Below are 50,125 nucleotides of genomic sequence, written 5' to 3' on the forward strand. Positions count from 1 at the left end.
CGCCAGCATTAGCAAGCATAATTGCCAAACACACACCTGCCGCAATAGCACCTGCCAACATACCACCTAATGCTTCAGCACCAAGTAGTAGACCAAATGCTACTGGGGTAACAACAGCAAGTAAACCTGGAATAACCATTTCTTTTAACGCAGCAGTTGTACTAATATCAACGCAGGTAGCATAATCAGGCTTACCTGTACCGTCCATAATACCAGGTATTTCTCTGAATTGTCTTCTTACTTCATCTACCATTTTACCTGCAGCATTACCAACAGCACCGGTAGTTAAAGCGCAGAATACAAATGGTAACGCTGCACCAAATAATACACCAGCTATAACTTCTGTTTTTAACAAGTTAATTTCTTTAAGTCCAACTACTTCAGTAAACGCAGTTAATAACGCTAAAGCTGTTAATGCAGCTGAACCAATGGCAAACCCTTTACCAATTGCAGCGGTTGTATTGCCAACTGAATCAAGTTTATCAGTAGTTTGTCTAACTTCTTTTGGTAAGCCTGCCATTTCAGCAATACCACCTGCATTATCAGATATAGGACCATAAGCATCAACTGCAACTACAATACCTGTTGTTGCAAGCATACCAACAGCTGATAATGCTATACCAAACATTCCACCTGTTTTATATGCAACAATCATTGCACCACAAATAAATAATATTGGTAAAAAAGTTGAAATCATACCAACACCAAGACCTGCTATGATGTTTGTTGCTGCACCTGTTAATGAAGCATTAGCTATATCTTTAACTGGTTTATATTCAGAAGATGTATAGTATTCACTGATAAAGCCGATGGCAGAACCAGCAAGAACACCAACAACCAATGACCAGAAAACGTTAAAATTCTGAGGAAGGATTAATTTTACTGCAACGTAAGAAAGTGCAATCATTAAAATAGCAGAACCAAATGTTCCTGCATTTAAAGCCATCATAGGATTTGATTTCTCATCTGTTCTTACAAAAGATGTACCAATAATTGAAGCCAATATACCTGCTGCTGCAATAACAACTGGTAACAATGCACCATTAACTTGGAAGTAAACCATACCTAATGTCATAGCAGCGATAATTGAGCCAACAAAAGATTCAAATAAGTCTGCACCCATACCGGCAACGTCACCAACGTTATCACCTACATTGTCAGCAATAACAGCAGGGTTTCTTGGGTCATCTTCAGGAATACCTGCTTCTACTTTACCAACGAGGTCTGCACCGACGTCAGCAGCTTTTGTATAGATACCACCACCTGCACGAGCAAATAATGCTATTGAACTACCGCCTAATGCAAATCCATTTACCATATTAGGATCTTTAAAAATTAAATAGAGTATTGATAAACCGAGTAAGCCTAAGCCTACAACTACCATACCCATAACAGCTCCACCTGAAAAAGCAATACGTAAAGCTGAATTTTGAGAAGTTGCTGCTGCACACGCTGTTCTTGAGTTTGCCCTTGTAGAAACTGTCATACCAATAAATCCTGCCGTAGCAGAACAACTAGCACCAACAAGGAAACAAACTGCTGTTTGCCAATCAATAAAGTAAGCAAGAGCACCGAATACTGCAACTACAAAAATACTTAGAATTTTATACTCTCTGCTTAAAAAAGCCATTGCACCTTCCTGAATGTATTTTGAAATTTCAATCATTTTTGCATTTCCGGGTGATGCTTTTAAAATTTTGCCTACTAAAGCGCCTGCAAAAACTAATGCTGTAACTCCACCAGCAACTCCTAAATAAGCAAGATTTTCTGTTGCAAATACGTTAATTTTTAAATAGGTAAGAACACCTACAGCTACCAATAACAATAGACCAGGAATTAAATATTCCCAATAAGTGGTAGCAACTTTTGACTCAGCCACAAGAGTTTGAAGTTCCTGAGTTTGTGGATTTAACTCTGTAGCATTTTCTTGAACATGATCTTCATACATAGTTTTCACTTTTAAAATCCCTTATTCTACATACTTCCACACTAAGTTAATGTTACTCTGTAATTCTTGATAGTAAAGTCTTTTTTACTTTATTTTCTAAGTTTTTAAGATTACTTAATAAAGCTTTTAGCTTTTATGCATATTACAATTTAATATTTAAATAAACAATTTTTTATTATTTTTACTTAAGACACTTTACAATAAGTATCTTAATATACTTTATTATATGTGTCTAATAAAATTTTAAAAAAATAAAGCTTAAACACTAAGAATACATATGTAAATTATATCTTTTGGAATGAAGATACAGTAATGATAATAATCTTAAAAAATAACATTAGTCTTTTCTCCAATAATCATTAAATTTTAGCCATTTCAAATTTTCACAAACATATATAAAGCTCAAACAAAACAAATATAAAAAGTATTTTAAATGCCTAAAATTAACTACACAAATTTAAAATATGAAAAAATAAGCAAAATTTTTAATACTTTTATTTTTAAACCACTAATATAGGTATGATTTTTTTAAAATTTTTATTTACATTAAGTTAAGTATTAAAACTCCGTTTATCACTAAATCTTGTCTTATATATTTTTTGTTGTATGATAGATTTGGAGTAATATTAACCTCGCACCAAAGCTAAACTAGCATTATAACAATGAAATTTATACTTAAAGAGATCGTGTAAAATGGTATATGATTACAACATACTTTGTTTTGATGAAATAGATTCTACCAACACATATTCACTGAAAAATCTTGCTAATTTGAGTGATAGGCAAGTCATTGTTGCAGCAAAACAAACCAGCGGCAGAGGAAGGTTAGCTCGTAAATGGATTTCCGATGTTGAGGGTAATGTTTATATGTCTATAGTTTTAAAACCCTCACCAACATTAGATAATAATTTACCTTTAGCCAATATTACTCAGTATATGTCAGTAGTGCTATGCAGGATTCTTGAAAGCTACGGTGTAAATCCAGAAATAAAATGGCCTAATGATGTATTAGTTAATGGTAAAAAAATATCAGGAATCTTAAGTGAGATTTCTACTCAAGGAAATGCTCTAAAAGGTTTTGTACTTGGAATAGGTATAAATCTAAATTTGGCTCAAGAAGATGTAAATCAAATTGATCAGCCAGCAACTGCGTTGAATTTAGAAATTAATCAACCTGTCCATAAAGACATGTTTATTAAACAATTACTTGATGAATTCTTTATGGATTATGACCTCTTTCTTAATGGAGGGTTTATAAGTATAAAAGCAGAATACCAGCAAAGAAGCTTATTTCTTGGCCGTAAAGTTGTAATCAATAAACCTCAAAAAAAAGATAACGGCATTGCAACAAGAATTAACGATGATGGTTCTTTATTAATAGTCAAAAACAATCTGGAAGAAAGCACAATAACAATAGGAGATCTTGTATGCCTGTAAACGATAGCGATTTAATAACGCAAGGCCTGATATTAATGGTAGTTGGAATGTCTGTAGTATTTGTATTCCTAGGTATAATGATCGGTGTCATGAATACGACAGCAAAAGTTTTAAAATTAATTTCAAAGTATTTTCCTGAAGAAATCAAAATTAAGGATAAACTTGAAAAAGCAATTGAGCAGAATGATGAAGTAGCGGTAGTATTAGCAGCAGTAAATGCGTATATAAAAGGGTAAGTCATGAGTAAAAAATTAATTAAAGTAATGGACACGTCTTTTAGAGACGGATTTCAATCAGTTTATGGTGCAAGAGTTCTTACTAAAGACTTTTTACCAGCAGTAGAGGCTGCAAAAGAAGCTGGCATTAGACATTTCGAATCAGGTGGTGGTGCACGCTTCCAGTCTTTATATTTTTACTGTAATGAAGATGCATTCGCTATGATGGATGCATTTAGAAAAACTGTAGGACCAGACGTTGAACTACAAACCCTTGCCAGAGGAATTAATGTGGTTGGCCTTGAATCTCAAAGCAGCGACATTATCAAACTTCATGCAGAGTTATTTAAAAAACACGGAACCACAACCATCAGAAATTTTGATGCACTAAATGATGTTCAAAATTTAGTATATAGTGGCAAATGTATAGTTGATGCTGGCTTAAAGCACGAAGTTACAGTTACTATGATGGAATTACCTCCTGGATGTGTAGGCGCACATACACCTGAATTTTATGTACAAGTGCTAAGAAATATACTAGATGCTGAGATTCCTTTTAGTTCTGTATGTTTTAAAGATGCATCAGGTACATCAACTCCTTCCAAAGTTTATGAAACCATTAAACAAGCAAAAGCTATGATTCCTGAAGGAATCGAGATAAGTTTCCATACTCATGAAACAGCAGGTACTGGTGTTCTTGCGTATAAAGCTGCTCTCGATGCAGGTGCAGATATTATAAACTTAGCAATGGCTCCTGTTTCAGGTGGCACATCACAACCTGATATTATAACTATGTGGCATGCCCTCAGAGATACAGAATATGACCTTGGAATAGACATTAATAAGATTTTAGAGGCTGAAGAAGTATTTAAAGAATGTATGAAAGACTATTTCATGCCACCAGAGGCTTTAGCAGTTGATCCTCTTATTATCTATTCTCCAATGCCAGGCGGAGCACTAACAGCAAATACTCAAATGATGAGAGATAATAACATTTTAGATAAATATCCAGAAGTAATCAAAGCTATGAGTGAGGTAGTTAAACTTGGTGGATTCGGAACTTCAGTAACACCTGTTTCTCAATTCTACTTCCAACAAGCATTTAATAACGTAATGTTTAATCCATGGAGTAAAATTGCTGACGGATACGGAAAAATGGTTCTTGGTTATTTTGGAAAAACTCCAATTCCACCAGATCAAGAAGTTGTAAAAATAGCTTCAGAGCAACTTGGTCTTGAACCAACAACAAGAAATCCCCTTGAAATTAATGATGAAGATCCAAAAAAAGGGATTGAGGCAGCTAAAAAAATGTTACAAGCTGCAAATTTGCCTGAAACTGATGAAAATATATTTATTACAGCAACCTGTAAAGAAAAAGGCATCGCATTCTTGAAAGGCGAAGCTACAGTAGGAGTAAGAAAGAATATTAAGCCTAAAGAATCAAAAATAAAAGCTGAAGGCTATACAGTAACAGTTAATAATAAGAACTATGCAGTAGTAATTGATGGATATCAAGCGAGAATTAATGGCAAAACTTATACAATTGATGTTAAAGAAGGTATTCAGGAACCTGAAATGGCATTAAAAGTTAAGAATCAAGCAGCTTCTACTGATGCTATTGCTATTAAATCACCTCTTCCAGGAACTATTTTAAGAATAAAAGTAAATGTCGGTGATAGTGTTCAAGAAGGAAAAACTCTGCTTGTTCTTGAAGCAATGAAGATGGAAACCAAGATTAAAGCCACAAAATCCGGTACAGTATCATCCATTACGGTTTCACCTGGAGATCAGGTAGAAACTGGACAAATATTAGTATGGATCAATTAGTCAAAGGAGCAAGAAATGCAATTATCACAATCAATTCAAGACTTATATAAATCAACCGGATTTTCAGCAATGGAACCAGGTCAATTCATAATGATAATAGTAAGTTTTTTACTGTTATGGCTTGCAATTAAAAAAGATTTTGAACCTTTATTGCTTATACCAATTGGATTTGGAGGACTTCTTTCAAATATTCCAATTGCTGATATGGCTGGTCCACATGGTTTTCTTGGCATAATATATGAATTCGGTATTAAATCAGGTTTATTCCCTTTATTCATATTTATCGGTGTAGGTGCTATGACTGATTTTGGTCCGTTAATAGCCCATCCTAAGACTGCTTTATTAGGAGCAGCAGCTCAATTTGGCATATTTGCCACACTTATAGGTGCTTTATTCTTAGCTAAATACTTTGGATTTCAATTTGGCTTACCAGAAGCAGCGTCAATAGGTATTATCGGTGGAGCTGATGGTCCAACAGCAATATTTTTAACTTCAAAGCTTGCTCCTCACTTATTAGGGGCTATTGCAGTAGCGGCCTATTCATATATGGCGCTGGTACCAATTATTCAACCTCCAATTATGAGATTTCTTACCACTAAAGAAGAGCGCGCAATTGAGATGAAGCAGCTAAGGCCTGTATCACAACGTGAAAAAATTGTATTCCCATTAGTTGTACTAACATTGACCATCTTATTCATACCTGATGCAACACCTCTAATTGGCGCTCTTATGTTCGGTAACTTACTAAGAGAATCAAGAGTAGTAGAAAGATTATCAAAAACAGCACAGAATGAGTTTATTAATATAGTAACAATTCTTTTAGGATTAACTGTTGGATCAAAGTTGTCAGCAGATCAATTCTTAAGGGCAGAAACATTAGGAATTCTTTTATTAGGATTAATAGCATTTAGTCTTGGCACAGCAGCTGGCGTATTACTTGGAAAAGTAATGAACTGGTTCTCAAAAGATAAAATTAATCCATTAATTGGGGCTGCTGGTGTATCTGCTGTTCCTATGGCAGCAAGAGTAGCAAACAAAGTGGGGCTTGAAACAAATCCTCATAACTTTTTATTGATGCACGCAATGGGGCCGAATGTTTCAGGAGTTATCGGTTCCGCCGTTGCAGCAGGTGTATTATTAGCTATAATTGGTTAATACTTAAGTTTAGTATATAGTTTACTTAACAAAGGAGAAGGTCATGGGTTCAAAAGAGCATTTTACGAATTCTGAAGAATTCAAAAAACTTACTTCTGCCCCGAGAACGACAATTCAAGCAGCATTTTTTGGAAACAATGTAGAAAATGTCTACACTGTATCAGAAGCTTACAAACTCGCAAAAGATAGCTCTGGGACAATCGAATTAACTGGCATGCCGGTTTACGAACCTGAAAAGCAAGGGTTACCAAAAGAAGCCAATATGCTTTTATTCAATGATGGAACTGTTGTTGGCAGATGTGCAGCTGCCCGTAAGATTGTTGGAGAACCAGGCTGCGATATGTCTGAGTTATTACCAATAATCAGAGAAGCTGTTTATGGCACAAGATACAAATTAATGTATCATTCTCAAGCTGTTGTTGGTTTAGAAGGAGACTTTATGATTAAAGCTCACCTGTTAATTCCAGAAGGCTTTGAGAACGTAATTTACAGCTGGCTATTAAACTTCCAGTATATCAACGAAATGTACAGCGAAATGTACAAAAATTCAAGAGAAATACCTGAAGGTGACATCTACATCTTCTCAGATCCTGACTGGACACATCCAGACTATCCATACGGCTTAACATTCTTTGATCCAAAACATAATTGTGCTGCAATACTTGGAATGAGATACTTTGGAGAACACAAAAAAGGAACTCTAACTCTTGTCTGGGGAGCTGCAGCAAGAAATGGATACGCTTCTTGTCACGGTGGATTAAAGAGATACAATCTTGCAAATGATAAAAAATACTCTGTTGCGGTATTCGGGTTATCAGGATCAGGTAAATCAACAATTACACACGCTAAACATGATGATAAATATGATGTAACAGTACTTCATGATGATGCATTCATTATTAACGTTAAAGATAAATACTCAATTGCTCTTGAACCTGCATATTTCGATAAAACCCAGGATTACCCAATGGGTTGTGATGATAATAAATTTATTCTTACCCTTCAAAACAATGGCGCCATTATGTATGAAGACGGCAAGGTTTATGCGGTGACAGAAGATGTCAGAAACGGCAATGGCCGTGCTGTAAAATCAAAGCTCTGGTCACCAAACAGAGTAGATAGAGTAAATGAACCTATTAATGCTATTTTCTGGTTAATGCAAGATCCTACAATCCCACCTGTATTAAAGCTTAAAGGTGCTTCATTAGGATCAGCAATGGGTGCAACATTAGCTACAAAGAGAACTTCAGCTGAAAGATTAGCTGAGGGTGTTGATCCTAATGCTCTTGTTGTTGAACCATATGCTAACCCATTCAGAACATATCCTCTTGAAATGGACTACAGCAGATTTAAAACATTAATCGAAGATGGTGTAGATTGCTATATCCTCAATACTGGTAGCTTTATGGGCAAAAAAGTTCAGCCCAAACATACTTTAGGTGTTATAGAAGCTATTGTTGAAGGTACAGCAAAATTTGAAAGATGGGAAAGCTTCTCTGATATAGAAATTCTTAAATTAGAAGACTTTAATGCGGATTTCAGCAATGAAGAATACAAAAATCAATTCATTGCAAGAATGCATGACAGAATCAAATTTATAGCATCAAGAGAAACTGAAAAAAACGGCCTTGATAAATTATCTCCAGATGCTTTAGAATCGCTGAAAAAAGTGGTAGAAGAAGCTGGTAAATTAAGCGCTAAAGTATAAACCATAAGTCCATAATAATAAAGCCTTCTATAACTAGAAGGCTTTATTGCTTTAAGAATTTATTATTAAATTTGATAACCAGTCAGGCAATGGGGCTAAAGGCACATCATTGGGACTAGCTCCATCTTTCCATTTATAAATATTTCCACTAGCATGAAGGCTTCGTGGTGCTATAATCCAGTCATAATCACTCTTAAAGTCAAGTCCTGGCCTAAAAGCATTTCTGGTCATAATTCCTGATTTAGGATATTTAAAGTAATAATGCATTCCATTTCCACCGCTTATTGCAGTTACTGTTTTGGGGAATTCTCCATATTGCGCTGTAAGTACGCTCAATAACTCATCCCCATCATCTCTTGGATCGACATCTAAAACAACGATTCCTGATGCCATGCCTGTTGCTATTCCTATATTAGAGCCCATCCACAGTTCAGACATTTCTTTTATAATTTTAATATTATCTGTTGCATCGCTAATCCCATTCTGAGTTTTGGGATGTTTACCAACACTTTTACAGTCTTGTTTTCCACAGGTACATTTGCTATTCATTACTGAATAAACAGGGAAAACTGAGTAGCCGTACGCTATATACTGATATATCTGATCTAACACTTATTTACTCCACTTACAATAGATTTTCTAAACATTTTGGCTGAGATTCTATTAAATCTAAATTTTCTTACTTTCTCATAATAAATTAATCCGATTATTAACCAATCTTTTAGGATGTAATTAATATTTCAGCGCTATCATTGTGATAAGGAAGAAATATGAGAATCTCGTTATTGAAGAAATTATTAAATTATTGTGTAAGTTTTTAGCAATAATTATACAAATATTGTTTTTATATAAATAGAGGAAGAAATTCCTTTTAGATAAAAATGCGATTTGGGAAGGGAAATGGTCAGGAATATTAATTACCCTCAATATTTCTACCAATCAGGCAGGACAAATCAAGATTTGCCTGCTTATAATGAGTTTCGCTTAAAATATGATAAGCATAATGCCACGCTAGATCCTAAATTAGCCAGAGATATTGAGGATATTAAAGATATTCTTGATATTTTTGCTCTACAAAAAAAAGCTGATAGTGAAAATAAGTCAAAGGCATTATTGAGCCCTGTACCATTTGTTAGAAAACTTGACGGTGCACAGGAATCTTTTAAAGAAGGTGACATTCTAAAAAGCTTAGGTAAATTTGGACTTTTGGCAGCTTGCTTACCTGAAGATACAAGAGATGTAAATAATGCTGTTAACCAGATTCTTGGAAAAGGAGATAAAAGCATTCCTTATAGTTATCAACCTAAGTTTTCTTTCTTCAGGGGGACTTTATTTGAATCTGGACTGAAAAAACTCAATGATTCACAAAATAGTACTTTGCAATCTATAGGTAAAAAAATATATAAAGCTGATAAAACTCTTTATGACACCCAATTAGGTCTAAAATTCCTAAAAAAATTGGGCTGGCAAGACGACTTGGCCAAAAACACCTCACGTATTGATTTTATGGATAGAGTAATACAAGGATCAAAAATTAAAGGAAGTTTAATTTCAAAAATACTCGGCAAATCTATGCTCAGAATTCCAACTCTAAGCATAATAACCCTTTCAATATTGGAAATACCTTCCATAATAAAAGCTTTTACCCAAAAAGACAATTCAAAAGATAACCTGATAAATGGCACAAAACAAACAGTAAAATCGGGAATTAATGTTTCATCATTATTATCCGGTGGAGCTGTCTTAGGTGCTATAGGTCAAAGCCTGCTAGGTCCTGTTGGCTCTTTAATAGGTTTAGGATTAGGATCCTATTACGGCTCTCAGACTGGAAAGTTTATAAACGATAAAATAGACAGAATCTAATCCTTATATCCTAATTTCTCGAGAATTTCCTGATTAATTTTTAGTTCTTCAAGTGTTTTTACAACTGTTTCTTTTGGAATATTCCATTTATCCTTTAAAATTTCACCATAATCAGGAATTAGGTCTTTTCCAGAGGGCATAACCTGAGTAGCTATTAAAATAGCTTTTATATTTTCAGGAGTTCCTTTAATATTTTCATCCATCACATATGCACGTAATGCAGCAATATCACCCCATAAGCTTCTGTCTATTTCTTTAAGAAATTGCTTATCAGCACCACTTTTAAGGAGTTCTTTCATCTCTTTACTATCACCAAATAAATCACCAAAAAATCCTTTAAAATTAACTGTATTTTGACTTAAACTAACCGTGTCCTGATCTAACTGCTGCAACTTAGGCATATCATGGTGAAAACTTTTCTGAGATTTATTAACATAATTATTGCCCATAAAACTGTTCATATTAATTTTCATTTTATTTAATCCTTATATCCTAATGGATCAAGAATTTCCTGATTAATTTTTAGTTCTTCAAGTGTTTTTACTACTGCTTCTTTTGGAACATTCCAAAGTTCTTTTAAAATTTCTCCGTAATATGGAATTAAGGATTTTTTAGGAGTGACCTGAGTAGCCATTAAAATAGCTTTTATGTTTTCAGGAGTTCCTTTAATGTTTTCCCACTTTATATGGGCATATAATGCGTTAGTATCACCCCATAAGCTATTTTCTACTTCTTTTAAAAATTGCTTATCAGCTCCACTTTTAAGAAGCTCTTTCATCTCTTTGCTATCACCAAATAAATCGCCAAAAAAACCCTTAAAATTAACCTTATCCTGATTTAAACAAACTGTGTCCTGGCTTAACTGCGTTAATTTAGGCATGCCATTTTGACGCTTGCTTTGCGCTTTATTTATTATTCTGCCAAATCTTAAAACATCATCATTAAATATCATTTTCAGAATCCTTATTATATATGTATTCGAATATATTAAATCCAAACCAATAATTAAATTGCTAGACTTATATAAAAAAATAAGAAGTCTAGCCAGTAGGGCTAGGACAATTTACCACTTAATATTAAAAGAAATTGTAATAATCAACGAATTAAATAGTTAGATAGATATATTCTAAACCAGCAATTATGCTAAAAACCCTGAAATATGCCTACTCAAATATCGAACCTTTTTAACACAAAACTACTATGATTAAGATCCTATCCGAGAATTCAAAAAATAATGCTTAGAGATTGCTTCACAAGATAAATTTTAAAAAATATCCCTGCTGAAAGGTTCGCAATGACAGCAAAAACTTATTTGTCAGATAGGATCTAAGTAAAAACCGTTTTAATCTATTAAAATCAAAACGGTTAAGAACTAATCTGCTTTTTAGCAATATAATCCTGTTTAATACGTTTAATATCTCTATTTAAACGCCTGACAATTCTCCTAAAGAGATTTTTTCTCATCTTTTTTGCAGGAACCCCTACCACAGTTATACCATCAGGAACATCATTGACCACAACTGCTCCTGCTCCTACAATACAATTTCGCCCAAGATTTTTAGTGCGTAAAATAGTTGCCCCAGCCCCAATAAATGCCCCATCTTTTATAACCAGAGAACTCCCAACTGTACAACCTGGAGATATAGAAACATAATCTTCAAGTATTGTATCATGACTAACTATACAATATGGGCGGATTGTAACAAAATTACCTATATTTACCCTAGTGCCAATATTACAACCTTCTTCTATTAAAGATCCAAGACCAACTTCACTATGAATTATGTCTACTGCTGGATGGATAAGCGTTGGAATTTTACAACCATAAAACTCAAATAAGTTTATTCTTCTCTTAAATTCAGATAAAGAACCAAAATAATTACTAAAAAAATAAATGTTTTTATCCTTTTTAACTAAATCAGCTACTACTTCCCTGCCCCCTAAAACAGGAATTCCTAAAATTAATTTTCCGTGTTTTTGCACGTTATCGTCAATAAATCCCAGTATCTCCCATTCAGGATTTACACGATTAATTGCATTAATAAGTTTAACTATATCTGGATAAACGGTTCCATAAATTACTAATTTCTTCAACCAAATCACTCCTATGCATAAATTATCATTTTCTATCATTATTTATCACAATTTTCCTACAAGCATAATCCTATAATATAACTAGCCCAACATATTACTCGTTTATTACAGACAGAATAAAGAAAAATCAGCAAAAACAGACTTTTATTCAGAGTAAACTTAAATTACTATTGAATAATATTTCTGGAAGTATTAGATTATTATAGGAATCCGTTAATTTAAATAAGTGAAAATAATATGGAATTAAGTTTAAAAAAATCTGAAAATATACTGGTATGCAACCACCCTATCGCTCTTCATAATTTAACTGTTATGAGGGATAAAAACACTACTGCAGAACTTTTTAGAAATGCAACAAGAAGATTGGCTCAAATATTATTTTTAAATGCTACAGATAACCTGCCAATTATTAATAAAATCGTTGAAACCCCATTAGTAGAGACTCAAGCAGATATAATTGATCCTGATTCAGAAGTTATTGTTGCACCAATCCTACGAGCCGGATTGGTTTTTTCAGAAATTGCCAGCGAGCTTTTACCAAATGCAAGAGTTCATCATATCGGACTATATAGAGATGAAAAAACTTTAAAACCTGTCTCTTATTATAATAATTTACCAGAAAGTTTTAATAATCCTGAAGATACTTTCATTTACCTGCTTGACCCAATGCTTGCAACAGGTGGTTCAGCAATTGCAGCAATTAAACTATTTACCGATCTGAATATCAAAGAAGAAAATATCAGGTTTATATGCCTGATAAGCGCACCTGAAGGAATAAGCAGGTTACATTCAAAATTTCCAAGTGTAAAAATAATTACAGCCTGTATAGACAGTAACCTCAATGAATTTGGTTATATTCTCCCTGGACTTGGTGATGCAGGAGATAGAACTTTTAATACTACGTATTAATTAACTTACATTAATTACCCAAATTGCTTATATATTGGAATCTCCTCATATAATAGGACAAATAGCCAATGTGTGAGCAATATTTATATGCCATGAATTAATTTGAGTTCCAATATCAGGAATATTTTTTATGGATAATTACAAGATTTATGAATCAAGAGAAAAGGCAGGCGAAGTTTTAGCTGAAGAAATAAGCAAGTTAAATCTTCAAAAACCTTATTTATTAGCTATTCCCAGGGGAGGAATTCAAGTAGCTGAGGCAATTGCAGATAAACTCAAAATTCACATTGATCCGATAATAGTAAAAAAACTTCCCGTTCCAGGTAATCCCGAAGCAGGATTTGGAGCAATAACAGCTGATGGAAAAAGGGTAATAGACGAAGAAACCGTATCTTATCTTGGTCTTTCAGAAGACCAAATAAATAGAATAGCAAACAATGTAATGCAAGAAATACATCATAGAATAGAGGTTTATGGGGACATAAATCAGAAAAAAGTAGAATCATCAGATGTAATAATTGTTGATGACGGAGTTGCAACAGGTTATTCATTAATTGCAGCTATAAAGAGCATAAAAGACATGCGGCCAAATTCAGTTACAGCGGCAATACCGGTAAGTTCAGGAAGTGCTTACGAAAAATTTTCAAGGCTTACTGATCATGTGATCTGTCCATTAATTGAACGCACTTATTTCTTTGCCGTGGGCAATTATTACCGTGAATGGTACGACTTAACTGAGGAAGAGATAAAAAGCATTTTAAAAAAATATCGAGATAAATATCAATCATAAAAAAAAAGGGTTAACTTAAGAGCTAACCCAGTTTACAGGGAGAGTGTTTTTTATTGGGATAGGTTATTTGTTGAAAAAACCACTATAAATTTTTCTTTATACTCTCTCAATATTTTTTATCTTGTTATTTTATCTCATTAACGATAATGCTAATTGCGGAATTTGATTTGCCTGAGATAAAACTGTTGCAGAAGCTTGTTGAAGTATTTGGCTCTTAACCATACCAGCAGTTTCTTTTGCTATATCTAAGTCACGGATCCTAGATTCAGATGCCTGAACATTTTCATTCAATATGGCAAGGTTTTCTAATGTACTTTCTAATCTGCCTTGTAAAGCACCTACACTTGACCTTCTACTTGTTATTGAAGTAATAGCTGTATCTAATACACCGATATAACTTCTAATTAGAGTTGATGTCCAAGCACCACCGGCTATGGCTATAGTAACTCCGATTGTTGAGGCTTGTGAATCTGTTAAGACACTAGCAATACTTATCGTATTAGTTGATGCTGTTGAATTTGCTCCAACTTGAAGTGTGGAACTTGCTGTTGTACCATCCAGCAAGAATATGTTATTAAACTTGGTACTCTTGGCGATTCTGGTAATATCATCAATACGAGCAGTTATCTCTGACAATATAGCTGTTCTTTCAGTAGAACCATTAGTATCGTTAGCAGCTTGAATACAGAGTTCCCTCATCCTCTGAAGGTTTTCGTTTATCACTGTGAGCCCACCTTCAGCAATCTGGAGCATACTAATACCATCCTGAACATTACTGGTTGCTCTTGCGTTACCACGAATCTGACCTCTTAATGATTCTGAAATTGATAATCCTGCTGCATCATCCGCTGCTCTGTTAATTCTGTAACCTGAAGACAATTTTTCAATGGACTTTGTTAAACTAACCGTGTTTTTGTTTAAATTTCTTTGGGCAATTAAAGATGCAATGTTGTTGTTAACTGTTAATGACATGATTCACTCTCCTTGTATTTACCATAAGTTCCCTCTAAATAATTTATGTTCTTTAATTAATGACTTTAATTTTGGATAAACTAGAATTAGTTTTTATTGAGTAATAAATCATATTAATAATTTATGTGTTTAGCTCATCGTGTTATTGAAGTTTCTAATTAACTTCTGAGTAATGATAATGCTAATTGCGGGATTTGATTGGCTTGGGAAAGCACGCTAGCAGATGCTTGTTGAAGTATTTGATTTTTAACCATATTAGCTGTCTCTTTAGCTATATCAAGATCACGAATTCTGGATTCTGATGCCTGAATGTTCTCATTCATTACTGTAAGATTTTCTAATGTACTTTCTAATCTATTTTGTAAAGCACCTATATTTGATCTCTTTGTTGATATTGCGGTAATTGCTGAGTCTATTACTCCTAAATAGCTTCTAATTAAAGTTGAAGTCCATGCACCACCAGTTATAGCAATAGTAACTCCGATTGTTGATGATTGAGTATCTGTTAAAACACTAGCTACATCTATGGTATTGGTTGATACAGTTGAATTAGCACCAACTTGTAACTTTGTACTTGTAGCAGTACCATCAAGTACGGAAATATTATTAAATTTTGCACTCTTAGCAATTCTGGTAATATCATCAATACGTGCATTTAATTCTGCAAGAATTGAGGTTCTTTCAACTGAACCGTTAGTATCGTTAGCAGCTTGAATGCATAGTTCTCTTATTCTTTGAAGGTTCTCATTTATTACGGTAAGTCCACTTTCAGCAATCTGGAGCAGGTTAATACCATCTTGTACGTTACCGATTGCTTGTTTGTTACCTCTAATTTGACCTCTTAATGCTTCTGAAATTGATAATCCAGCTGCATCATCTGATGCTCTGTTAATTCTGTAACCCGAAGATAATTTCTCAATGGATTTTGTTAAGTTAGATGTGTTTTTGTTCAAGTTTCTTTGTGCGATTAAAGATGCAACGTTGTTGTTGATAATAATTGACATAGTAAACACTCCCTGTATTCTTAAATTTACTTCCTTGTAAACTAAAATTTATACATAACAAACTAAAGCCAGTATCACTGTCATTTTTTGTAAATTTGAAAACAAAAGTCCCTGTAATAATTAGCAGATACTAATCATTAAACTATTTTGATTGCTTAATTACCTTTCATAAATCCATCCCGGACTTATCAGGTTAGCTTATTTCCTAAGCTTATTTATATTCAGTCATTTGATTAATCCATAAATCATTAGACTTTTATAAAGTAAGCTTAAAAAACGTCGTAATTAAAAAACTGTAAAAACTTTCATATTTAAACCCTCCCGGAAATCCTCGTTATCAATAAATATAAGTTTATTGAGTCTCTCCCTTTTACTTATTTAGTTGTTTTTCACTCTCTACATTTAATATCGGTTCACCTTAAAAAAACTTTAACAAATTTCATATTTAATCCTCTATATGGAGGAGAAGATATTTTTGTAATAAACTGAATAATATTGATTTTTCTTGATTACAGCCAATATGACTTTTACCTGAAAACCAGAGGAAATAAGCCAATGCCTCAATTTTTTATATCTAGCGAAAACATAGTTAATAATAATATATTAATCACTTCAAAAAATGATATTAATCATATAGTAAATGTTTTAAGACTTAAAAAGGGCGATAAGCTTATTTTAACTGATCCTGGATCATTAATATACGAAACAGAGATTTCTGAAATTAAGCCTAACTCAATAGAAACGATAATTTTAGATAAATACGAACCAACACGAAAACTAAATATTGATATTACTCTTGCACAAAGCATTTTAAAATCGCAGAAACAAGATATAGTAATACAAAAAGCAACTGAACTTGGCGTAAACACCATTATTCCTTTTATCAGCCAAAATACAGTTGTAAAACTGGAATCAGAAAAAGATAAGAATCAGAAGATACAAAGATGGCAAAAAATCGCTTATGAATCTTCAAAACAATGTCAGAGAGTTACTATCCCAGAAATTAGTCAGATTATTAGCATAAACGAGTTAATTGAATTAAACAATTTTGATGTTAAGCTTGTTTGTGCAGAAAAAGACGCTCAATTTTCTATTAAAAAGCTTTTATTGCAAAATAAAGAAAATATTATAAAGAATTCCAGAATACTGGTTATTATCGGCCCTGAAGGGGGTTGGGATGATAAAGAACTACAATTATTCAGGTCAAAAAACATCACTTTAGTAAGCCTTGGCAATTTAATCCTAAGAGCCGAAACAGCATCAATAACTGCAATATCGGATATAATCTATGAATATGAACTCTGATAACATTGTTAATAATATTGAAAATGAGGTAATAAACAAGATTCTGGTGAGCTTATGCTCAGAAAATACAGAATTATATCTTGTTGGTGGATATATTCGAGACTTAATACTTGATCGTCGTGGTTATGACAGAGATTATGCAATTAAAGGTGAAAGTGCAGCTGAATTTGCCAAAAAAGCTGCTGAGTTTTTCAACGGATATTATGTTTTACTGGATAAAGACTTTGATATAGCAAGAGTCATCATGCCTGACAAGAAGAATACCCTTGATTTTGCAAGTTGTGTAAAACAGGATATATATGAGGATTTAGCAAGAAGAGATTATACGATAAATGCAATAGCCTACAGGATAGATGGAGAAAAATCAGGACTTATAGACCCGCACAATGGTGCAAATGACATAAATAATAAGATTATTAGGGCAATATCAGAGCAAAATCTTATAGATGATCCTCTTAGATTGTTAAGAGCATTCAGATTCGCAGCTCAGCTGAATTTTAACATTGAAGATAAAACGCTAAATTACATAAAAACTCATAAATCTTTGATCAATCGTGTCTCAGTAGAAAGGATCAATGTAGAGCTGGTTAAACTTTTTGAGTCAAATCATACAGCTGTTAATCTGGATTTAATGAAGAATATTGAATTCTTAGATGAAATCCTGCCAGAAATCAGCATTCAGAGAAAAATCCCACCAAATTTACACCATCATCTAGGTCTTCTTGATCATTCAATTGAAACAGTAAAACAACTGGAAATAAATGTACAAGACATGCCAGAGTGGGTAAAAGAGCGTTTAAATCAGGAACCCGCTGCTAATATTAAGCTGGTTTCATTGTTAAAAATAGCAGGACTGCTTCATGATATAGGAAAACCTTCCACCTGGCAGATTGATGAACTTGGAAGGCATAGATTCATAAAACATGAAGAAATAGGAGCAGAACAGGCTGTAGACATTTTAAAACGTCTAAGATTCAGCAAAAACTCGATAAAATATATGACAAAGATAATAAAATATCATCTTTACCCTTCACAGCTATTAAAATCTGATGAGGAAGTCACAGAAAAAGCTATTTTAAGAATGTTTAGAAAAATTGGTGAAGAGACCCCGGAAATTCTTCTTATAGCTATGGCAGACAGGTTAAGCGCAAGAGGGCCTGAAATTACAGAGAATATCGTAAATAACAATATTAAAGGTCTATACTGGCTTCTTGAAAAATACAAAGAATCTCTTGAAAAGGAAGAAGCGCTTCCAAAGTTATTAAGTGGCCATGAGGTTATGGAAATCTTGGATTTACCAAGAGGAACTGAAGTAGGAAGAGTATTAAAAGCACTCAAAGAAGCTCAAATTTCAGGTGATGTAAATACAAAAGAAGAAGCAATAAATTTCGCAAAAGGATACGAATACAAAAAGAAAGAGACTGAATAACAAGTTTTCTTCATTTGATTTTGCATAATACAGCTTATTAAGAGCTTATCCGACAAATAAATTAGGTGCTTGCCTAGAATAATATTTAATGATTGGTAATAGATTTCTAATATTTGCGGTATTTATAAAATTTTAAAATCGTCCAAACTGTCATTACAGGAGGCAGCTTTGCTGCACTATTAAAGTCTACAATCATAGTTTATTATCAAGATTGATGATTTTAGAAAAGTGACTGTGTCACCGTCTTTCCAATGTTCACTAGATAGATTGCCACGCCTGCGTTGCAGGCTCGCAATGACAGTGCATGTTATTAGAATGATTGATGACTTAAAAAAGTGACTCTGTTACTTTGCGGTGATAGTGCGTATTATTGGAAAGATTGATGGCTTAAGACAGTGCGAAGCACCTCGCAATGACATTCTTTATTATTAGTGTATTTTAACATTTTCTAAGCAAGCACAATAAATTATTGCAGTCATTGCGAACCTTTTATTATGGATATTTTCTAAAATCGATCTTGTGAAGCAATCTCTAAGCATCATTTTTTGAATTCTCAAACATACTCTAGCTCAACATTTGTTGAAGTTCATTAGCATTTTGCGCTGCAAATCCTGCTTGATCATTATTGAAATATGCAAATACTTGTTTTCCTTGATCAACATAACCCTTGATATCGTTTGAAAACCCATTTATCTCATCTTTATTATATAATCCTGCTCCAAGAGTAACAGGACCGTGATATCTAATATAAACAAAATCAGCTGTAATTTCCTTTGGTGATTGAAAATCGCCTAAATAGTATATGCAAAATGCTACATTATTTTCTCTCATCAAATCATAAGCCATGGGATTAAACCAGCTCGGATCACGAAACTCAAGCACATGTTTATAATTCTTGGGAAGAATATTAAGAAAAGCCTTTAATCGTTCTGGATTAAACCCAAAACGTGGAGGCAATTGAAAAAGTATAGGCCCTAATTTATCGCCAAAAGCCTGAATTCTATCAAAGAAAAGGGATGTTGATTTTTCCGGATCAATAAGCTTTTTCATATGTGTGATATATCTACTTGCTTTAACTGAAAAAATAAAGTCCTCAGGGGCTGTCTCTCTCCATTGAACAATTGTTTTTTCCTGTGGCAGATGATAAAAACTATTATTTACTTCAACTGTACAAAAATGGTCTTTATAATAGTTTAGAAAATCTTTTTCAGCAAAATTATTTGGGTAGAAAGTTCCTAACCAATGCTTATAATGCCAGCCGGAAGTACCAATATGAATAAGCTTTGTTTTACACATTATGCCAGATCCTTTATTTAACTTGTAAGATCTAACAGTCAAAGGATTTTCTCATCAGTTACTTGTTTAAATTTCTCATATCAAATTAAATAATACCCAGAACGCACAGTATAATTACGGTAATGCTGTCGGGCATTACGGTAAAGTCTTAAAAGACCCTAAAGATTAAAAACAGATGAGACTCTGATCTCATCTGTTTTGTTATGACTTAAGCTGTATACTTAACGTTTGAGTATAGCTCCCATATGACTTAACCACAAACAAGCTGGTGCAATAAAATATCCTAAAGGATTAGTTAAACCAAAAACAAGTGGAGCAGCAATAGCACCAATAGTTCCTATAGAAATAGTGGCTAATTCACGACTACCTAAGAAAAATTTCTTAATCATCTTGTCGTCTAATTTATTTCCTTTATCAATTACTGTTTTAACAACATTTTGCATACTGCCAAATGCTACTTGGTCTGAATCTAGACCTTGAGGCATTTTAGCAGATTGCTGAACTTTTAACTGTGGAACATGATTTTGTGTAAAAGACACTGGCTTAATCATAATTTTCTCTCTCCTTGTAAACAAAGATTAAATTGTATTACATACACTATATAGCTATAAAACTTGTAAAAAAGAAAGTTGCTAGCAAATTTTGAAACTAGCAAAAAAATTTTATTATGACCATATAATCAGTAAGGACGAGACTAGAAGCCATTTAAGAAATAAAAAACGTATATCTGTCATTGCGAGGAACGTAGTATCGAAGCAATCTTTCCAATGTAGCTTATTGCTTATAATTGTTATTTGGAAAGATCGCCACGGGCTTAAAGCCCTCGCGATGACATTGCGTATTATTGATAGGGTTGATGACTGAAAAAAGTGATTATGTCACATCATAATGTTAGAGATATGACTGGAAGGGTTGTTAACCAATGACAATACGAAACAGCCTTATGATGATATTAGATTAAAGAACTTTTCTGGAAAAGAATGAAGGAAAAGCAAATCTGGTACGTTCTTTTGCTTTTTCACTACCTGGTTCAGCAAACCCATACAGAAAATCTAATTCGATTTTTAAGTCCTCTGCTGAGATAAACTTGGTTAATAACCCGCCTTGTGCTAGAGAAATATCTCCTGTTTCCTCAGATACAACTAAACAAGCAGCATCAGACACTTCTGACATACCAATAGCAGCCCTATGTCTTGTACCAAATTTCCAACTCAAAGTAGGATCTTCAGTTAAAGGCAATAAAACTCCAGCTGCAACAATTCTATCTCCGCTTACAACCACGGCACCATCATGCAATGGGGTATTAGGGTGAAAAATAGTTAATAATAATTCAGTACTGACTTTTGCATCTATTTTGGTACCAACTTCAATATAATTCTCAAAACCGGTTGTATTCTGAATAACAATAAGAGCACCTATATGAGACTTACTTAAATGCTTTACAGTCTCAGTAAGCTCACTAATAGTATTTTTAACCTCAGATTCAGTTCCAAAAGCAAAAATATTCTTACTTAAAATCCCTGGCTGACCCAAATATCCCAATAATCTTCTTAATTCAGGCTGAAATATCACTATTAAACCAAATACAATGATACTTACAATACCTTCAAGCAACCTGCCAAGTATTTGCAGATTAAATACTTTACTAATTAATAATGCAAACAGCACTAAAAGAGCACCATTCAAGAGACGCTCTGTCGGTGTTCCTTTAATATGTCTATACCATCTATACGCAGCAAGTCCAAATACAACGATAAAAAAGATTATTATAATCAACTCAAATACATCAAGCGGATTCATGGTCATTAGAAAGTCCATGAACGGATGATGTTTCACTTTTTGTAAGTATTCGAACAATATAAGACATCCTCTAAAGTTGACAGAATAACCTTTCTGGCACTTTATCCAAAGCTGCCAAATCCCCGTAGGTTTCTCTTTTTATTATAACATCTGATGAGGAATTCTGAACCAAAATTGCTTCAGGTCGTGGAACTCTATTATAATTACTGGACATAGAGTAGTTATAAGCACCTGTTGCAAAAATACAAATAATATCACCAGGTTCAGTTAGAGGAAGTTCTATATTTTCGATCAAAATGTCTCCAGATTCACAAAATCTACCCGCAATTGTAATAGTTTCTTTTGTTTCAGCATTAACTTTATTGGCAACTACGGCATGATAAATGGCTTGATACATAGCAGGTCTAGGGTTATCAGCCATGCCACCATCAACAGCCACGTATTTTTTTCCTTCAGGAACTTGCTTTGAACTACCAACTGTATACAGAGTCACACCGGCTGTTCCAATTATACTTCTACCGGGTTCAATTATTAATCTTGGCTCTGGCAGGTTATATTTAGCCAAATTATCGCTTACTGATTTAACAATTACTTTGGCAATTTCTTCCATTGAAGGTGGGTCATCACTTTCAGTATATTTGATACCTAAGCCACCTCCAACATTCATATCTTCAAGGATTAAACCATATTTATCCCTAATATATGCAAACTGTCCAAGTACAACTTCAGCTACATCATAATAAACTTGAGTTTCAAATATCTGAGAACCTATATGACCGTGTAATCCTTTTAATACAAGATTTGAATATTGTTCATTTATCAACTCTATAGCTTCATCAAGCTGGGATAAATCAAAACCAAATTTGCTGTCAAGATGACCTGTTTGAATATATTCATGGGTATGACATTCAATTCCTGGAGTGATTCTAAGAAGAATATTAACTTTACACCCCTTTGATTTAGCAAGATTATCTAAAAGAGCCAACTCAAGGAAATTATCCACCGTAATTCTGCCAACATTTGACTCAATAGCCAGATCAAGTTCATCTATAGTTTTATTATTTCCGTTAAAAAACACTTTTTCCATAGGAAAATTTACGCTAACAGCGGTATAAATTTCCCCGCCTGAAACCACATCAAGCCCAAAGCCTTCTTCTTTTATAATGCAGCACATGGCTTTTGTCATAAAAGCCTTTGAAGCATAAAGCATTAAACTATTTTTATACTGAGAAAATGCTTCTTTATATCCCATGCAGCTTCTTCTAATTGTTTCTTCATCAAAAACATAAAGTGGAGTGCCGTATTTTTCAGCAAGCTCAACCACATCACAACTGCCTATTTCAAGATGATTTTCATCATTAATCTTAGCTGTGCAAGGCATTACTGATTGATTAACTGCTTCTACCATTTATCTCTCCTTAACAATAAAACCATTAATTAACTCAATAATTTAAGAGTAAGTTTTTATTATATTATAGGCCGTATCTCTTTGAGCTGCCGTGAAACCTGCTCTTTTAATTGTTTTAACTATCTCATCTATAGTAGTTTTATATTCTACTCCAGCAGATTTAACAACATTCTCTTCCAGCATTGTACCACCAAAATCGTTAGCGCCAAAGCTCAAACTCAGCTGCGCAACTTCTAATCCCTGAGTTACCCAGGAAGCTTGAATGTTAGGAATATTATCTAAAACTATACGAGAAATTGCTAACACCTTCATATAGTCATAACCAGAACTATAATAAATATCACCACTACCTAATTCAGTATTCTTAGGTTGAAAAGTCCAGGGAATAAAAGCTGTAAATTTTCCTGTTTTATCCTGAAGATCCCTAATTTTCAAAAGATGTTCAATTATATGTTCTGGTCTTTCACCAACTCCAAAAACCATAGTAGCAGTAGTACTTAATCCAATTTCATGAGCAGTTTCCATAATATTTAACCATTCTCTTGCAGAAATTTTATTAGGACTAATTTTAGTCCTGATTTCATCAGACAAAATTTCAGCCCCACCGCCTGGAATGGAAGATAAACCATATAAAACAAGCTCCTGCAACAATTCTTTTGGACTAATATTATTTTCTTTAGCTATAAAAGAAATTTCCGGAGGAGAAAAGGCATGAATAGTAAGAGCAGGAAAGTCTCTCCTGATATTACTTATTAAATTAGTATAGTACTCAAGCGGTAGATCCTTATTTAACCCGCCTTGAAGAAGTAATTGAGTACCACCAACAGCAACAAGCTCATCAATTTTTGCTTTTATAGTCTGATAATCAAGAACATACCCGTCCTCTTTATTTCTGTAAAAAGCACAAAACTTGCACTTACAAGAACAAATATTTGTATAATTAATATTTCTATCAACAACAAAAGTAACAGGCTCAGAATTAGGATGCAGTTCCTGCCTCTTTAAATCGGCCAACATGCCAAGCTCAATGAGATTATCTACCTCAAAAAGCTCAAAACATCTTTCTTCATCAATTCTTTTATCTAAATTTAACATTATTAACCATTATTATTTCATCTAGCAGACTACTTTAATCTTATCTAAATTCTGTTCTACTATCAAATCATATTCATTTATAATTTAAAAACTATTATTGAACTCAAACAAAATAAAATGATATAGTAACTCTATGTCAAATAAATTCAACGAAGAGAAATTCATATATACACCTGCTCCAAAAGAAAAAGATGCTATTCCATTCTGGTGGTGTTTTCCAAGTACATACCAAATTGGCATGGCATCACTGGGATACTTAAGCTTATTCAGAATTTCAGACCAAAATAAAGACGTTTATCCGGAAAGAATTTTTACTAACACTGAAAAAACTACGCATAAAATAAGCGTAGTTGAACTTGCCGGTTTTTCATTTTCTTTCGAACTGGATTTTTTGAGTATATTCAAGATTTTAGAAAAATATAATATACCCTTCAAAGCCTCAGATCGAACAGAGGGATATCCTCTTATTTTTGGGGGAGGGCCCGTTTTAACTGCTAATCCTGAACCTTATGCTGAGTTTTTTGACTTTATTATAACGGGAGAAGGGGAAGAAATAATTCCTGAACTTGTTACAGCTTATAAAAAAATTCGTCACTTAAGTAAAAAAGAAAAGTTAATATATCTTGCTCAAATTTCAGGTATTTATGTCCCGTCTTTGTACAATATTGAATATCATCCCGATAATACAATTAAATCTTTTACCCCAGATATACCAGAAGCTCAAGAAACAGTAACCAGAAGATGCATAATGGACTTAAGTAAATGCATTTATAGCCCGATTCTTACAGAAAAATCTGTATTTCCTAATATGTTTTTAATAGAAACAGCCAGAGGCTGTCCAAAAAGATGTCGTTTCTGCCTTGCAAGTTATTTAAGTCTACCTGCAAGATATCCTGATTTAGAAGGCATCCTAAATGCAATAGACACAGGACTTGAATATTCTAACAAAATAGGACTTCTTGGAGCTTTAATAACCGAACATCCACATTTTGAAAAAATTTGCGAATATCTTTTAGCTAAAAGACAGGAAAAAGAATTTGAGATTTCTGTATCTTCTTTAAGAATAGATAAAATAACCCCATTAATAGTAAAAATGCTTGTTGAAGGAGGCCAAAGAAATACAACAATAGCGATTGAAGCCGGTAGTGAACAGTTAAGAAAATTTATCAATAAAAATCTTTCTAATGAAGACATACTTAATGGAATAAAAATAGCCAGGGAAAATGGTTTAACAGGCTTAAAAGTTTACGGCATAATTGGACTTCCTTCTGAGACAGAAGCAGATATTACCGAGCTTATTAACTTAATGAAAGAAATAAAAAAAGAAAATAAAGGATTAAAGCTGACTTTGAGTATAAGTTCCTTCGTCCCTAAAGCCCACACTCCATTACAATGGGATAAAAGAGAAAAAAATAAGACTTTGCAGGATAAGCTCAATTATCTTCAAAAAGAACTAAATAAAGCCGGGATACTTTTTAAACCGACAAGCCTTAAATGGGACTACATTCAGGCAGTTTTATCAAGAGGAGATAGAAGATTAGCGCCTTTATTGGAAAAAGTTTATGAATATTCAGGTACGCTGGGCAGCTGGGGCAGAGCTTATAAAGAATTAACCGAGGAAGAAAAGTTGGATATTCCTGAGCTAGATTGGTATGCGCTTAGAGAAATCCCTTATGATGAAATCCTCCCCTGGGATTTTATAGATACAGGATTAAACAGAAAAACACTCGAAAAAGAACGAGAAAAAGCTTACAAATAAATTATTGCAGTCATTGCGAGTACTTCGTACTGTCATAGGTCATCAATTGTTGCAATAATATCCCGCTGTTATTGCGAACTTTTCAACAGAGATATTTTAAAAATTTATCTTGTGAAGCAATCTCTAAGCATCTTTTTTTGAATTCTCGGATAGGATCTTATTACATACTTAAGAGTAATAAATGTTAATTTATCTTAAACTCCTAAATTTAAAAAGCATTTTTTTAAATTTAGGAGTTTTTACTTATTTGAAAATCGTTATTCTAGCCCCAAAGGAGTAATTATGAATTCAATTGTAAACTCGAATACTAATTTCACTAAATACCAGCCATCAAATTTAGCTCAACCCAAATATAATAATATTGTACCTTTTAGAAATACTCATAAAAACGATCTTATAAGCTTTGCAGGAAAAGCAACTGATCCGGAAAAAGAGGCCAAAATAAATGAAATAGTTAAAGCAATAAAAAATGCTAAGAAAGTTGCCGTATTAACTCACGTATCAGCCGATGGAGATGCTGTAGGCTCACTTGCAGCAATGAGAGAACTAGTTGCAAAACAAAAGAACGTTAAAAAGGTAGAAGCATTTATTGTAGGCAACATACCTGAAAACTTCAAATCCTTAGAAGATACAAAATCATTCCAATACATAACTAAGAAAACTCCTGGAAATATTCTTAACGAGAAATACGATTTGGTAATTACTGTTGATGCTGCCAGAAAATATATGCTTGCTAATGCAGCAAAAATATTCGATAACGCAGATAAAACTATTAAAATTGACCATCACCCTGATAGCGAAGATTATGCAAAAATAAACCTTGTTGATGAAAATGCCTCTTCTGCATCTCAAGTTATAAAAGAGCTTGTAAAGCCATTAGGAGTTAAATTAACTAAAAACATAGCATCAGATCTTTATCTGGCTCTTCTTACAGACACACAAGGTTTTAGATTTCCTAAAGATCCTGTCAAAGCTTTTGAAGATGCAACTGATTTAAGCAAAACAGGTATAGATGTACAAAATATATATAGAAACTGTATGGATAGAATCTCAAAGCCACTATTAGATGTGTACACAAAAGCCTTACAAAACATTGAATTTTCTAATGATGGTTCTATAGCATACTATATTCAAGATCAGGAAACCCAAAAAGCCTACCCTGAAGAAGTACAAAAAGACAGGGCAGGAGCTAAGGAAGTATTGAAGAAAATTTACGAGATAATACTTCCAAATATTAAAGGTGTTAAAGCCTCAATGATGTTAAATGAGACTTTCGATGGTGCAACTACAGCAAGTCTTAGAGGAAGAGATATACCTGTAAATGACATAGCAAAGCAATTTGGCGGTGGTGGCCATGAATTTGCTGCCGGGTGCAAAATAAACGAAAAACCGGAAAAAGCTCTTGAAATCCTACTAAAAGCATTTCAAGAGAAAAAAGAAAGAGAAACTAATAATAATTAAGATAAATTCAAATTTTTTATCAATTCAAGCCTCTCTCTTTTAGAAAAAGGCTTGACATAATTCATCAATAAATCAATCACATTTAAATAAGCATATTGAGCCTCATCAAACTCAATTTTACAAACGTGTCTTGTTAAATCACTATAATAATTTAATATTTGAGAATATAATTCAGAAAAAAATTCTCTGTAATCTTCAAATTGGTATTTATCAAGGCTAAGTTGAGATATACCTGGGTCATAAAAAAGATTATTACTGGATTTCATACTGTAATATTTAATAATCTTATGCCAGGCCTGAACTTGCTTACATATTATCTTGTTCTGCAATAACTCTTCAGATAAAACATGCCCTAATTCATGTGCAAAAGTATCAAGAAACAAGCTTTTATCATATTCACCTGTAATATATTCAAGTGGAATTATTATAATTTTATCACCATAAGAGCTATAATCAGTGTTTAAAGAGAAGCATAATTCATTTATATTATTTAAAAGTAGTTCACCAGAATGTTCAAGCATCCTTCTTATAGCAATAATAAAATCAACAGGAATATCTATATAAACGCCTTCAGGCCAATTTAAAATAGGAGGAAATCTATAAACATAAATATTTGATATAAGTTCATAGATTTTATTTGTCTTAAAATATGACTGTAAAACAAGATTTTTAATATCAATGTCATGAAAATTACAATAAAAAATTTTTCTTGAATAATCCTGAAAACTAAAGGTTTTTAATTTATGAGAATAAAATTTCTGTTTAAACCCTAACATCTTAATTACCGTCAAAATAAAATTAGTATGGTAACCTATATATACAGACAACTTGATCATAAAAATAGACTAAAAGATGATATACATATAATAATGAATGTTAGATCAATTTTAATCCCAAAAAGGGGCAATATATGAAACAAAGAATCATATTAATTATCGTAATTTTTATTATTACTCTTGCAGGGTTAATATTTGTGCATAAAAATTTCCTAATGACAAAAGCACAGACTTTCAACCCCACAAACAATAAAAATATGATTAGGGTTGGAATAAGCACAAATGATTTTAGTAAGTTTGAGTATGATGAAATCAGTATTACTTCAAGAGGAAGATTTGAGTTTATAGATAAAAACACTGGTTTGTCCATAGCAAACTCAGCAGGAAATGATATATTCACAATTAAAATAACTGACACAATGATGTCCGTTTATAATTCAGACAAACCTATAGCAAAAAATATAATCGGTCCAATAAGTATTAAGTCTCAAAATAATACACCTTTTGAAATAGTTGACCTGAAAAGAAAAGGAAAACCTGCGCTTTATCGAGGGGAATTTGAAATAATTAAATCCCCAACAAAAAATAATAAATTTTCTGTTGTAAATATTTTACCCCTAGAAGATTATCTAAAAGGGGTAGTACCTAATGAATTGCCTACTCATTTTGGCTTAGAAGCACTAAAAGCTCAAACAGTGGCTGCAAGAAATTATGCAATAAAGCCAAGGGTAAAACAATATTCTCAATTCGACATCTGTGATTCAGTAGAATGTCAGGTATATTTTGGGTATAACACAGAAGAATATTTATCAAACAAAGCTATAGAAGAAACAAAAGGACTTGTGGGTTTATATAATGATGATGTTATCCTGGCATTATACAGTTCTACTGCCGGCGGATACACAGAAAATTATGAAAATGCTTTTTCTGAAACAGGAAGTACAAAATTCCCCGCAACTCCATTACCATATTTGAAAGGAAAACCTGATATTGCAGGAACTCCAGTATTAAATAGTGAAAAAGCAGCAAGAAATTTTTATTCTTCTTCTCCCCCTAGTTTTGACGTAAACTCACATTACTACAGATGGACAAAAACCTGGTCAAGAGCAGAACTTGAATCAATTGTTAATAAAAATCTTATTAAATACTATTCCCCATCATTTATTTACCCAAAACCGGAAAAAGAATCTAACATAGGAACATTGCAAAAGATAGAAGTACTATCAAGAGGAGTATCCGGCAAAGCTATGATTGTAAAAATCATAACAAATAATGGAGAATGGCACGTATTAAAAGAACTGGTTATTAGAAGAGTTTTTGAAAATTCAGGAAAAATACTTCCAAGCGCTAACGTAATTTTCAACAATATATATGATTCTAACGGGAACCTTGTACAAATAGAAGCATTTGGAGGTGGACTGGGGCATGGTGTTGGTATGAGTCAATATGGTGCAGGTTATATGAGCAAGTCCGGCTATACCTTTGATAAGATACTTCAACATTATTATGATGGCATCTCTATAGGCACCTGGCCCATAATATTAACTACAGGAAATATCACAACACCAATAACACAAACCTTTACCTCTCCTACTGGCAAGGCAAGCTTAATCATAGATAATAAAGATCATATAAATAATCTTAAAATAACAGTAAACTCAAATGAGATTATTGTTTCAAAAGATGAATTAAATAGTGATAAAGTTAAAATAAATCTTGATAAATATACCTATAAAGGAGTAAATGAAATAGTATACTATCCCCTCGAAGAGCAAAAAGCAAAAAATATAAAAGCATGGATAGAGGTTTTTGCACCAAATACGAGCAAAACAAGTGTTAACTAGACTTGAAGAGTAAAAAACCAAAATGACAAAAAGTAATCTAATTAAAGTAGCTGGGTTAATAGCAGTAATAACCATTCTGAGTAAACTTGTAGGATTCTTAAGAGATGTGGTGACAGCTGGAGCTTATGGTGCAACTACAATTAGTGATGCTTATTTCTATGCTTATCAAATACCTGCATTTGCATTAATTCTGCTTGGGGGATTAGGTGGACCTTTTCATACTGCAACAATTGCTGTTTTTTCTAAAATAATACCTGATATTGAAGAAAAACCTTCAAAAGAAGTTCAAAGTCTTTTAAATTCTTTTATAACAATAACGGGCATATGCTTTTTAGCATTAACCATATTAGTCTGGATATTTGCAGATCCAATAATAAAAGCTATAGCAGCAAATGCAAGTCCAGAATTGCATAATCTGGCAACATTACAATTAAAAATAATGGCTCCAATAATGTTAATAGGTGGAGTTATAGGGATATTATACGGAATCTCTAACGTATATAAAGAATTTATGTTTACTGCCCTAAGCCCAACAATGGTAAGTATAGTAATAATCGGAGCAATATTAGTATTTAGAAACGATTCTACAGGAATAATTCTTGCCTGGGGCACCTTAATAGGCGCATTAGTTCAACTTTTAATACAATTACCTGTATTTTTCAAATCAGGTTTTACATATAAACCTGAATTTAAATTTTTCGATGAAAAAATAAAAAATATCAGAAAAATCCTCCTCCCTGCAATGATCGGAACAACCATAGGGCAAATAAATATATATGTAGATATGTTCTTTGCTTCTCAATTAATCGCAGGAGCCTGGACTGCTATTGGATATGCAAATAGAATTTTTCAATTCCCTGTTGGAATCATAATAACAGCCTTACTGGTTCCATTATTTCCTATGTTTTCAACATTTGTTGGAAAAAGAGACTGGGACTCCCTTAAATATTATTTCCATAGAGGCTTAACATCATTATGGTTTATGTCCTTTCCAATTCTGGCTTTCATAATTATTTTTGCACAAGATGGAATAAAATTACTGCTTGAAAGAGGCCAATTTGATGCTAACGATACATATATGGTAAGTTTAGCTCTTATATATTTATCTATCTCAATAATCCCATATGTAGCAAGAGATACCTTAACTAGAGTATTCTATGCATTTGATGATTCTAAAACCCCATTTTACGTAGCTATGGTTTCAATTATAGTCAAAGCGACCCTGAATTTTATGCTCATAGGACATCTTGGCATTGGAGCCATAACTCTATCTACTACAGCAGTGACTATTATTAATTGTTTATTGCTGGCAATATTTATCAGAAACAAGATCGATCTTGAGTTTAAGCAGTTTATATCTCCTACGTTAAAAATCATTTTTGCTACTCTAACTATGTCAGCTATTGCCTTTGGATTTAAATGGTATTTCGAACAGGCAATGCCTGATACCTTACTTTATCTGACATTAAAACTCACAATTTGTGGAGTTATAAGCATAATAGTATATTTCATTACAGGCAAACTATTAAAACTTGGTGCAGCTGAACACGTTTTAGAACGGTTAAAAACTATGATTTGCAAGAAACCTATTACAGATACTGCTATATCAGGTGAATAAAAAAGAAAATTCAGCTGGTTAGCTGAATTTTCTTTTTTATTTAGACCACTAATTACTTATTTTTCATCATTTTTAGTTTTTAATTTTTTATCTTCTTTTTCCTGTTTTTCTTTAGCTTTTTTATTTTCTTTTTCTTTTGTTGCTTGAGCATTAAGAACAGGACTATCATAAATATAATCTCGTCCTGCATCACCACCATCTAAATTCCTGTTCATACGTTCTGCTGATGCTGCCATTCTTTCTAACATATTAATTATATAATTAATCCAGTTTTCTTCAAGAACCCTATTTTCTTCAGTTCTTTTTTCATTAGCTCGCTTTTCAGGATCAATAAATATACTTATATTTGGTTCTTTATCATCCTTTGAAATACTTTCTTTCTTTTTACTTAAGCTTTGAATTTCTGTTTTTAAAGCAGTAGCATCAACATTACCATTCATTTGTAAACTAGGACTGCTCATAAGTTACCCCCAAATTTATCTATACATAAAAACACCTCTAATTTATTAAAAACAAAATAGATTTAAAAATTGCCTATAAAATATAGAATTATGAAATATCTGATATATAAAATTTATCTACCTTGAGTCAAACTAAAAATATAAAAAATCTCACCAGTAGCAAGCATCCAAAAATGATTTTTTTTCATTATGAAGTCTCAAAACAGGACATTGCAGTCTTAACAGCATTATTCTCTTTTTAGAAAATTTAAAAACAGGGTATTTACAGGGAAATTCTTATTTTTTCAACTACTTATAAATATACGTGTATGTAAATTGCAATTATTACTGAATAAAAGAAGCTCAAGTAAATAAGATTCCCTAAAAACATAACAGGGAATTATTTTTGAAATTTTAGTTAAAAAACTTTAAATGTAAAAAATATAATTCCTAAAGCTGCAACTATATTAGAAAGACTATAATAATAAACAAATTACTGATTATGCTTAAGCTTCTCATAGTAATTTTGAAAATATGTAGAACAGTAATGTTTATTTTATACTGATTTTTTGAAACAGATTAAATAAATTAAGAAGTTAGATAATCATTGTTCCAATTGCCAAATGCACAAATATATTCATTACAAAAAGGCTATGGGATTGAGCAGTTAAAAGATTTACCTAAACCTTGGAGAAACATTTAATGATTTCTCAGACACTGCTGTCATTCAAAATCTTGATCTTGTTATAGGAATAGATAGTGCTGGAGCTCTAGATAAACCTGTCTGGTATAAAAGCGCAAGACTATTCAGACCAAAATTAAATGAAAACAGGATAGAGGTTATGAAAAAAGTAAAATCAAGTCTTGAAGAATTATACCCACGAAGGTATTTCTGATGATTTTGTGAATATCAAATAATTATTATTTATAGTATAAATTAAAATTATTGCCATAATAGATAATAACCAAATTAGCTTAATAAGGTAATGCCTTAAGTCAATTATTCGGTTAAGATAGTTCTGGTGGGGTAATTATGGGGTTTTATCTAATGGAATCACTCCAAACAGTAGCGAAATGTTTTGGGATAGTTGGAATCTTTATTCTGCCTTTACTTATCATTATTATTGCTTATTACCTTTTATTTTTAGCATTATAATTGCGTATTCAAAAGACTAAAGAGGCTTCATTACTGAAGTCTCTTTTTATTTACAAGGTTATAATAACTAACAAATCCGCTATTTTATGATTTTATCTCGATAAAATTTATAATTTGACTAACCTGGCAAATTTACGCTTTCCAACTTGCAGAATTAAGGAGTCGTTACCGTTAAATCCAATTTTTTGACCAATATCTGTGACTTTTTCGTTATCAATTTTAACTCCACCACCTTGAATTAAGCGTTTTGCTTCACCTTTACTTTGCGCCAGACCTTTTTCTGCAATAAAATCAATTAATGAAGTCCCTTCATTGACACTAATTTCCTCTATATTCTCAGGTACACCTTTTTTCTGGAATATATTTATAAATTCCTGTTCGGCATTCTGGGCTTCTTCAAGAGAATAATACTCAGTTACTATAATTCGAGCCAGAGTCATCTTATAATCTCTTGGATTTACCTGACCAGATTCTAATTCCTTCTGATAATCCCTTAATTGTTCAGTTGAGACATCGGTAAGCAGCTCAAAATATCTCAAAATTAAGTTATCAGGAATAGACATAATCTTGCCATACATATTTTTAGGATCATCAGTCAAGCTAATACAATGCTCAGGATATGATTTGGACATTTTTACAACACCGTCAGTGCCTTCAAGAAGTGGTAACAGTATTACCATCTGAGGATTTGTCTTACCATAAGCATTCTGAATATCCCTGCCTAAAAGAACGTTAAATCTCTGATCAGTTCCACCAAGCTCAATATCTGAGTTTACTATTACTGAATCATATGCCTGCATAAGAGGATAGAAAAATTCATGTACAGAAATTGGTTTACCTTCAGTATAACGTTTAGAAAAATCTTCTCTTACAAGCATTTGAGCGACCGTTACATTAGATGAAAGTCTTAATAGATCAGTTAATTTCATCTCATGCAACCAGTCCGCATTATTAACAATTTCAGCTTTAGTTACATCAACAACTTTACTCATCTGATCCAGATAAGTTTTAGCATTTTCATCAACTTCTTCCCTGCTAAGGCTTGGTCTTGTTTCTGATTTACCCGACGGATCACCTATCATAGCAGTAGCACCACCAATTATTAATATAACCTGATGCCCTGCAAGCTGAAATTGCTTTAATTTTCTCATTACAACAGTGTGTCCAAGGTGTAAATCAGGTCTTGTAGGATCAAGTCCCAGTTTTACTCTTAAAGGAGTTCCTGTTTCATCTGCTTTTTGAAGTTTTTTTGCAAGTTCCATCACTCCACCAGGTAAAACCTCAGCACCTCTTGCAAGAAACTCGGCTTCCTTTATAAATTTTTCAGCAATTTCTTTATTTTCTACTTTATCCATACTCGCCTCTATTTGTCTGTTAAAATACTCAAAATACTTTCTACATCCTTGTCACCTCTGCCTGACAAGCAGACAGTGACAATATCATCTTTTTTTGTTTTGGGCATAAGTTCTTCTAAATAAGCAAGGGCATGTGAGGATTCAAGAGCAGGTACTATGCCTTCCAGTCTTGTTAGGAGCTTAAATGCATTTAAAGCCTGATCATCATTAATTGGAAAATAACTAACCCGGCCTGTATCTTTCAGGTAACTGTGCTCCGGGCCAACACCGGGATAATCAAGTCCTGCTGAAATACTATGCGCTTCTTCAATTTGCCCATAATTATCCTGAAGCACATAGCTCATAGACCCATGCAATACACCAGCTCTACCTTTAGTAAGGCTTGCAGCATGTTTATTTGTTTCCACTCCACATCCAGCAGCTTCAAGACCAATTAAATTTACATTTTTATCTTTGATAAAACTATAAAACATGCCCATCGAGTTACTTCCTCCGCCTATACAGGCAAGGACATAATCAGGTAATCTTTTTTCCATCTCTAAAGACTGATATCTGGTTTCATTTCCTATAACTGACTGGAAACATCTAACCATTTTAGGATATGGATGGGGTCCAACAGTTGAACCTATTATATAATGGGTATTTTCCACATTTGTCACCCAATCCCTAATGGCCTCACTGGTAGCATCTTTAAGTGTCCTACTACCGGAATATACAGGTGTGACTTTTGAGCCCAATAGTCTCATTCTATCTACATTAACAGCCTGACGCTTCATATCCTCTTCACCCATGTAGACTTCACATTCCAGGCCAAAGAGAGCACAAACCGTAGCCGTTGCAACACCATGCTGACCCGCTCCGGTTTCAGCTATTATGCGTTTTTTACCCATTTTTATAGCAAGCAATATCTGTCCCAGGGTGTTATTGATTTTATGAGCACCTGTATGGTTCAAATCTTCTCTTTTTAAATAAATTTTAGCTTTTCCATAATATTCAGTAAGCCTGGTCGCCAAATATAAAGGTGTTGGCCTTCCTGAATAGTTTTTCATTAAACTATATAGATCATTTAAGAAATTCTCATCTTCCCATGCCTGATTAAACGCTGTTTCCAGTTCAGTTAACGCAGACATTAAAGTTTCAGGCACATATTTCCCACCAAACTCACCAAATCTACCTTTAATATCAGGCAATTTATAGGGCTCATTTTTATCAAAAAAATGGTTCATTATTTTCCCTCAACTAAAATCAAGTTTAATATTAATTTTAGACTAATAAATAATTAAATTAAACACTTTATGAACTCTATTTATAAATAATTCTGATCCTTCAGGCTAAAAATAATAGTACTGAAGGAATTTCTTATGAAAATCTTTATAATTTTTAGAAAACTTATTAGAACGTCTGGTTTCTGAGCCTACATCCACCAAATCCACTAGAAAATCTCACTGGTTATAATATTAGACTTATCTTTATAATCAAGAATTTTATCTCTTTTGATTTTATGAACAAGATATGCAGCCTGGCCTATACTTAAACTCTCATCATTAGTCGAAATATTTTTATGTGTTAAAGGCATTAAACCAACTTTTTCAAGTTCTTTAACAGTTCTTTCAAGTAAAAGCACATTCATCCAGACTGAACCAGATAAAGCAACCTGCTTAATTCCCTTTTTCTTGCTTATTTCAAGACAAGTATGAGCTACCATTTTTGCAAGAGTATTATGAAATTTACCGAGTATCTTAGAAACAGGCTCTTTTAACTCAATATCTTTAGCTATAAACTGTATCAGGCTATTAATATTTTTAATATTGTAATCTTTCAGTAAATATATATCTTCACAGTTCTTATCAGCCAAACTTTCAAGATAGAGAGCCGAATATTCTTCATAATAAGAATGTCTGGCAGCTCCAACTATTGCAGCAACAGCATCAAACAATTTTCCTGCTGATGAAGTCAAGGGCGAGCTTACACCTTTATTCATCAAGCTGGAAAACATATATTCTTCTTCCTGACTAAGTTCTAAATTCTTATACGCAGGATGACTAATATCAATTCCGGCTTTTTGTAATAAACTATAACCTAACCTATAAATCTGAGACTCTTTTCCTTTAACTCCAATCATCTTAAAAACAGGAATATAAGCTGCTCTTTCATATTTTAAATCTCTTGAAACAAGGAATTCCCCACCCCAAACTGTCTGATCAGCACCATATTCTGAACCATCAAATATTACGCCAATAACCGGAGTAGTTATTGCAATATCATTGTCAACAAGGCAACTAATCAAATGGGCATAACTATGCTGCATTTGCGAATATGGGATTTTTAATGTTTTTACATACCTTGTAGAAAAATAATCAGGATTTAAATCACATACGGCATGTTCTGGAGATACATTAAATAACTTGCAAAACAATATTACATTCTTTTTATACAAATCAAAAACATTAGATGTATCTAAATCTCCCATATAAGGACTAACATGGATTCTACCATCCGGAGTAGTAAGAGCAATGGTAGAATTCTGATGAGCTCCACATGCTAAAACTACAGGACAAGAATCCATATCCATTAGGAGTCTATTATTAGGAGCATAGCCTCTAGCTAATCTAAATGAGTACTTTTTGTTATTGGCCACAGTAACAATACTGTCATCTGATCCATTTTTAATATTTAAATCATGGAATAAAATCCCATCAACCAATTCCCCAAATGCGGATTCAGCCTTATGATTATCTATCTCAATTGTTTGACCGCTTTTATTGGCACTACTCATTAATAAAACATTGAAATTACCGCTATCAAATAACAAATAATGAATTGGATTAACAGGAAGCATGACGCCGACTCGATCAAATCCTGAAGCTACATTCGAAGCAAGGTAATCAGGATTTTTAATACGTAATACAACTACCGGTCTCTCTTTTGATGTTAATAATTCCTTCTCAACATCATTTACATAAGCAAATTTTTCTACTTCCTGAATATTTCTTGCCATTACGGTCAGAGGCTTATCTCTTCTAACTTTTATTTCCCTGATTTTTTCTACTGCTTCACTTGAAAAAGCGCTTGAACATAAATAGAAGCAATTAATACTTTTTAAAAGCATTATTCCTTGCTGATCAATAATTCTGGCAGCTACCTTAAAGCTCTCTTCCTGATTAAGATAGACTTTATTTTTATCTTTTAGCCAAATCCTTGGCCCACAAGCATGACAGTTAGAAAAATCCCCATCTAACATTTCCTTACTTATATCTTCTTGACACTCATAGCAATATTCAAATTCACCAAATGAAGAATTTTCCTTGGTAAAAGGCAAAGAATTAATAACACTGTATCTAGGGCCACATTTATTGCAAGCAATAAACGGATAATTATGTTTCCTTGACTTAGAATCGAATAACTTACTTACACAGTCATCACATAATGCTGTATCTTGCGGCACAGGTTCAACGTAATTAAACTCAGAATCGCTCTCAATAATATAAAATCTATTACTGTTTAAAACAGTTACATCATGTGATTCAAACTCTACCACTTTTGACATAGGTTTAGCGTTATCACAAATAGATGATACAAACTCAATTACTGAGTAATTATCACCCTCAACTTCCATAATGATAAATTCATTACAGTACTTAACCCAACCTGATAGTCCAAACTTTTTAACTAAAGAATAAACATAAGAAATAAAAGCTTTAGACCCAATAATACCAGAAATCTTAATACTTTTTCTAACTCTCACCATAGCTAATTTAAATAACCCCTTACAGAACGATATTCTAACAGACTCTCCAACTTAAAGAAGTACCGACTAATTTCCCCTATTTGCTTTAAAACAGATCTAAAAAAATATTGACACTAAAAAGTAAAATTTAACTAAATTAATTATTTATTTTAATAATCGGTTTTCTATAATATCTATAACTAAAATTATTACATAAACACAATTTTGTACAATAGTCATAAGTACATTGACTCTGAGACTTTACGTACACGATTCGATTTAATCTATTATTTAATTAATTTAGTTATTGTTCCATGATACCCGTTTTAAATTCTTTTTAAATATGAATGCCCGAAAACGGTTAACTAAATTTACAAACTTAGAGTCCCTATCCAATAAACAAATTTTTATTGTCAATTGCGAGGTGCTTCGCACTGTATCTGGTTATCAATCATTCCAATAATACCGCTAATATTACAAGGGTACTTCGCACTTTCTTTGGTCAATAATCATTCCAATAATACCTCGCTGTCATTGCGAGCCATGAATCGTGACTTGAAGAAATAATCATACTCGCGTGGCAATCTCATAAACTTATGCAGGTGCACTTGCGACTATAAGTTGGGAGCCAGAACAGTCACGGCCTGACAATCAAGCTTAATCTGCTCTACTAATTCAGCTTCAGAAGCAAACCGCTTTTCGTCTCTCAGTTTTTTAAGAAAAGCTACTTCTATATTCTTGTGATATAAATTTCCACTATAATTTAATACATGAGCTTCCACAAGATTTACGGTAAGATCTCCAAAAGTTGGCCTTTTGCCGACATTAATCACCGCAAAATAATTTTCATTACCAATATAAGCAAGCCCCGAATAAACCCCGGCAGCAGGAGATATCATGTTTTCCGGCAATTCCATATTAGCAGTAGGAAAACCAAGCTGAGTTCCTCTTCGTTTCCCTTGAATTACTGCACCTTTAATGGAAAATGGCCTTCCAAGCAATTTTGAAGCCGAATCAACATCACCACTCGAAATTAAATTTCTTATATCAGAGCTGCTTGCCACCTGACCCTCTATAGCAACAGGAGGAATTACAGTAACTTTGTAACCATATTGCTCACCATATTTCTCAAGCAACTTATGATCACCTTTTTTCTGAGAACCAAATCTATGATTATAACCTATGCTAATGTGCCTAACATTCAATCCTTCCACCAATACACTTTTAATATATTCAACAGCGGATATCTTAGACAATTCTTCAGTAAAATCAAGTAAAAGAACAACCTGAACCCCTAAAGCTTCAAACAATTCAAGTCTATCTTCAAGATTTGTAATTAATTTTAGAGAATTTTTTGATGTAATATACTGAGGATGATTAGCAAAAGTCACCACTGTAGCTAATGCGTCAGTAGTTCTAGATTTTTCTATAGCATCTATAATGACTTTTTGATGTCCAAGATGCACTCCGTCAAACACGCCCTGTGCAAGACATGATGCAGGAATAAGATTGGGTTTTATCTCTCTGAATACTAGCAACTTAGCACCTTTAACTTACATATCTATTAAATTATAATACAAAGACACTCGTACACTTCAATCAACATAGAAAATATTATCAAACGTAATTAACTATTCAAGTTACATACAAAAAATTCTAGTGAATATTAATGAAATGCCATGTTAAAATACAGTGTAAAGAAAAATCTTACGTTAAACTAAAAAAGTTTTTAGGAATAAGTTAAATCAATTTTATTCATTAAATACTTTTTCGACTATTACAGAGTTTGGGTGGGTAGAAAATATGGCAAAAGTCGAATTAAAAAATATTACCAAGATTTACGATAAAACAGAGACTATAAAGAAAACAAGCTTCGATATTAAAGATAAAGAATTCATTGTGCTAGTTGGCCCATCAGGATGTGGTAAATCAACTATATTAAGAATGATCGCCGGGCTTGAAGATATAACAACCGGAGAAATTTACATTGGAGACAGAGTTGTCAATAATGTACACCCAAAAGACAGAAATATTGCAATGGTATTTCAGAATTATGCTCTGTATCCTCATATGAATGTCTATGACAATATGGCATTCGGCCTCAAAATGAGAAAATTCAAGAAGGATGTAATAGATAACAGAGTAAAAGAAGCAGCAAAAGTTTTAGATTTGACAGAATATTTAGAAAGAAAACCAAAACAACTCTCAGGCGGACAAAGACAAAGAGTTGCATTAGGAAGAGCTATAGTTAGAGATCCGGCTGTGTTTTTAATGGACGAACCACTTTCTAACCTTGATGCAAAACTCAGAGTTCAAATGAGGTCAGAAATAAAAAAACTGCATCAAAGACTTCAAACCACATTTATTTATGTAACACACGATCAAGTCGAAGCCATGACAATGGGAGACAGAATTGTTGTGCTTAATAATGGTGTCATTCAACAAGTAGACACACCTAACGCTATTTATAACAAACCAGAAAATATTTTCGTAGCAAGCTTTATTGGCTCACCCGCAATGAACTTTACTGAAGTAGAAACCCTTTCTGATAATACTCTTAAAATAGCAGATCAGTATATAAATGTTGATGATGAATTAATAAGCATCATTAAAAGCAATAATCTAACCGGTAAAAAGGTCATCCTGGGAATAAGACCTGAACACTTTGCCACCGGATCTACTGAATCAAAAAGCATAAAAGTAATTCCTGATCTTGTTGAAATGCTTGGAAGTGAAAAGCTTGTACACTTTATGATTAATAATAAATCATTGACAGCAAAAATATCTCCTGATTTTGAAGCCAAAGTAGGAGAAGAATTGTCATTAGTTTTAGATACATCAAAATGCTTGCTCTTTAATCCTAATACACAAAACAGGTATAAATAAATTACGCTACAAAATCCAGACTCCGCACCTTCGATATACTGGTTATTTTTGCGTTATTGCCAAAACTAATATTTGCCTTACTAGATAATGTCATAAAAGGATCATAAGGGTTATTAGGTTCAGTCTTTACGGTTTTATCAATTTTAAAACCTGCTTTTTCTAACATATTTCCCATTCACTGCAACTGTGATAACCGTCTTCCCTGACAGGAACACCGTCATAAGACGTATAAACTTTGTATAGCATTTCATCCATTACAACGTTAAAAAGCTTCTCTGAATCATTCTTGGCATCAAATTCTCTAACAATTAATTTACCATTAGGACTTAAGATGCGACGAATCTCTTTAAGTAAACCATCAGGATTTTCGGCATGATGTAAAACCGTAAATAAAGTTACTAAATCCTGTGAATTATCAGGTAAAGGGATTTTAACCCCGTCAAATTGTTTAATTGTGAAAGGATAAGTTTTATCAGGTCTTATATATACTTCTAAGCCCGTTACTTTATCTTTCTTTAATTTTAAAGCACTACCTATTGCTGATGTTATTTCTCCATCACCACAACCAACATCAGTAAATATTTCGACTTTCTTATTTCCTAAAATGTCTTTAACTTGCCCTACCCTTCTTTGAAATCTTTTTTCATCATCTGTAGCAAAACTGTTATCTATTTGAGGCCTAATTTTCTCAAAAAATTTGCTTAATTCTTTATAAATTTCATCATTAGACAACTTAGAAGAGCAAAGAGCATCAATACGTTCTAAAAAAGCTTTCCCAAATTCTGGGCACTCTTTAAAATTACCACACATTACAGACTTTTCGATCATTTCACGAACTATGCTATCCTTCCAAGCTTCTTTGATACTTCTCTGTATATTGCCTAGAAATGATATATCATTTTTGTATTCCTGATTTAAAGCTGATGAAAATACATCTTTATCTAAATATGATAGTGACGAAGCTGCTTTTTCTTTATGCAAATTTTTCTGGAAAGCGAGTTGCACTCCAGAATTTATTTTTCGAGAAAAACAGCCAAAACCAACATCACTAATCATACATTTGTTCACTTTATTAATAAACCTTAAAATCCTAAGTTATTTAAGGATAAACCAACTTAAAAAATGCTTTATAAGTATAAAAAATAAGTTTAATTTATATAAAGTTTACAAATTCTATGATTTAGTCATTTTATCTAAACAAATAAAGCCTCTTACTTTGAGTAAGAGGCTTTATAAGCATTTTATAAGAATTACTTATTAACTGTACGATATACAGCCATATGTTCAGGGTTAATAGATAACCAGGTGAATGAAGTTTCTTCACTTTCATCAACCTGTGGCATGCTAATAACAAAAGTACCACCGTATCTACCACGAGAAAACTTAACAACATTCTGTTCAGAAAGTCTTTGAAGTGCTTTTCTAATGGTATTGCTACTAACTTTTAATTGTAAAGCTAATTTACTCATTGCAGGAAGCTTATCGCCAACTTTATAATTCTCTTTAATCAAGAGCTTCATATGACGCTCAACCTTTTCATAGTTATAAAGACTTGCTTCTAAAGCTGAAGCAAAAATTGAATCTGCGTCACTACCATAAAACTGAGCTTCTGATGGTAAACGCATAATAAATGTACCGTATCTACCTCTTTTAGACTTAAGGATGCCTTGCTCGACCAAGCGTTTCATAGCATCATGAACTGTCTTAATACTCACTTTTAAAATATCAGCTAGTTCAAAGTGTGACGGTAATTTATCATTAACCTGAAATCTCTGGCCAATTAATTCTTTTAGATCACGCTCAACTTGATTTACAAGAGTATCTGATTCAAGATTTGCATCAATTTCGTCGCATTCGTCAATAACAGGTATATCTTTTAGAATCCAGTTAGCTTTGTTACCCCTGCAACCTTTTGATTCAATAATACCAATGCTTGCAAGATATTCTAAAGCCAAACGTGTAGTATTTGGTGCACTACCGATAACTTTAGCTAATTCTCTTGATGAAGGAAGTGGCTCACCAACCGAGTATGAATTTTTAACTATGATTTTCTTTAATGCCACTATTGCCTGTTCACGTTTAGAAGTTTGTTTTCTAAGTTCTGCCGCTGGACTACTAATATCTCTGACAAAAGTACCAATACGCTGTTTAGATTCAACATGCCCTTTATCTTCAATAAATCTAATTGCAGTTTGGACAGTACCGATACTAACTCCAAGATGTGCAGCAAGAGCGGCTTTTCTTGGTAGTAAATCATTCTTTTGAAGTTTACCTTCTTTTAATCCCGCTTCAATCCACTGAATTATCCAATCAGCAAGAATATTATCTTTTGTTCTGATTGAAGTTTTAAAATCAGGAAGCTTATTTGGAAGCTCACTAATCTCAATTCTGCGCAAGTTTGCTTTTGTAATGATTTTCTTGTTGTTCAAATTCAATAATTCAGCATTTGCCATAACACTGTCCTTCACTTCTTCCTGTGACCTCAATTCATCTGCGATTACCATATATTTAAAACCTCCTGACTTATACTTAACGAAATACCGTAATATTAAAATTTATAGTAGTACAACAACGTAAACTGATAGCTTGAAATTAAGTCTGCCTGTTTCAGTGGTTATAGTCGATAACTTAAGTTAGGTAATGGATATTACCAAATTTATTTAGCTTCCCTACCTACTTAAATATGTTGTATTTTTAAATAAGTATTCGTTGATAATAATAAAACAAGAGCATGAAAAAAAATTGCTAAAATTTAAAAAAATATTAAGTACAAATTTTTTTTTACGTTATACAAAACAAAAAAAAATCCCAAACCAACCATAAATATTGAGTAAAAAAAATCATAATTTATCAAAAACTTATTTTTTTATTATTAAGATTTTTTAATATCAACTAGAATTTTCATCTAAATGATTTTAATAATCTTAATGGAAATTATAAATTCTGAAAGATTCATCTTATAAACCCAAACTAATAATGACAATACGCTGCAGCTCATTTCAGAAATAAATAAAAACTCAGGTTTCTGGAACAATATAGATAAAAAATAAATCTAAATACTTGATAAGTATTTTGGCTTTAAGTAATATGTTAGTGAAAAAGTTAAAAGAGTTTAAGTATTAAAATATAAGAGGTAAAAACAATGTCCAAACAATGTACAGTATGTGGAAAAACACCATTAAAAGCAAACAAAGTAAGCTTCTCAAACAAGCATCATAGATATCGCCAATTTCCAAACTTACAATCAATAAGAGCAAACATTAACGGTACAGTTAAAAAAATTAGCATATGTACTTCCTGTATAAAAGCTAATAAAGTTCAAAAAGCCATATAATACAAAAAGTTATATAATTAAACTTACCTATTGAATTTTCATCATTCATTATAGTAAGTTTAGTATATATAATATCCAGTTATAATTAACACCTCTTTAAGGTTGCTCCTTAAAGAGGTTCTTTTTATTATGTATACCTAATAAGGACAGCGTAAAAATACTTATGGATTTTGATGAGCGAAGCGAGAGCTTACAATTTCGAAAACGACGAGTTTTTGAAATTGTAAGCTCATTCTAATCCAATAGGTATTTTTGTAGGTGACTCAGTCACACTATTAAAGTCTTTAACTATTTCAACCTTATATATGTGCCTTTGGCACTTCTTATAACCAGCAAATAATCGAGCAATAAAAAATGCGTAAGTATTTTTTATTGCGTCCTTAATATACCCCGGAATCCAATTGCTTTTTCCTTTAATATTTCCCAAAATAATAAAAGATTTTCTAAAAATAAACGTATATATTCGAGGGGAGGCGTTATATATGTATATTCATAATGAATTCCTGGAATTACAAGTTAGCATAGTCTTCTATTTAATAATGATTCCTCTCTGGGCTCTGGCATTCAACAAAATAAGGAAAATCTTTAAACTAGATTCCATCCCCATAATTATCCTGGGAACCGCTTTCTCTTTTACCATATTAATGTTTGATCTACCGTTTTTAATAGAAATCCCGGGCAATATAACCTGCGCTACCCTGCTAAGTATTTTATTCGGACCCTGGACAAGTTTAATAATAATAACTTCAGCTTTAATGATAAAAAGCATTTTTTTCGGAGATGGAGGGATAAGTACTTTTGCGGTAAATAGCTTTATATTAGCCTTTATTACTTCTTTTACAGGTTATTATTTATATAATAAAGTAAATTCCTCAAAAACCTTAAGAACGATTTTTCCTAAACCATTAATTGCAGGAATTAGCGCATATTTTTCATCAATTTTCTCGGTAATATCACTAATATTAATATTTAAACTGCAAATCCTGCTGGTAGGAGTAAATACCTCTTCTGATTTTCCATATACAATACGTAGTATGATAGCTATAATGCTAGCAGAACATTTATTAATTCTCGGACTTATTGAAGCTGCGATAACTATAACAGCCCTTGTCTTTTTAACAAGAGATAATAATTATTTATTAAATCTAATAACCAAAAATAATAAACTTTTAGTCAATTAATTCATTTTATGAACAAAAGGGAAAGCCGCACTTGTCTTAGGGGCGCGGCTATCAGGCTTGGGGAGGAGATTGGGTAATTTCCCAATTCTATGGCTTTATATTATATATATCGGCACGTTTCCAAAAAACTTTAATAATTTTTTTGGTAATATCCATTACCTAATTTAGGTTAACGATTAAAGCCACTGAAGCAGTTAGACTTAGTTTAAAGTTACCAGTTATCGTTGAAGCACTACTATTTTTTTTATTCTTTTAAGATATATTAATTTAGTATTTCAATGGATTGTAGTAATATTATTTAGTAATACAAGGAAACCTGAGAAAAATGGACAAAAAAGAATTAGTTGAACTTCTTCTAGAAAAAAAATTTGGCACTAAAAACCCGGCTGAAATTAAAAATATACTAGAAATTAATATTTTTGAGTCTTTAGACGATTCAGAAAATCCTCTTGGCATTGGAGTAGAAATTATTCTTGAAGATGAAAATGGAAACGAAATAAAAGAAGAGTATCAAATAAACAAAGAAGGTGTAATTTATTCCTGGGGAAACGCACCTGTTATTGATGAAAGAAGTCTTGAAAAGGCCCCAAAGTTAGATTAATCTTAAAACCGTCATACTTAACCTGTTATGGGGTTTATAAAAGCAGAATAATTAAAACATTTTATAATTTATATCTAGTAGTAAGATTTGCAAATAATATATTAAAAGCAAACTCCCTGTCATTGCGAGGTGGCTAAGCCACAGTGACATTGTCAACAATCTTTCTTTAATATACAAAATCATTGATGATATGTTTGTGGCACCGTGGCAATCTATACAATATACTATTCAAGCCTTAAAATTACATTAAAGTTGTACATAGGCAAGATCCTCACGTCGATTCTCTCCTCAGGATGACAATTCGGGGAATTATAGCATATTATTTGTCGATCTATACACTAGTAGAGTGGCCAATAACATACATACCTTACCTCAACGATTATCATAACTTTTGAAACAAAATACTAGTAGTGTGATTCAATTATTAAAGATTGTCAGAAAATTCTAACAAGTAAATAGTCAGGTAATATTGATCCTATTGAGAATGAATATAGTGATATTTATTCATAAACTGTATAGGAGTTAGCTGATTAAGGGGTAATAATTGTGCTTGTTTATTGGAATTTTAACTTAATAAAAATAGAAAATAAGTCTGATTATCAATTTTTTGATAGAGCTTTTCATTTTGGAGATGGAGTTTATGAAACCATAGCTGTTAAAGATGGAAAAGTAATGTTCTTTGATGAACATGCCAACAGGCTTGTAAGTAATGCAAACAGTCTAGATATTCCAATTATAATTGATATACCTGACTTGGGGAAAAATATTGATAATATTATTAAATCAAATAAGATAGATCAAGGTTTTATAAAGGTAATTGTTACTCGTGGGCTTATGACTGATGCCGGATTGAGCTATCCGAAGCCTATGAAACCATCTCTCTTAATCTGGGGACAGAAATGCGGCTTTACTCCATTAAAAGAAAAAAGACCATATAAAGTTATTCAGAGCCAGCATGAAAGAAGAAATCCTTATTCAAAAGTTACTTATACCAAAACTCTAAACTATTTAAGCAATATAATTGCAAAGAATGAAGCGGATGCAGCGGGTTGTGATGAAGCAATATTTCTTAATACCAATGGCAACCTAGCTGAAGGAACCACATCAAACATATTTTTAATTGATAATAATGGAAAAATACACACTCCTGAAGTTGCAAGCGGGCTATTAAACGGTGTTGTAAGGAGTAAAATTATTCTTGCAGCTATTGAACTTGGCTTTGAAATTGAAGAATCAGTTATATCTCCTAATAAATTAAAGCATTCAAAAGGCTGTTTTCTAACGAGTACTCTACTAGATATCCAGCCTGTTAGTGAAATATTAGGAGTGGCTAAATATGAAGTATCAAGTTCTATAGATATTCTTGAACAGCTTGAAAACAAATATCAAAGCTATAGTTAGCGATTTTATTAGGTAATAATTATGTGTCTGGCAGTCATCACGAGCCATTAAATACGGAAGATATCGTTTATCTTAATTGCGAAGTGATCTTAATGATACATGCCTAGGGATTGCTTCACAACTTCGATTTTATAAAATATCCATAATAAAAGGTTCGCAATGACTTTCTCGATCAGTCTTATTTTCTATTATTCTAGCCTATATTTTCAGCTTGTTTACTTTTCTTGGTGATTTTAAAATCTTCATTTTGCTGATAAATTTTTTCTAATTCGGCGAAAGATTTTAATCCTGACTGTGCTCCAAAGCTCTCAACTATGGACGCAGAGTTTATTGATGCAAATATAATGGCTTTTTCAATATCCCAGTTAAATCTCATTAAGCTGGCGACAAAAGTACTGGAAAACGCATCTCCTGCTCCAAGGGTGCTAATTACTTTGGCAGGATAAGCAGGGGCATGGTAAAATGTTTCTCCATCGAATGCTATTACACCTTTACTTCCATCTGTAATGACTACAACTTTAGGTTTATAGGTTTTTAACCTAAAAAGCATCTCGTGAACACTATGTGACCAGGGGTCAAATTCTCCGGGCTTTTGATAAACTTGTTCATGCCCTTCCTGCATCCCTGTAATATTGAATGCTTCTGACTTGTTCATTATTAAGACTTCAGCTGTTGATACAACTTTTTTTAAGTCTTCAACTCCTCTTTTAATTTGAGTAGTTCCAGGGTTAAACGCCATCGAGACCCCGTTTTCTTCTGCAAAATCCGCAATTTTATCGAGTACAAGATTGGAATTCCCACTTAAAGGTGCAATATAAATCCATTTTGATTTTTTTATGTCATCCCAGGGTATTTCATCTAAAGAAATGTGACTATTAGCACCTCTATGAGCAAGAACGGTTCTATCACCTTCAAAACTTGTTAATATTACTGAAAAACCTGTTTTATAGTCATCTGTCTGTAATATTAATGAGCTATCAACTTCTTTTTCTTTTAATCTTCTTAAAACAGCTTCTCCATTAATATCTTTTCCTGTTTTAACTATTGTTGCAGCTTTATATCCCAGATTTGCGAAGTTTACAGCAGAGTTAACCGCTCCACCACCAACATCCAGCGCTGTTTGTTCAACTTCAATTTTGGTGCTGTAATCAAAACATAGAAGAGATTTGCTTGAATTAGCATCCTTTACTTCATGAATTTCCGCAAAATTGCTTTCAATAAATATATCTTGAGTTGCACTGCCTATTGTAATTACGTCAAACATACCAATCCCCTTATAATTTGAGCCTTAATATCTTTTGTAATATTATATAAAATATAAAGTATACTCAAGTTGCTACTTAAATAATCTTGGACGTCATTACGAGGTACTTTGCACTGTCATAAGTCATTAATCCTTACAATAATACTACTAAAGGCACTACGTATTGTCATTGCGAGCCAGGAATCGTGGATAATCAGCAAAATCATACTTGCGTGGCAATCTCTAAGCAATAAATTTATATGGCTAGCAACTTGAATAATGTATATTATAAAACTTTTATATTCAGGTAACTTTAAAAATGTTTTATTTAGAGAATAAATCAGGTATTAAATACTATAAATCCAGCATACTGGATGACAAGAATCTGGTCCATGCTTTTACCACAAGAATTGGTGGTAATACGCCTGAGCCACTTAATTATTTTAGTTTAGGAGCAGCTAATCAGCCTGAGTTTAAGCCTTATATAATTGAGAACAGGCAAAAAATTTGTAAAGTATTGGATCTGGATTATAACCGGATAATAAATCCTGATCAACAACATACTGACAATATAAAGGTTATAACCAGTATAAATGATGATTTATCTTTAACTGATGGTGTAATTACAGCAATTCCAGGACTTGTATTAATGTTATTATTTGCAGATTGTACGCCCATAATTATTTATGCTCCTAAAGAAAGAGTTATTGGCGTAATTCATGCCGGATGGAGAGGGACAGCAAAGAGGATTGTTCAGAAAGCTGTTAACATATTCACCAATGAGTTTAATACATCTGTAGGTGGAATAAAGGTTGCTATTGGTCCGACAATTGGGCAATGTTGTTATCCTGTTTCTAGTGAAGTGGCTCTTGAGTTAAAGCAAAGTATCAGTGAAAATTATAATAGTGTATTTAAAGAAAATATTGATAAAGTTCAAGTGGATTTAAAAAAGTTGAACGCTCAACAATTAATAGAAGTAGGGGTTACAAATATTGATACATTGGATGATTGTACTAGCTGCCAAAATTCATTATTTTATTCATACAGGGCAGATGATGGTAAAACAGGCAGGCATAGTGCAATAGCAA

At 32.7% G+C, this 50,125-nt stretch carries 41 protein-coding genes and 1 pseudogene; 20 read left to right on the forward strand and 22 right to left on the reverse strand.

What is annotated here, in order from left to right:
• A partial coding sequence (locus tag A2255_07480; GenBank protein ID OGI17230.1) for a sodium-translocating pyrophosphatase occupies positions 1-1,948 on the reverse strand: 1,948 nt, incomplete at its 3' end.
• A gap of 693 nt (positions 1,949-2,641) precedes the next feature.
• Here A2255_07480 and A2255_07485 point away from each other — a divergent pair.
• Genes A2255_07485 through A2255_07505 form a run of 5 tightly spaced genes read left to right on the forward strand, consistent with a single transcriptional unit; the run spans position 2,642 to position 8,290 of the window.
• Positions 2,642-3,385, forward strand: a complete 744-nt coding sequence (locus A2255_07485; protein ID OGI17231.1) for a biotin--[acetyl-CoA-carboxylase] ligase — start codon at positions 2,642-2,644, stop codon at positions 3,383-3,385.
• On the forward strand, positions 3,376-3,621 hold the full coding sequence (locus A2255_07490) for a hypothetical protein (protein OGI17232.1): 246 nt from the start codon (positions 3,376-3,378) through the stop codon (positions 3,619-3,621). Before A2255_07485 ends, A2255_07490 begins: the two co-directional genes overlap by 10 nt.
• 3 nt (positions 3,622-3,624) lie before the next feature.
• Complete coding sequence (locus A2255_07495; protein OGI17233.1) at positions 3,625-5,427, forward strand: biotin attachment protein; 1,803 nt, start codon at positions 3,625-3,627, stop codon at positions 5,425-5,427.
• A 15-nt stretch (positions 5,428-5,442) separates the two neighbouring features.
• Complete coding sequence (locus A2255_07500) at positions 5,443-6,582, forward strand: glutaconyl-CoA decarboxylase subunit beta (GenBank protein ID OGI17234.1); 1,140 nt, start codon at positions 5,443-5,445, stop codon at positions 6,580-6,582.
• Between the two features lie 43 nt (positions 6,583-6,625).
• Positions 6,626-8,290 carry a phosphoenolpyruvate carboxykinase gene (locus A2255_07505; protein ID OGI17235.1) on the forward strand — a complete coding sequence of 555 codons (1,665 nt, stop codon included), beginning with the start codon at positions 6,626-6,628 and terminating at the stop codon, positions 8,288-8,290.
• Positions 8,291-8,341: 51 nt separating this feature from the next.
• Here A2255_07505 and A2255_07510 read toward each other — a convergent pair whose 3' ends face one another.
• Entirely contained in the window at positions 8,342-8,902 is a 561-nt protein-coding gene (locus A2255_07510; GenBank protein ID OGI17236.1) for a hypothetical protein, read from the reverse strand.
• 288 nt (positions 8,903-9,190) lie between these two features.
• Between A2255_07510 and A2255_07515 the strand changes: the two genes are divergently transcribed.
• Positions 9,191-10,153 carry a hypothetical protein gene (locus A2255_07515; protein OGI17237.1) on the forward strand — a complete coding sequence of 321 codons (963 nt, stop codon included), beginning with the start codon at positions 9,191-9,193 and terminating at the stop codon, positions 10,151-10,153.
• On the opposite strand, the gene A2255_07520 is transcribed toward A2255_07515, so the two are convergent.
• From A2255_07520 to A2255_07530, 3 genes are all read right to left on the reverse strand, one after another.
• Positions 10,150-10,626 carry a hypothetical protein gene (locus A2255_07520; GenBank protein ID OGI17238.1) on the reverse strand — a complete coding sequence of 159 codons (477 nt, stop codon included), beginning with the start codon at positions 10,624-10,626 and terminating at the stop codon, positions 10,150-10,152. The genes A2255_07515 and A2255_07520 overlap by 4 nt on opposite strands.
• 5 nt (positions 10,627-10,631) lie before the next feature.
• Positions 10,632-11,105: a hypothetical protein gene (locus A2255_07525; GenBank protein OGI17239.1), complete on the reverse strand. Its 474-nt coding sequence runs from the start codon at positions 11,103-11,105 to the stop codon at positions 10,632-10,634.
• Between the two features lie 413 nt (positions 11,106-11,518).
• Complete coding sequence (locus A2255_07530; protein ID OGI17240.1) at positions 11,519-12,286, reverse strand: hypothetical protein; 768 nt, start codon at positions 12,284-12,286, stop codon at positions 11,519-11,521.
• A gap of 198 nt (positions 12,287-12,484) precedes the next feature.
• On the opposite strand from A2255_07530, the gene A2255_07535 reads away from it, so the two are divergent.
• A complete protein-coding gene (locus A2255_07535) occupies positions 12,485-13,156 on the forward strand; it encodes a uracil phosphoribosyltransferase (GenBank protein ID OGI17241.1) in 672 nt (223 codons plus the stop codon).
• Between the two features lie 130 nt (positions 13,157-13,286).
• On the forward strand, positions 13,287-13,946 hold the full coding sequence (locus A2255_07540) for a hypothetical protein (protein ID OGI17242.1): 660 nt from the start codon (positions 13,287-13,289) through the stop codon (positions 13,944-13,946).
• Positions 13,947-14,075: 129 nt separating this feature from the next.
• Here A2255_07540 and A2255_07545 read toward each other — a convergent pair whose 3' ends face one another.
• Both A2255_07545 and A2255_07550 read right to left on the reverse strand, forming a co-directional pair.
• A complete protein-coding gene (locus tag A2255_07545) occupies positions 14,076-14,918 on the reverse strand; it encodes a hypothetical protein (GenBank protein OGI17243.1) in 843 nt (280 codons plus the stop codon).
• Positions 14,919-15,076: 158 nt separating this feature from the next.
• Positions 15,077-15,922, reverse strand: coding sequence for a hypothetical protein (locus A2255_07550; GenBank protein ID OGI17244.1), 846 nt, complete (start codon positions 15,920-15,922; stop codon positions 15,077-15,079).
• A 555-nt stretch (positions 15,923-16,477) separates the two neighbouring features.
• Between A2255_07550 and A2255_07555 the strand changes: the two genes are divergently transcribed.
• Both A2255_07555 and A2255_07560 read left to right on the forward strand, forming a co-directional pair.
• Entirely contained in the window at positions 16,478-17,227 is a 750-nt protein-coding gene (locus A2255_07555; GenBank protein OGI17280.1) for a hypothetical protein, read from the forward strand.
• Complete coding sequence (locus tag A2255_07560) at positions 17,211-18,656, forward strand: hypothetical protein (GenBank protein OGI17245.1); 1,446 nt, start codon at positions 17,211-17,213, stop codon at positions 18,654-18,656. Before A2255_07555 ends, A2255_07560 begins: the two co-directional genes overlap by 17 nt.
• 564 nt (positions 18,657-19,220) lie before the next feature.
• On the opposite strand, the gene A2255_07565 is transcribed toward A2255_07560, so the two are convergent.
• The 5 genes and pseudogenes from A2255_07565 to A2255_07585 all read right to left on the reverse strand — a co-directional run bounded on the left by A2255_07565 (position 19,221) and on the right by A2255_07585 (position 24,255).
• Complete coding sequence (locus A2255_07565; GenBank protein ID OGI17246.1) at positions 19,221-19,952, reverse strand: hypothetical protein; 732 nt, start codon at positions 19,950-19,952, stop codon at positions 19,221-19,223.
• A gap of 221 nt (positions 19,953-20,173) precedes the next feature.
• Entirely contained in the window at positions 20,174-20,503 is a 330-nt protein-coding gene (locus A2255_07570; protein ID OGI17247.1) for a hypothetical protein, read from the reverse strand.
• Between the two features lie 406 nt (positions 20,504-20,909).
• On the reverse strand, positions 20,910-21,770 hold the full coding sequence (locus tag A2255_07575) for a TIGR00159 family protein (GenBank protein OGI17248.1): 861 nt from the start codon (positions 21,768-21,770) through the stop codon (positions 20,910-20,912).
• 52 nt (positions 21,771-21,822) lie between these two features.
• Positions 21,823-23,202, reverse strand: a pseudogene (locus A2255_07580) (diaminopimelate decarboxylase).
• Positions 23,203-24,255, reverse strand: coding sequence for a dehypoxanthine futalosine cyclase (locus tag A2255_07585; protein ID OGI17249.1), 1,053 nt, complete (start codon positions 24,253-24,255; stop codon positions 23,203-23,205).
• Positions 24,256-24,388: 133 nt separating this feature from the next.
• On the opposite strand from A2255_07585, the gene A2255_07590 reads away from it, so the two are divergent.
• The gene (locus tag A2255_07590) at positions 24,389-26,014 is read left to right on the forward strand and encodes a hypothetical protein (GenBank protein ID OGI17250.1); all 1,626 of its coding nucleotides are present in this window, start codon (positions 24,389-24,391) and stop codon (positions 26,012-26,014) included.
• A gap of 282 nt (positions 26,015-26,296) precedes the next feature.
• A complete protein-coding gene (locus tag A2255_07595; GenBank protein OGI17251.1) occupies positions 26,297-27,475 on the forward strand; it encodes a hypothetical protein in 1,179 nt (392 codons plus the stop codon).
• Here the strand turns inward: A2255_07595 and A2255_07600 are convergent.
• Complete coding sequence (locus A2255_07600) at positions 27,472-28,251, reverse strand: hypothetical protein (GenBank protein ID OGI17252.1); 780 nt, start codon at positions 28,249-28,251, stop codon at positions 27,472-27,474. The genes A2255_07595 and A2255_07600 overlap by 4 nt on opposite strands.
• Positions 28,252-28,385: 134 nt before the next feature.
• Here A2255_07600 and A2255_07605 point away from each other — a divergent pair, with 134 nt between their 5' ends.
• Positions 28,386-30,095, forward strand: coding sequence for a hypothetical protein (locus A2255_07605; GenBank protein ID OGI17253.1), 1,710 nt, complete (start codon positions 28,386-28,388; stop codon positions 30,093-30,095).
• 22 nt (positions 30,096-30,117) lie between these two features.
• Positions 30,118-31,713 carry a murein biosynthesis integral membrane protein MurJ gene (locus tag A2255_07610; GenBank protein ID OGI17254.1) on the forward strand — a complete coding sequence of 532 codons (1,596 nt, stop codon included), beginning with the start codon at positions 30,118-30,120 and terminating at the stop codon, positions 31,711-31,713.
• 56 nt (positions 31,714-31,769) lie between these two features.
• Here the strand turns inward: A2255_07610 and A2255_07615 are convergent, their stop codons facing one another.
• The 5 genes from A2255_07615 to A2255_07635 all read right to left on the reverse strand — a co-directional run bounded on the left by A2255_07615 (position 31,770) and on the right by A2255_07635 (position 39,929).
• The gene (locus tag A2255_07615; protein ID OGI17255.1) at positions 31,770-32,174 is read right to left on the reverse strand and encodes a hypothetical protein; all 405 of its coding nucleotides are present in this window, start codon (positions 32,172-32,174) and stop codon (positions 31,770-31,772) included.
• 1,242 nt (positions 32,175-33,416) lie between these two features.
• Positions 33,417-34,664 (reverse strand): tyrosine--tRNA ligase, encoded by a 1,248-nt coding sequence (locus A2255_07620; GenBank protein OGI17256.1) that lies wholly within the window; start codon positions 34,662-34,664, stop codon positions 33,417-33,419.
• 8 nt (positions 34,665-34,672) lie between these two features.
• Entirely contained in the window at positions 34,673-35,890 is a 1,218-nt protein-coding gene (locus A2255_07625) for a tryptophan synthase subunit beta (GenBank protein OGI17257.1), read from the reverse strand.
• A 206-nt stretch (positions 35,891-36,096) separates the two neighbouring features.
• Positions 36,097-38,412 carry a carbamoyltransferase HypF gene (locus tag A2255_07630; protein ID OGI17258.1) on the reverse strand — a complete coding sequence of 772 codons (2,316 nt, stop codon included), beginning with the start codon at positions 38,410-38,412 and terminating at the stop codon, positions 36,097-36,099.
• A 593-nt stretch (positions 38,413-39,005) separates the two neighbouring features.
• Positions 39,006-39,929, reverse strand: a complete 924-nt coding sequence (locus A2255_07635; protein OGI17259.1) for a riboflavin biosynthesis protein RibF — start codon at positions 39,927-39,929, stop codon at positions 39,006-39,008.
• 265 nt (positions 39,930-40,194) lie between these two features.
• Here A2255_07635 and A2255_07640 point away from each other — a divergent pair, with 265 nt between their 5' ends.
• Positions 40,195-41,277, forward strand: coding sequence for a sugar ABC transporter ATP-binding protein (locus tag A2255_07640; protein OGI17260.1), 1,083 nt, complete (start codon positions 40,195-40,197; stop codon positions 41,275-41,277).
• Positions 41,278-41,436: 159 nt separating this feature from the next.
• Here A2255_07640 and A2255_07645 read toward each other — a convergent pair whose 3' ends face one another.
• Both A2255_07645 and A2255_07650 read right to left on the reverse strand, forming a co-directional pair.
• Complete coding sequence (locus A2255_07645) at positions 41,437-42,333, reverse strand: hypothetical protein (protein ID OGI17261.1); 897 nt, start codon at positions 42,331-42,333, stop codon at positions 41,437-41,439.
• A gap of 194 nt (positions 42,334-42,527) precedes the next feature.
• Positions 42,528-43,781: a hypothetical protein gene (locus A2255_07650; GenBank protein ID OGI17262.1), complete on the reverse strand. Its 1,254-nt coding sequence runs from the start codon at positions 43,779-43,781 to the stop codon at positions 42,528-42,530.
• Between the two features lie 638 nt (positions 43,782-44,419).
• On the opposite strand from A2255_07650, the gene A2255_07655 reads away from it, so the two are divergent.
• Positions 44,420-44,611: a 50S ribosomal protein L28 gene (locus tag A2255_07655; protein OGI17263.1), complete on the forward strand. Its 192-nt coding sequence runs from the start codon at positions 44,420-44,422 to the stop codon at positions 44,609-44,611.
• 229 nt (positions 44,612-44,840) lie between these two features.
• On the opposite strand, the gene A2255_07660 is transcribed toward A2255_07655, so the two are convergent.
• The gene (locus A2255_07660) at positions 44,841-45,038 is read right to left on the reverse strand and encodes a hypothetical protein (GenBank protein OGI17264.1); all 198 of its coding nucleotides are present in this window, start codon (positions 45,036-45,038) and stop codon (positions 44,841-44,843) included.
• A 55-nt stretch (positions 45,039-45,093) separates the two neighbouring features.
• On the opposite strand from A2255_07660, the gene A2255_07665 reads away from it, so the two are divergent.
• From A2255_07665 to A2255_07675, 3 genes are all read left to right on the forward strand, one after another.
• Positions 45,094-45,792 carry a hypothetical protein gene (locus tag A2255_07665; GenBank protein OGI17265.1) on the forward strand — a complete coding sequence of 233 codons (699 nt, stop codon included), beginning with the start codon at positions 45,094-45,096 and terminating at the stop codon, positions 45,790-45,792.
• A gap of 325 nt (positions 45,793-46,117) precedes the next feature.
• Positions 46,118-46,393: a hypothetical protein gene (locus A2255_07670; GenBank protein OGI17266.1), complete on the forward strand. Its 276-nt coding sequence runs from the start codon at positions 46,118-46,120 to the stop codon at positions 46,391-46,393.
• A gap of 546 nt (positions 46,394-46,939) precedes the next feature.
• Positions 46,940-47,794, forward strand: a complete 855-nt coding sequence (locus A2255_07675; GenBank protein OGI17267.1) for a hypothetical protein — start codon at positions 46,940-46,942, stop codon at positions 47,792-47,794.
• 193 nt (positions 47,795-47,987) lie between these two features.
• On the opposite strand, the gene A2255_07680 is transcribed toward A2255_07675, so the two are convergent.
• Positions 47,988-49,058, reverse strand: a complete 1,071-nt coding sequence (locus tag A2255_07680) for a hypothetical protein (GenBank protein OGI17268.1) — start codon at positions 49,056-49,058, stop codon at positions 47,988-47,990.
• A 298-nt stretch (positions 49,059-49,356) separates the two neighbouring features.
• Between A2255_07680 and A2255_07685 the strand changes: the two genes are divergently transcribed.
• Positions 49,357-50,125 (forward strand): hypothetical protein (locus A2255_07685; GenBank protein OGI17269.1); only part of this gene is annotated, 769 nt, incomplete at its 3' end.

It is taken from the genome of Candidatus Melainabacteria bacterium RIFOXYA2_FULL_32_9, assembly GCA_001784615.1.
Lineage (GTDB): Bacteria > Cyanobacteriota > Vampirovibrionia > Gastranaerophilales > UBA9579 > UBA9579.

Coding starts and splice junctions, on each gene's coding strand:
- A2255_07485 (OGI17231.1), top strand. CDS start 2,642: ATGGTATATGATTACAACATACTTTGTTTTGATGAAATAGATTCTACC.
- A2255_07490 (OGI17232.1), top strand. CDS start 3,376: ATGCCTGTAAACGATAGCGATTTAATAACGCAAGGCCTGATATTAATG.
- A2255_07495 (OGI17233.1), top strand. CDS start 3,625: ATGAGTAAAAAATTAATTAAAGTAATGGACACGTCTTTTAGAGACGGA.
- A2255_07500 (OGI17234.1), top strand. CDS start 5,443: ATGCAATTATCACAATCAATTCAAGACTTATATAAATCAACCGGATTT.
- A2255_07505 (OGI17235.1), top strand. CDS start 6,626: ATGGGTTCAAAAGAGCATTTTACGAATTCTGAAGAATTCAAAAAACTT.
- A2255_07515 (OGI17237.1), top strand. CDS start 9,191: ATGGTCAGGAATATTAATTACCCTCAATATTTCTACCAATCAGGCAGG.
- A2255_07520 (OGI17238.1), bottom strand. CDS start 10,626: ATGAAAATTAATATGAACAGTTTTATGGGCAATAATTATGTTAATAAA.
- A2255_07525 (OGI17239.1), bottom strand. CDS start 11,105: ATGATATTTAATGATGATGTTTTAAGATTTGGCAGAATAATAAATAAA.
- A2255_07530 (OGI17240.1), bottom strand. CDS start 12,286: ATGATAGAAAATGATAATTTATGCATAGGAGTGATTTGGTTGAAGAAA.
- A2255_07535 (OGI17241.1), top strand. CDS start 12,485: ATGGAATTAAGTTTAAAAAAATCTGAAAATATACTGGTATGCAACCAC.
- A2255_07540 (OGI17242.1), top strand. CDS start 13,287: ATGGATAATTACAAGATTTATGAATCAAGAGAAAAGGCAGGCGAAGTT.
- A2255_07545 (OGI17243.1), bottom strand. CDS start 14,918: ATGTCATTAACAGTTAACAACAACATTGCATCTTTAATTGCCCAAAGA.
- A2255_07550 (OGI17244.1), bottom strand. CDS start 15,922: ATGTCAATTATTATCAACAACAACGTTGCATCTTTAATCGCACAAAGA.
- A2255_07555 (OGI17280.1), top strand. CDS start 16,478: ATGCCTCAATTTTTTATATCTAGCGAAAACATAGTTAATAATAATATA.
- A2255_07560 (OGI17245.1), top strand. CDS start 17,211: ATGAATATGAACTCTGATAACATTGTTAATAATATTGAAAATGAGGTA.
- A2255_07565 (OGI17246.1), bottom strand. CDS start 19,952: ATGTGTAAAACAAAGCTTATTCATATTGGTACTTCCGGCTGGCATTAT.
- A2255_07570 (OGI17247.1), bottom strand. CDS start 20,503: ATGATTAAGCCAGTGTCTTTTACACAAAATCATGTTCCACAGTTAAAA.
- A2255_07575 (OGI17248.1), bottom strand. CDS start 21,770: ATGGACTTTCTAATGACCATGAATCCGCTTGATGTATTTGAGTTGATT.
- A2255_07585 (OGI17249.1), bottom strand. CDS start 24,255: ATGTTAAATTTAGATAAAAGAATTGATGAAGAAAGATGTTTTGAGCTT.
- A2255_07590 (OGI17250.1), top strand. CDS start 24,389: ATGTCAAATAAATTCAACGAAGAGAAATTCATATATACACCTGCTCCA.
- A2255_07595 (OGI17251.1), top strand. CDS start 26,297: ATGAATTCAATTGTAAACTCGAATACTAATTTCACTAAATACCAGCCA.
- A2255_07600 (OGI17252.1), bottom strand. CDS start 28,251: ATGTTAGGGTTTAAACAGAAATTTTATTCTCATAAATTAAAAACCTTT.
- A2255_07605 (OGI17253.1), top strand. CDS start 28,386: ATGAAACAAAGAATCATATTAATTATCGTAATTTTTATTATTACTCTT.
- A2255_07610 (OGI17254.1), top strand. CDS start 30,118: ATGACAAAAAGTAATCTAATTAAAGTAGCTGGGTTAATAGCAGTAATA.
- A2255_07615 (OGI17255.1), bottom strand. CDS start 32,174: ATGAGCAGTCCTAGTTTACAAATGAATGGTAATGTTGATGCTACTGCT.
- A2255_07620 (OGI17256.1), bottom strand. CDS start 34,664: ATGGATAAAGTAGAAAATAAAGAAATTGCTGAAAAATTTATAAAGGAA.
- A2255_07625 (OGI17257.1), bottom strand. CDS start 35,890: ATGAACCATTTTTTTGATAAAAATGAGCCCTATAAATTGCCTGATATT.
- A2255_07630 (OGI17258.1), bottom strand. CDS start 38,412: ATGGTGAGAGTTAGAAAAAGTATTAAGATTTCTGGTATTATTGGGTCT.
- A2255_07640 (OGI17260.1), top strand. CDS start 40,195: ATGGCAAAAGTCGAATTAAAAAATATTACCAAGATTTACGATAAAACA.
- A2255_07645 (OGI17261.1), bottom strand. CDS start 42,333: ATGATTAGTGATGTTGGTTTTGGCTGTTTTTCTCGAAAAATAAATTCT.
- A2255_07650 (OGI17262.1), bottom strand. CDS start 43,781: ATGGTAATCGCAGATGAATTGAGGTCACAGGAAGAAGTGAAGGACAGT.
- A2255_07655 (OGI17263.1), top strand. CDS start 44,420: ATGTCCAAACAATGTACAGTATGTGGAAAAACACCATTAAAAGCAAAC.
- A2255_07665 (OGI17265.1), top strand. CDS start 45,094: ATGTATATTCATAATGAATTCCTGGAATTACAAGTTAGCATAGTCTTC.
- A2255_07670 (OGI17266.1), top strand. CDS start 46,118: ATGGACAAAAAAGAATTAGTTGAACTTCTTCTAGAAAAAAAATTTGGC.
- A2255_07680 (OGI17268.1), bottom strand. CDS start 49,058: ATGTTTGACGTAATTACAATAGGCAGTGCAACTCAAGATATATTTATT.